The organism is Microbacterium sp. NPDC055357 (genome assembly GCF_053644835.1).
Window position 1 is genome coordinate 55,958 of sequence record NZ_JBSHLZ010000008.1, and the last position, 56,412, is coordinate 112,369.

Here is a 56,412-nt window from a genome sequence, read left to right on the forward strand (position 1 = left end):
GTCGGCAGATGTCGGAGCTCTCGCTCAAGGTCGGCCGGCGCAGCAAGGGCAAGACCGAGCAGGACTGGGAGCACGACCGCGCCTACATCGACCAGGTGATGCGGCTCGGCATCGACGAAGTCGTGGTCTCACCCCGCATCGGCGACGAGAACTACGAGAGCGACATGCGGCGCTTCGCCGAGATCGTCGGTCTCTGACGCTTCGTGGCGACCACCTCGAGCATCGAACGGCTCCTCGCTGAGGACGCCATCCGTCGCGCGCTCCTGGAGTACTGCCGCGGCGTCGACCGGGGTGATGCCGCACGGGCGTTGCGGGCCTACCACCCGCACGGCGTCGATCACCACGGCACGTGGGACGGTGTCGCCTCGGCGCACCTGGCTGACGCTCTCGCGCGTCTCGTCGCCCGCACCCGCTCGACCGTGCACCTGCTCGGGCCGTCGACGTTCGACTGGACCGACGCTGAGACGGTCGTCGTCGAGTCCGACGTGCTCGCGCTGCATGAGGTCGTGGACGAGAACGGGCGACGGGTCGAACACCTGCACGGGCGCTATCTTGACGTGTTCACGCTGCGCGGCGGCGACTGGCGCATCAGCGAGCGGACCTTCGTGCACGACATCGATTTCCTCGATGATCGCGGCCTCGACGCCTATCCGCCCGGGATCTTCGTCGGCGGCGTCCGCGGGGAGGGCGATCCAGCGCACCCAGTGCAACGCGCGCGCTGACCGATCCCCCTGCGGGCAGTGCACGAGTGCGGAGCGTCGATCGTGCACTGAGTTCTTCGCAGTATCGAATCTCGCGTGCGCCTTGCCGCCTCCGGCCGGTGAGTGTCAGAAAGAGTGCCGGTGCACGGCGGATGTCGGTGGTGGGTTCGACACTGACGAAGTGACCAACCTCTACACCAAGAATGGTCGACCGCTTCGATGTGTCGGTGACCGCTTGTTTGCGCGATCAGGATCGTGTGTCGGTCGGATCAAAGGCGGCTACGTCTTCGATCCCTCGGGGCGCTACGCGGGCACGATCGTCGGCGACCGCGTCGCCTATCGCTCGACGCACTCCGCGCGGATCGCTGGTCCGTCAACTGCGGCGAACCGCGCAGTCAGCGGCGGTGCCAACCGCGCGGCGTCGGGCATGTGGGGCGATGAGCCGCCATTCCCGGACTGATGCTCCCGTGGCGTCATGATCTCTGCCCCTACAGTGAGTCTCGTGAGAGACCTACCCCTTTCGGCCGGCGGTGATCTAGTGACGCGGCTTGCCCGCGAACGTGATCCCGTCCGGGCGGTTGTCGAGCTGATTTGGAACGCTATCGACGCCGAAGCCGACAACGTGCGCGTCACCCTGACCCGCTCGACGCTTGATGCAATCGAAGAGGTGAGCGTCGCGGACGATGGCCACGGCATCACCTCCGATGAGGTGGAGTCCACCTTCGGGCGTATCGGCGGATCATGGAAGGCGCTGGCGACGCGCTCAAAGAACGACAAGCGTGGCCTGCACGGCAAGCTCGGTGAGGGACGCCTGCGCGCGTTCGCGCTCGGGTCACGGGTGACCTGGGATAGCGCGAGTATCAATGCCACGGGGGAATGGGAGCACGTCGTCATCGAAGGCGCCAAGGAGCGGGAGGAGCCGTTTCGGTGGGAGATCGAGCCTTCGGCCGCGACGGCGACGGGAACCGTGGTCGTGGCCACAAACGAACAGGATCGGGCGCTCAATTCCCTGACGAGCGATACCGCGCTCGCGACGCTGACCTCGCACTTCGCGCCTGTTCTGCTCAACGACGAGCAGCTTTCGATCGCGTTCGAAGGCGCGTTCCTGGATCCCGCGGACGAGATGCTCGACGACACCTCGACGACCGCGGTGCTCGACAGCGACCCGTCCGTCAGCATCTCGATCCGGATCATCGAGTGGCGCACCGGCAAGCATCGGGCTGTCTACTTCGGCGAGGATGCCGAGCGGTTCGTGGTTGAGGCCTCAGGGACCGAGCTGGAGAGTCAGGCCACCTTCTCCGCCTATGTGACCTGGCCCGGCTTCGATGACGACTCGCTGTCGGTCCTCGGTCTCGGCGACATGGCGCCGGACCCGGCTGGCGCCGTCTGGCGCGCCACCAAAACCGCGGTCCGCGACCACTTCGCCGCCCGCCGCCGCTCGCGGCGTCGCGACCAGATCGACGAGTGGAAGTCCAAGGGCATCTACCCATATACGGAAGAGCCCACGACCGAGGCCGACAAGGCCGAACGGGCCGTCTTCGATATTGTCTCCAGCGCCCTCGTGCCGCAGATCCCGAAGCGCAAAGACGGCGCGCAGCTGACACTCAACCTGCTGCGTGACGCCCTCAAGACCGATCCGGAGAACTTGGCACTTCTGGTCAGCGAGTACGTCGCTCTTGGCGAACAGGACCGGCAGGCGCTCACCAAACTCCTTCGGGACACGACACTCGCCGGCGTCATCCGCAGCGCCAACCTCGTGACGAGCCGCAGCAAGTTCCTGGCCGGCCTCGACCACCTGCTGTTCGACCCCTTGGATTCCGGCAAGGTTGGTGAGCGAGACCACCTTCACAAGATCCTGGAGAACGAACTCTGGATCTTCGGCGAGGAATATCACTTCATGAATAGCGAGCGCGGCCTCACCCAGGTGCTGCGCACGCATCTGAAACTCGAAGGTCTCCCGGGCGGCGAGGTCGAACCCGTCAAGCGATGGAACGGCAAGAGCGGCCGCGTCGACCTGCATTTGGCCGCCAAGTCCCAGGAGCACGACCGTATCCGCCACCTCGTCGTTGAACTGAAGGCGCCCGACATCACTGCCGGGCGCACCGAACGCGACCAGGTCGAGGATTACGTCAACGTGGTGCTGTCGAACGCGGCGTTCGCAAGCGAGCGCGCGGTGTGGGACTTCATCTTGGTCGTGACGGACTACGACGAAGTGATCGAGAACTCGTTTAAGAAGAAGGGGCGAGAGATGGGACTCATCTTCGAGCCCAACAAGAAGCCCGGACGCCCGCTCGTGCGCGCGTACGTTCGACGCTGGCGAGACATCATCGACGAGAACAAGCGGCGGTTGGACTTCGTCACCCGGTCGCTGGAGATCGATCCGTCGCTCGCGGAGGGGCTTGCCTTCATCAAGGACGAGTACGCAGAGATGCTGCCGGAGGACCTCGAGGACTCCGACGAAGACTAGCGACGCTTCGTCACGCGCCTGACTATGAACCAGGAGCGCGACGGTGACAACTTTCCGGGGTCTTGGATATCGCAACAATGCCCGTGGATGTCAGACGCCGCTAACCGCCGAGGAAATTCGCGATCATCGCGGCGAGGTCCCCGCGGCCGACTGCGACAGCAACGCAGACCAGCACTACACCCCGAAGCAGGAGGACAGCCAGGAGACGCGACGTGGGTCCCCATCCGGCCTCGACGGCGCCGGAGATAGCAGTCCACATGCCGATCTTGTGGCCCTGAATTGTGCTGGTTGCGGCCTTCGTTCCCATCGGCATGCACCTCCTTCGCGCTGGACTTGATGTTCTCGTTCATCAAGTAATTCACAGTGCGAGGAGTTCTGGAGGTATGCTTGGATGACGCTTTAACCGGCCAGGAACCTACCTTGACACTGAGACATGTTGAGAGGTTTCTGGCCGGTTAAGACGTTCAGACTGATTCGACGTAGGAGATGATGCGCCTGGCCATTTCCGTTGACTTCTCGCGGTCGCCGACAGCGAAAGAGCGTCCGAAGTTTGAATCGAGGTTGGAACGGCTAGCGAGGCCCGGACACAGCGTCGCGATCGATCACGTCTACTCGTCGATGCGCGGTGAGCTGCCTTCCGCCGGTCTCACGCTCCGCACGGGCTTCGCGTTCCGCGACGGGGCCGCCGACCCGATCGCCTCCGACCGCAAGGCTCCGCCCCGCGAGCTGCGCCCCCCGGCGACGCGCCTCATGACGAGCCGCGGGGCGGCGCTTCGGTTTGTGTTGACGTTGCTCGCCCTCGTGCAGACCGCGCGTAGGCCGGGAGTCAAGGCGAGGTTGGTCGAGTTCGGTTTCGAGGTAGGCGGTCACCGGACTGCGCGCGGCTGGGCCGACCTGATCGTCACGGACGCGACCAACAGCAATCGCCATGGTGTCTACCTGACGGCGCGCGACAAGCGAACACGCAGCGTACGGAACGCGCTGATCGCTCTCGCGGAAGCGGGGCTCGTCGATGTTCCAGGCGCGCCGAGCGAGCGAAACCGCTTCGAGAAGTTCGTCCTCCTCGATGAACGCGGCGTCGACGCGGTCGGGGAACCGCAGGAGTACCGCGTGCCATCGAAGGCCGAGTCGACTTTCACCATTCCCAGCGGATTAATCACCAACGGGTGGCTACACCTCCTCGAGGACTCCGAGATCGCCATCCTCCTCATGGTGGCGTGCGCGAGAGACGGGTGGTGGGACCAAGGACTGCTCGTCATGGATCCCCACATCCGACTGCAGAACTACGGCATCCACCGAGACGTCTTCTCTTCAGCGCGCAAGACGCTCGACTGGTTCGGCCTGCTGAGAGTCGAAGAGAGAAATCGACACGATGACGGCCGCGCGGAGAACGGCGAGCAGCTAGCCCACCGGCTCGGGCTCGCTCACGACGGGTTCGACAAGCCTGCCCTGCCGACCGTGATCGACGCGCTGACGCGACAGCTCGCACGGCGGTGACAGCGGCGGATACGCCAACGAACCATCGGCGCGCCGATAGCGTCCGTAGAGCCGTAACATCGACTGTGATCTCAGACCCAGTTCCGCCACCTCCCGACGAGTCGGACGTCGGCCGCTGGACGCAGACTACGCACGAAGTGACCTCCACTCTCCTCGAATACCCGGATCGAGACAGCAACATTTGGTTGCGAAACTTTCCTTCCGGATCCTGCTCGGTCGCATCTTTCGCCATCGCGGCGACCCTTCGCCAGCGCTATGACGAGCTCTGGACCATCGAGTGGTGCTTTACGGGCGAGCACTCTCATACTTGGCTCTCAAAAGACGTAGGGTTGCCATCTCACGTCACCATTGATTCGACTCTGCATCAATTCTCCCATCTCGCAACCACGCCGTTCATAGCGGCTGGGCCGTCTCCGGCCATCTCGGGCCTGTTCGATGGGTACGCGGTCTACGGGGTCCGAGTGGACCGAATCACGGCTGACTGGCATCACGGTCAGACGCGTGAAGTGTACGAGTGGGCGTTCCCGCGGCTCGGACTCTCTTTGGCGGGAGCCGGCTTAGCTTGCCCTAGTTGACGTCGCCTTCACTCCCCGAGAATGTGCATGCCCGGCCCGACGGCTGAGACCGGCGCTGCGGGGTGCGCTGCTCGGTCCTCGCGTGTGGCGTACACCCGTCGGGCGAGTCCGGTAGGGGCCGGGTTCAGGCTAGCCGGATCCGCACAGAGTCGAGACGTCGGTGGATGTATGACAGCGTGGAGAACACGTCGAGAGCGTCCGTCTCACTCACAGGCCATGCCACTCTGGGCGAGTGCGCGGTCGGATTGCGGAACGTCCCAATTACGCCTCGAAGGAGGTTCGCGAACCCGCTGTGCTCACTCGACTCCGACTTGGTCTCCCAATCATTGATTGTCACCAGCGGACGACCCTGAGACGACGAGAAGCAGCCGTCGACCAGTTCGGAACCATCTAGGGTGAGCCCGGTCATTCCACGCAGTCGATCGCACGCCCCCTTCACCGCTTCTGAGACGGCGTGGAATGTTGACTCTCGGATCAACTCTTCCCTGCAGTACACGAGCACTTGGTCATGCACGCCACGACGCTTCGACTCGGCGAGCAACCGACCGGTGAGCGCTGCAACTTCATCGAATGTCGTTGCCTTCCTCGACAACCGCCCGATCCGGCCGTCATCTCGTATGCGAAAGCCGGCCAATGACAATGCCGGATCTACAGCAGCACGCAGCTCTTCAAACCGCTCCTGTCTTCCGAGATAGCGACCGATCGCCATCGTCTCGCTCACAAAACGGATGACGCAGTTGCCGGCGTCGTCCTTGCGCTGCTGGTTGATCAACGCCGTCGCAAGCCGATGGCGCTTAGTCACGTCAGGACCAGGATCCTCAAGTCGCAGCTGTGCCAGCACCCGGCCGATCTCCGACCCCGTGAGTCCGATGCTCGTATCGCCCAGAGCATCGGCGATCGCTATCACCACGCTTTCCGGGAGAGGCGGGAACTTCTCGTTCGACATGCAGCTAGCCTCGCCGATCATTGCCTTCTTTGCTCGCAGCGCGCTGGGAAGTCGGTGCGCTTCGAGGCGCACGGAAACCGGTGATCTATTGGTCCAGCACGCGATCCGACCAGCTTGCGGCAATCTGCGTCTCGATCCGACATGGCGATGTTCGTATGCCCCGCCCGATGAAAGCCCATGCACCGGCACCTGCATCGGGCGCCTACGAGTGAAACTGGAGCCGACGGGACCAGCGGGCGTGACCGCAGCGGGTGCCGTCAGGCCTGCGCAGCCGCCTCGGCGCCCAGCATCCCGACCAGAAGCTCGAACTCCTGCTGGAACGTCTCCATGATCTGCGCACTCGAGGCGTCGTTCAGCGCGTCCCAATTGTCGCGCACTTCTTCGGGGCTCAGCGAGCGCGAGAAGTAGCCGGGCGTCTGGGCGATCACGACGCGCGCGACACGGCCGCCGCCGACGTTGTACGCCTCACCCGTCGTCGTGCACTCGTCGGCGCTCAGCCAGACGACGACCGGGGCGACGAGACTCGGGTCGAGGCGGTCGGCGTACTCGCCGAGCAGGCTCTCGGTCATGCGGGTGCGCGCTCCGGGCTCGATCGCGTTGACCTGGATGCCATGGCGGGCGCCCTCGATCGCGAGCGTCTTGGTGGTGCCCCAGATCGCCGCCTTCGCGGCGCCGTAGTTGGCCTGGCCGAAGTTGCCGAAGAGACCGGCTGCCGACGTCGTGTTGACGATGCGGCCGTGTCCCTGCGCGACCATGACCGGCCACGCGGCCTTGCTCATCCAGACGGTCCCACCGAGATGCACGGCGAGCACGGGGTCCCATTCCTCGGTCGTCATCTTGGCGAACGACTTGTCCCGCAGGATGCCGGCGTTGTTGATGAGGATGTCGAGGCGACCATAGGTCGAGGTCGCGAGCTCGACGATCTTCGTCGCGCCCTCGAGGGTGCTGACGTCGTTCGTGTCGGCGACTGCGGAGCCACCGGCCGCGACGATCTCGTCGACGACCTCCTGAGCGGGGGACGTACCACCGGCGCTGCCGTCGAGTGCGCCCCCGCGATCGTTCACGACGACCGAGGCACCCCGCGAAGCGAGGGCGAGCGCGTGTTCACGCCCGAGACCGCGGGCTGCTCCGGTGACGATCGCCACGCGGCCGTTCAGACTGATGTCGGTCATTGATTCACATTCCTTGTCTCTGCACCGCACGCCGGGCAGGGTTCAGCCGAAGAGCGCCGCCATCACCTCGGTGCTGCCGCGCACCTCGCCGGGTGTGCCGTGCGAGACGATCCGGCCGCGCTGCATGACATACACCTCGTCACTCACCTCGAGCGCGAGCTCGGCATTCTGCTCGACGAGCAGGATTGTCGAGCCGCTTCGGTGCAGCGTCTCGATCGTCTGGAAGAGCAGGTCGACGATCGACGGCGCGAGGCCCATCGACGGCTCATCGAGCAGCAGCACCTGCGGCATCGTCATGAGGGCGCGACCGAAGGCCAGCATCTGCTGCTCGCCACCGCTCAGCGAGGCGGCGAACTGGTTGCGACGCTCGGCCAGACGCGGGAAGAGCTCGAAGACCCGGTCCAGCTCATCCTTGCGTTCGGCGCGCGTACCACGCCCGCTGAACGATGACAGCTCGAGGTTCTCAAGAACCGTCAGCGGCGGAGCGACACGGCGCCCCTCGGCGACGAGCGCGACACCGGAGCGGACGACGCGGTGGCACGGCCATCCTGTGATGTTCTTGCCACCCACCGTCACGGTACCGCCGGACTGCTTGTGCAGCCCCGCGATCGTGTTGAGCGTCGTTGTCTTGCCGGCGCCGTTCGAGCCGATCAGAGCGACGAGTGTGCCCTGAGCGACCTCGATGTCGACCTCACGAACCGCCGGAATCGCGCCGTACCCGGCGGAGAGTCGCGATACGCGCAGCATCGGATCGTTTGCCAAAGTAGGCCTCCTTCACATCGTCCTGTTCCAGGCACCAGGTCGGTGCCCCCTCGGCGAGCAGCACGCCAGAGTTCATGACCGAGACCGACTCGCAGAACTCTTCGACCAGACGCATGTTGTGCTCGATCAGGATGAGGGTGTGGCCGAGTTCTTTGAGCCGGACCAGCAGCTGGCCCACCTGCTCGGACTCGGCGTCGTTCATTCCGGCGGTCGGCTCGTCGAGGAGCAGGATCCGCGGGTTCGTCGCGAGGGCGCGGGCGATCTCGACGCGGCGCTGATCGCCGTAGGAGAGCGTTTCGGCGAGCGTCGAGTGGGGAGCCGTGCAGCCGACCATGTCGAGCAGTTCGGCGGCGCGCTCGCGGACCGCCTTGCGCTCTCGACGCTCGGCGGGGCTCATCAGGATCGCGCCGGCGATCGTCGAGGAACGCTGCATGTAGGCGCCCGCGATGACCGTCTCGATGACGCTCAGACCCGGGAAGAGCCGGATGTTCTGGTAAGTGCGCGCGACGCCGAGCCGCGCGATGTTGAACGGCTGCATGTGGGTGACATCCTCGCCGAAGACCCGCACGTGGCCCGCATCGGCGCGGACGAAGCCGCTGATCATGTTGAGCACCGTCGTCTTGCCGGCGCCGTTGGGACCGAGGATGCCGTGCACGCGCTGCTTCGGCACCTTGATCGTGACGTCGGCGACGGCTTTGAGGCCACCGAAGGTCTTCGTCAGGTCGACGATGTCGACGGCGAGCTCTTCGCTCGACGCGACCGGATTCTGCGGATCGGTCATGACGTCGCCCCTGCCGTGATCTGCTCCTGCGAGTTCGACTCTGCGGACCCGGCGCCGGTTTTCTTGGCCCTGCGACTGTCCCAGCGCGCTCGGAGCAGCCGCATCCGTCGCATGTCGACCAGCCCGCGGGGCAGGTAGATGATGATGACGACGAGCAGGACACCCGTCACGACCCGGTCGAAATCACCCATCGGTCCACGCAGGATCTCGGGCAGGATCGTGAAGACGATCGCGCCGACGATCGGACCGAGCCAGTAGAACGCACCGCCGAGGACGACAGCGGCGAGGCTCACGAAGCCGAGGTGCGTATAGAACGTGTCCGGGCCGATGTACTGCAGGAAGCTCGCTTGCAGTACTCCCGCCGCCCCGCCGAGGGCGCCCGAGATGACCATGCCGATGAACTGCACGCGGCGCGGCGAGATGCCGAGCGTCTCGGCGACCGCGGGATCTTCGCGCACGGCGTCGGCGGCGAGACCGAATCGCGAGGCGCCGAGGCGCCACATGATGAAGCCGGCGACGACGAGGACGCCGATGAGCCAAAGCCACGAGCCCAGCTCACCAGGTACGCGGGTTCCTGTCGCGCCGCCCGTGAGCTCGGGCACGTTGAGGATGATGACACGGCCGATCAGCACCATCGCGATCGTCGCCATCGCCAGGTAGTGGCTGTCGAGCCGGATGAGTAGGAGCGCTGTGATCGCACCGACGATCGCGCCGACGACGATGCACAAGACGAATCCCACGACGGCGGGAAGACCCAGAGAGCCGACGAGATAGGCGAACGTGAAGGCTGTGAACGCGCCGAAGAACACCGGAGCGAGGCTCAGGACACCGGTCCATAGCGAGGCGTAGATGGCGAGGGCGAAGAGTGCGCTGACCCCCGCGAACTGCAGGGTGGTCAACCAGGCTGTAATACTCACAAGTCGGGCTCCCAGTCAGGCTCGGACGAATTGACGTTCGCGGAAGATGCCACGCGGCCACGCGACGAGCACCAGCAGTAGGACGCCGAAGGTGATGGCGTCGCGGAATCCGGACGAAATGTACTGCGCGCTCATGACCTCGAGGACGCCGATCGCGAGGCCGGCGATCGCGGCGCCGCGGATGTCACCCCAGCCGCCCACGACGACGGCAGCGAAGCCCTTCAGCAGCAGCGCTTCGCCGAGGCTGAACGACACGTTGTTGTCGGAGAGTGCGGCGAGGACGCCCGCGAGACCCGCGATCGCGCCGGCGAGGAAGGCGACCGCGATGAGCGTGTTGCGCGAGTTGACGCCGACGATCGTCGCCGACGGGGTGTCGGCCGAGACAGCGCGCACGGCGGCGCCGAAGCGCGTGCGCGTCAGAAGGACGTGGACGCCGGTGACGACGATGACGAGCGCGATGACGCTGTACAGCTGGGCCGGGAGGATCACGAAGCCGCCGATGCGGAACGCCTCGGTCTGCACCGAGCCAGCGGGGTAGCTCGTCGCCGACGGGCCGGCGAATGCCTCGGCGACGGCGAGGAGGACGATCCAAATGCCGATGCTCGCGATGATGGGGGCGAACGTACCCGCTCTGCGCTTGCGCAGCGGCTCGAAGGCCAGAACGTCGGATGCCACGCCGAGAGCGCCGGCGAAGAGGACGCCCACGAGCAGTGCGACCCAGAAGTTCACGCCGACTTCGGCGACGAGCCAGTACGAAGACAGGGCGCCCCACGTCGCGAACGTTCCGTGCGCGACGTTCAGGATGCCCATGCGTGCCAGGATCAGAGAGAAGCCGATGGCGAAGATGGCGTAGATCGAGCCGAGCGCCAGGCCATTCATCAGCTGCTGAATCAGGAGTTGCACGAAGGCCCTCTTTCGTGTGCGCCGTTTCGGGTCATGTCTGAATCAAGCGCTCGCTTGACTTCGATGTCAACGAGCCCAGTGTATGTCACTCCGCCCCTGGACTGTCAAGCGATCGGACCGTCTTTATCAAGCGCTTGCTCGACACGCCTGCGATCGGACAGTAGCCTTCTGGGCAGGGAGTATCAATGGACCTGCAGTTGAACGATTCGATCGCGCTGGTGACGGGAGCGAGCGCGGGCATCGGCCGTGCGACAGCGACCCTCCTCGCCACCGAGGGCGCGCACCTCGCTCTATGCGCGCGGCGCGGCGAAGCCTTGCGCGAACTCGCTGACGAGATCGAGCGGTCCGGAGGTCACCGCCCTCTCGTCGTCGAGGCTGATCTCGTCGAGCCTGATTCGGCCGCCGAGGTCGCGACCGAGGTGCGCGAACATTTCGGCCGGCTTGACGCACTGGTCAACGTAGCCGGCGCCGCAGAACAGCCCGGCACCGTGCTCACGGAAGAGATCTGGCAGCGCCAGTTCGAACTGAACTTCCATTCGAAGCGACGCCTCACCGAAGCCGTCCTACCGATGCTGCGCACGAGCGGCCGCGGTCGCGTTGTGAACTTCGTCGGTTTGCTCGAGCCACTCGTGATCTCAGCTGCGCAGGCAGCCGTCGCCGCCTGCATCCTGTGGTCCAAAGCACTCTCTCGCGACGTGGCGGCCGATGGTGTGACCGTCAACTGCATCGCCCCAGGACGCATCGACAGCGAACAGCTACGGCGTGCGATGCCCGAAGGCGAGGCAAAGCAGGACTTCATCCGCCGCCGCATTCCCGCCGGGCGCTTCGGCACTCCCGAGGAGGCGGCGGCGCTCGTCGCGTTCCTCACATCAGGCGCCGCCGCATACATCACTGGTGACATGTTCAGCGTGGATGGCGGCATGCACTGGTCGATCTGACACTGTCATGCTCGGCGCCGCGAGCACAGCTACCCTGGCCGCATGGCTCAGGCCGCGACACCGCCGCTGTTCACCGTGGGACATTCCGATCTGTCCTCCGACGAGTTCATCGGGGTGCTCGAGGGTGCCGGTGTGGAACTGCTCGTCGACATCCGCCGATTGCCCGGATCACGGGCGCATCCGCACTTCGACCAGGACCCACTGACGAAGCGACTCGAAACGGCGAGCATCGGCTACGACTGGGCCAAGGCGCTCACGGGCCGGCGATCGGCCTCGAAGGACGTGCCGCGCGAGGTCAATGCGTTCTGGCAGAACCGCAGCTTCCACAACTACGCCGATTGGGCTCTCACAGACGAATTCCACGACGCGCTCGAGCAGCTGCGCGCCTGGTCCCTCGAGCGACCCACCGCGATCATGTGCTCCGAGGCGGTGTGGTGGCGCTGCCACCGCCGCATCGTCGCCGATCATGTGCTCGCCGCCGGCGATGAGGTACGGCACATCATCGGCGCGAAGATCACGCCGGCGACTCTGACGGCCGGAGCCGTGATCGACTCGAACGGCCGCGTCACCTACCCGGGCTGACCGTGAGGCTCGGCATCGAGCACAGGATGCTGCCGAGCCTCACGACCCCGAGACGTTCTACGCCTCCCAGCGCCGAATCAGCGCCGCGAGCGCCTGCCCGCCGCCGATGCACATCGTGACGACGGCGTACTCCAGGTCGCGGCGGTGCAGATCGAGCGCCGCGCGCACCGTGAGGATCGCGCCGGTCGCACCCACGGGGTGCCCGAGCGCGATCGCGCCGCCATATGGATTCACCCGAGACGCATCCAGACCGCCGTCGCGGATCACCGCGACCGCCTGCGACGCGAACGCCTCGTTCAGCTCGAACACGTCGACATCCGAAGGCGACAGGCCCGTCTGCTCCCACAGCCGCTGAAGCGCGAACACGGGTGCGTAGCCCATCAGCTCGGGCTCGTTCCCGGCCGTGACGACCGCCTCGATCGTCGCGAGACCCGACAGGCCCCGGGCGCGGATGTCCGACGAACGCATCAGCACCGTCGCCGCCGCGCCGTCATTGATGCCCGACGCGTTGCCGGCCGTGACCGACCCGCCCTCCTGGAACACGGGCTTGAGCCCCGCGAGCGTCTCGAGAGTCGTCTCCGGACGCGGGTGCTCATCGGTCGAGACCTCGACCGGCCGCCGGCCCCCGGATGACACGGCGACGATCTCTTCCGCGAAGGCCGCGCGCGCAGCATCCGTCGATGCCCGTCGCTGGGATTCGAGCGCGAACTCGTCCTGCTCGGCCCGCGAGATGCCGTACTTGTCGGCGACGTTCTCGGCCGTGACGCCCATGTGCTTCTTGCTGAACGGGTCGGTCAGGATCGCGATCGTGCCGTCGAGCAGCTTGCGGTCGCCCAAACGCGTGTTGCCGCGGGCGTTGAAGTCGAGGAACGGCGTCCGCGACATCGACTCGTCGCCACCGGCGACGACGACGTCGACCCCGCCCCACAACAGCTCCTGCGCGCCCGACCAGATCGCCTGCAGGCCCGAGCCGCACAGCCGGTTGACGTTGAAGGCCGGCACCCGAGACGACAGCCCCGCCGCGAGCGCGACCCGGCGCGCGTTGTACGCGTCGGGCCCCACCTGCGAGATGTTGCCCATCACGACCTCGCCGACCTCGGACCCGTCGACGCCGGAGCGCGTCAGCGCCTCGGTGACAGCGGCCGCACCGAGCTCGTACGCGTCGACGTCCTTCAGCGCACCGCCGAACGACCCGACGGGCGTTCGCGCGCCGCCGAGGATGACGACCTTGTCGCGCGTCATCCCGCGGACTCCTCGGCACGCTCGGCGGCAGCGAGCATCGCGGCATCCGGAACGTAGCCCTCGATGTGACGCTCCTCCGGGCCGTTGTACTCCGACAGCGGCCGGATGAGCGCGTTGGAGGCGAGCTGCTCGAGGACGTGCGCCGTCCACCCCGTGACGCGCGCCGCGACGAACAGCGGCGTGAAGGTCAGCGTGTCGAAGCCCATCAGGTTGTAGGCCGGCCCCGACGGGTAGTCGAGGTTGGGGTAGATGCCCTTGCGCGAGACGAACTCGGATTCGAGCTCGTCGTAGAGCGCCTCGACGTCGGGGCGGTCATAGTGCTCGACGAGCGTGTCTAGCGCCGCCTTCATCGTCGGCACGCGCGAGTCGCCGCGCTTGTAGACGCGGTGCCCGAAGCCCATGATCTTGCGCTTCTCGGCGAGTGCCGCATCGAGCCACGCGCCGACGTTGCCGGCCTCGCCGATCTCGTCGAAGATGTGCAGCACGGCCTCGTTCGCCCCGCCGTGCAGCGGTCCCTTGAGCGCGCCGATCGCACCGACGACGGCCGAATAGAGGTCGGACAGCGTCGAGGCGATGACGCGGCTCGTGAACGTCGAGGCGTTGAACGAGTGCTCGGCATACAGGATCATCGAGCGGTTGAACGCGTCGATCACGACGTCGTCGACGTCTTCGCCGAACGTCATCCACAGGAAGTTGGCGGCGTAGTCCAGGTCATCGCGCGGCGGCACCGGCTCCTGCCCGCGCCGGCGGCGCTGACCGTAGGCCACGATGGCGGGAAGAGCAGCGAACAGACGGATGCTGCGGGCCAGGTTCTCGTCGGGATTGCCCGACGCGTCCAGCACCGATCCCGTGCCGGCGAGGTCGCGCGCACCGATCAGCGAGACCGCCGTGCGCAGCTCGTCCATGGGGTGGGCATCCAGCGGCACGCGGTCGATGACGGCACGCACGTCGGGGTGCAGCGCCCGGTACTCGCGCTCGACGGCCCGCAGCTGTGCCAGCTCGACGTCGGACGGCAGTTCGCCGTGCCACAGCAGGTACGCGACCGCCTCGAAGGGCTGTGTCGCGGCGAGCTCCTGGACGGGGTACCCGCGGTACAGCAGGGAGTTCGTCTCGGGGTTGACCTTCGAGACCGCCGTGTAGTCGACGACGACTCCGGCAAGGCCCTTCTTGATGTCGGTCATTTCAGTCCTTACTGATCTGGAAGTTGAAGACGTTCGTGTCGAAATGGTTGTACTGCTCGTAGTCGATCAGCTCGTAGAGGTCGGCGCGGTGCTGCATCTCGCCGAGCTTCGACGTGAGATGCCCCTCGTCCGTGAGCGTATCGAGAGCACGGGATGCCGCACCCATGGCGATGCGCAGGAGTGACACGGGCCAGATCACGATGTTCACCCCGACATCGCGCAGCTGGTCGACCGAGAACAGGTCGCTCTTGCCGAACTCCGTCATGTTCGCGAGGATCGGCACGTCGACGGCGCCGCGGATCGCCGCGAACTCCTCGAGCGAGCGCATCGCCTCGGGGAAGATCGCATCGGCCCCCGCGTCGACGAGCGCCTTCGCGCGGTCGATCGCGGCATCCACCCCGTCGACCGCGGCGATGTCGGTGCGCGCCATGATGAGGAAGTTCGGGTCGCGCCGCGCGTCGGCGGCGGCGCGGATGCGCTTGATCGCGGTGTCCTCGTCGACGACGGACTTGCCGTCGAGGTGGCCGCACCGCTTGGGGTTGATCTGGTCTTCGATGTGCGTGCCCGCCAAGCCCGCGTCTTCGAGCGTCTGGATCGTGCGCGCGACGTTCATCGGCTCGCCGAAGCCCGTGTCGGCGTCGATGATCGCCGGCAGGTCCGTCATGCGCGCGATCTGCTGTCCGCGCGCGGCGACCTCGGTGAGCGTCGTCAGGCCGATGTCGGGCAGGCCGAGGTCGGCCGAGAGCACGGCGCCCGAGATGTAGACGCCCTCGAAGCCCTTGCGCTCGATGAGCCGGGCGCTGAGCGGGTTGAACGCGCCGGGGAACCGCAGCAGCTCCCCCGTCGCGAGCCGCTCGCGGAACGCCCGCCGCTTCTCGGCGGCGTTCACGGTCGAGTACAGCATCAGCGCCCCCCTCCCGCCCGTTGACTTGCGCCCAATGCCGACGACACGCCGCGCGCGCCGGGCACAAAGCGCAAGTCGGCGACCCGGGGGGCCCACCTGCGCGCGACCAGACCAGAACGTCGACTTGCGCCCAATGCCGACGACACGCCGCGCGCGTCGCGCACAAGGCGCAAGTCAACAGACGGGGCGCGGTGCGCGGCGCGCGAGCTGGCGGGCGAGCCGGCGAGCGGGAGGACGCGCATCAGAAGAGGCCCTTGGGAGCGGGCGCCGAAGCCAGGATGCCGGGCTTCGCGACGATCGTGAGCTGCTGCACCTCGGCCGGCGTCAGCTCGGGCAGGCGCTCGGCGAGGTCGAGGAAGCGCTCGATCTCGGCCGCGTCGAGCACGGGCTCGGCGAGGATCCGGAACTTGCGCACGTAGTCGGCACGGGCGAACGGCCGGGCGCCGAGCGGGTGCGCGTCGGCGACGGCGATCTCGTCCTCAATCACGGTGCCGTCGGTCAGGGTGATGACGACGCGGCCGCCGAAGGCCTTCTCGTTCGGGTCGTCCGAGTGGTAGCGGCGCGTCCACTCGGCGTCCTCGGCCGTCGTGACCTTGTGCCACAGCGCCACGGTGTCCTCGCGGCCCGCGCGCTCGGGAGCGTACGAGTCGACGTGGTGCCAGCCGCCGTCCTGCAGTGCGACGGCGAAGATGTACGGGATCGAGTGGTCGAGCGTCTCGCGCGACGCCGTCGGGTCGTACTTCTGCGGGTCGTTCGCGCCCGAGCCGATGACGTAGTGCGTGTGGTGCGACGTGTGCAGCACGATCGACTCGACGTTCGCCGGGTCGGTCGCCTCGGGGTGCGCGCCGTTCAGCTTGCGCGCGAGGTCGATCCACGCCTGCGCCTGGTACTCGGCCGAGTGCTCCTTCGTGTACGAATCGAGGATGCCGCGCTTGGCCTCGCCCGCAGCGGGCAGCGGCACGTCGTACGACGCGTCGGGTCCGTCGAGCATCCACGCGACGACACCGTCTTCGCCTTCGTAGATGGGCGACGGCGAGGTCTCGCCGCGCATCGCGCGGTCGACCGCCTCGACGGCGAGCTTGCCGGCGAACGCGGGGGCGTGGGCCTTCCACGTCGAGATCTCGCCCTTGCGCGACTGGCGGGTCGCCGTCGTCGTGTGGAGGGCCTGGCCGACGGCCTGGTAGATCGTCTCGACGTCGAGGCCGAGGAGCGTGCCGATGCCGGCGGCGGCCGACGGGCCGAGGTGGGCGACATGGTCGATCTTGTGCTTGTGCAGGCAGATGGCACGCACGAGGTCGATCTGGATCTCGTAGCCGGTCGCGAGGCCGCGCACGAGAGCGGCGCCGTCGGAGCCGACGTGCTGGGCGACGGCGACGATCGGCGGGATGTTGTCGCCGGGGTGCGAGTAGTCGGCCGCGAGGAAGGTGTCGTGGTAGTCGAGTTCGCGCACGGCCACACCGTTGGCCCACGCCGCCCACTCGGGCGACGTGCGACGCTCGAGCGAGCAGCCGAAGATGGTCGCCCCGTCGCCCGAGACCGACACGGCGTGGTCGAGCGCCTGCTGGCGGGCCGCGCTCACGGGGCGGCGCGTGAGCGACGCGGCGGCGACCGCGGCGTTGTCGATGACGCGGTTGATGATCATGTCGACGACGTCGGCGTCGACCTCGACGGGGTCGGTGGCGACCTCGGCGATGTGCCAGGCCAGCTGGTCTTCGCGCGCGAGGTTCTCTTCGCTGCGGTGGACGCGGAGGTGGTGGGTGACGGTCATGATGTGCCTTTCGGGAACGCGATGCTCAGGCCGATTCGGCGACCGCGATGACGGGTATCCCCGCGGTCGTCGTGCCGATCGAGGCATCGAGGATGGTCGCGAGCGCATTGTGCAGGTGCACGTGCGTCGCATGCGCAGCGAGTTCGGCGTCGCCCGACGCGATGGCCGAGGCGATCAGGCGGTGCTCTTCGACGGATGCCGCGAGCCTCGCCGGGTTGTCCCGCGCAAGCCGTCGGACGCGCACGAGGTGGGTGCGGATCGTCCGGAGCGCGGAGGTCAGATAGTCGTTGGCGACCGAGGCGTCCAGCGTCTCGTCGAAACGGCGGATGAGCGCGTAATACGCGTCGCGGCCGTCCTCTGCGCGCAGGCTCGCGTGCGAGAACTCATCGGCGAGGGCGGCGAAGGCGGCGGCATCCCCCCGTCTCGCGGCGAGACGGGCGGCGGTCTCTTCCAGCGCGCGGCGGACCTCGAAGAGTTCGAGGATGTCGTCGGCGTCGATGTCGGTCACGACCGTGACGCGGGGCGACTGCTGCGCGACGAGCCCGTCGGCGGCGAGGCGCCCCAGCGCTTCGCGCAGCGGCGTGCGGCTGACACCGAGACGTGCAGCCTGATCGACCTCGCCGAGCACGGTGCCGGGGGCGAGCACGCCCGACTGGATCTCGTCGAGAAGGGTTGCGTACGCGCGGTCACTGGCTCGCATCGTCGCCCCCTTTCCTTCCGCCAGTGTATACAAACGGCACCCGGAAGACCAGTTGAGCCCCTCGCGCCGCGCAGAGCGTATACAAAAGCTCAGGATGCCGCGGCGCCGGCGGCCGCGTGGCGGGGGCGCACGAAGAGGTTCACCGCCGCGACACCCACTCCGCACACCGCGAGGAGGATCCACAGTTCCGAGCCGCTGCGCTCGAAGTGCGGTGCGAGGTCTCCCGCAGCCGAGCCCAGCACGATGCCCACGAGGGCGATGCCCAGCAGCTGTCCGAACTGCTTTCCCGTCGAGAAGAGGGCCGACGCGAGCCCCGCCTCGGCCTCGGGGAGGGCCGACAGTGCCGAGACGCTCAACGGATCGCCCAGCAGGCCGTAGCCCGCGCCGAACGCAACCGACGCCGCGATGAGCGTCGGAAGCGACCCCGAGCCCAGGGCGATGCCGAGCGCGCCGAGCGCGAGCAGGCACCCGGCCAGCACGAGGTCGAAGCGGCTGCGCCCTCGATCGACGATCCACCCCGACACGATCGCGGCGATGAGCGCGGCGCCGGCCAGCGGCAGCATCGTGAACGCCGCGTCGACCGGCGACAGCCCGCGCACGGACTGCAGGTACAGCGGCAGCGCGAAGAACATCGCCCCCGCCGTGGCGAAGCCGAGGAGCGCGCTGGCCGATGCCGCCACGAAGGGCACGTTGGCGAAGAGGGCGGGCGGGATGATCGGGTTCGCGGCACGTCGCACGTGCAGCACGAGCGCCACGAGGGCGATCATCGCGACAGCGCCCGCGCCGACGACGATCGCGCTCCCCCACCCCTGCCGCGGACCCTCGATGAGCGCGACCGACACGGCGACGAGGAGCGTCGAGACGAGCACCTGTCCGACGACGTCGAAGCGACCCGGGGCGGTCGCGCGCGACTCGGCGAGCGTCGTGACGATGAGCACGGCCGCGACGGCGCACAGTCCGACCGACAGCCAGAAGACGGCACGCCAGCCCGCCGCGCCGACGATGACGCCGCCGAGCGCGGGACCGGCGACGAGGGCGACCGTGCCGACGCCGGCCCACCACGCGACGGCGGCGCCCCGCGCCTTGCGGTCGGTGTAGATCCCCGACGCCGCGGCCAGTCCCGCCGCCGACAGCGCCGCCGCTCCGACCGCCTGCACGACGCGCCCCGCGATGAGCATCAGGGCGTCGCCGCTCAGTGCGCACAGGATCGACCCCGCCGCGAGAACGGCGGCTCCCGCGAGCAGCGTCCGCCGGCGGCCCACCCGATCCGACAGCGATCCGAGTGCCGTGAGCAGCCCGGCGAGCGTCACGATGTAGGCGCTCACAACCCACTGCAGCGTCGTGAGTCCGACCGAGAAGTCGTGCTGGATGGCCGGCAGTGCACTGTTGACGATGGAGCCGTTGAGGTTCAGGACGAACTGCACGAGGCAGCATCCGATCAGCGCGATTCGGGAACGCGTCGCGGATGCCGGCATGTCGGCCGCCTCTCTGTCTCGTCGGCGTTCAGCCTAGAGCCCGCGTGCCGGAGGCGCCGCGAGGGCCGGGTAGCCTTGCCCGAGTGACCGACGCATCCCGCTACATCGTGGCCACCGACGGCGCCTGCAAGGGCAACCCCGGCCCCGCCGGCTGGGCGTGGGTCGGCGAGGACGGCCACTGGGCCGCCGGCTCGTTGCCGGTCGGCACGAACAACATCGGCGAGCTCTTGGGCCTGCTCAAGGCCATCGAGGATCATCGCGACGTCGCGAACCTCGTCGTGCAGGCCGACTCCCGCTACGCGATCGACACCTACTCGACCTGGATGGACGGGCACCGTCGCCGCGGCTGGAAGACGTCTAGCGGGGCTCCGACGAAGAACGTCGACCTGCTCGAGCGGCTCATCGTGGCGCGTGATGCGCGCCGCACGGCGGGCCTGCCCGACGTCGTCCTCGAGCACGTGCGCGGCCACTCCGGTCACGTGCTCAACGCGTGGGCCGACGAGCGCGCCGTGCGCGCGTCGGAGCACGCGGCGAAGGGCGTCACGAGCGAGTGGTCCTCGCTCGGCGCGCAGGAGCGCATCGACGTCTCGGCGGCGCCGAAGAACGGCCGCTGAGCCGCTACTTCAGGAGGGCGTCGAGCTCGTCGTCGAGCTGCTCGGCGGTCGCGCCGCCGGGCCACATGCGCACGATGCCGCCCGTCGAGTCGAGCACGGCCGTCACGGGCGGCTCGACGACGGCGTAGCGGTGGAAGAGCTGACCGTCCGCGTCCATGACGACGGGGACGTCGTCGGCATTGTCGCGCAGGAACTGCTGCAGCGCCTCGTCGTCCTTGTCGGACGACACGAAGACGACGTGCACGTCATCGCCGAGATCCGCGGCCGTCTCGGTGAGCAGCTCCGCCTGGCCGACGCACTGCGTGCACCAGCTCGCCATGAACTGCACGAGGGTGACTCGGCCCGTGAACAGGTCGGCGGAGTCGATTTCGGTGCCGTCGGCGAGGGCGGCCGTGAACGACGGTGCGGGAACCGCCTCGGGGGCCGTCGCCTGCGACGAGCCGGTGCCCGCCGGGAGCGCGTCGGCGCCGCCGAGCGTCGAGGTCGAGGTGCAGCCCGTCAGGGCGAGCGCGAGCGCCGCCCCGGCGGCGAGGAATGTCAGTCGCCGCTTCATGGCGTGCCCTTCGTGGCGGGTTCGGGAATGAGGATCGTGGGGATGCCCTCGGCCTCGGGGCGGTAGGTGAACGAGCCGTGTGCCTTGTCGCCGATCACGACATCGTAGGTCTCATCGCCGGCCAGATCGCCCGCATCGAGCGTGAAGACGCAGATCGTGGGGATGCGGGGAGTCTGCTCGAAGTCGATGTCGCTCGCCTCGCTCGCAGTGCCGGGCGCGAGCGTGGCTCGGAACGCCTCGTTGCCCGCGGCATCCGTCAGCACGACCTCTGCACCCGCGTGGATGTGCCGGTAGGGGGCCGTTCCGGCGCAATCGTCGCCGACGGCCCGCAGCGAGCCGTCGCCGACGGCGACCTGCAGCGGCCGGTCAGGGTCGCCGGAGCCGCCGGAGCATGCTGCCAGCAGCGGGAGCACCATGAGCGCCCCCACGATCGCGGCCGTCGTTCGCCTCATCACCATCGTTCCTTCGTGCCTCGGTCCTTCAGGATGTCATCGGATCCACGCGGAGAGGCCGCACCCGCGGGCACGGCCTCTCGCGTGAAACGGTTTACTCGAAGAGCGACAGCGTCATCACCGAGGTGTAGCTGCCGGTGGCGGCAGCAGACGCGGCGACCTTGAGGGTCAGGTCGGCGGTGGCCGACCATGCGCCCTGGTCGTAGGTCTCGCCCTGGTCGGTGTTGACGTAGAGCAGTTCGGCGTCGACGAGTCCCACGTCACCGTCGAGCACGCCATCGACGTCCCCACCGGGCTGGACGACACCATCGGTGTCACCGGTGACCTGAGGCGACCAGCCGAGGTGCTCCGAGCCGATCGTGTTCGTGCCGGAGGTGAACGCGCTGGCGGTGCCGAGCACGAACCACTCGGCGTCGGGCACGACGGCGCGGGTGTCGGTGACGGTCACGGTGGGCAGGGTGCCGGTGAACTCGCGGACCAGCGGGTCGCCCGAATCCTGCTCGGTGAGCGAGGTCTCGTTCGCGGCGACGCTCATGGCGAGCACGCCCGAGGGGTAGCGGTCGGTGACCTCGACGTTGATGTTCACCGAGCCGTCATCGACGACCTCGTCAGCGGTGGCCACAGCAGCACCGGCCGAAGCCAGCAGCAGCGTGCCGAAAGCCATCGCGCCCACACGGGTGGCAGTCATCTTCTTCATTGCGGATTGTTTCCTCTTCTTTGAGCGGAATTCCGACCCTCGGGTGAGGGCCGGCTTCTTCGGATAGAGATCTGTTCCCGCGTTCGGCTATCGCGCCGAGCGCGGGTACCGCTCCGGGGTGGGGTGCGATCGCACCCCACCCCGAAGACGGCTAGCGGGTTATCAGCCCGCCGGGTACGCGGCGTACGGAGCCGTCGCCGTCTTGACGACGATCTGACCATCGAAGTCGAGGGTCGAGGTGACCGTCGCCTCTCCGGCCGGCACCGAGGCCAGGCGCGAGTTCACCGAGACCGACACCGTCTTGCCGGGCGCGACGTTGGTGAACGTCTTGCTGCCGTAAGCAGTGGTGATCTCGATGTCCGCAGGCACCGTCGCGTTGTTCGTCGCCGACACCGACAGGTAGACCTTGCCCGCGAGCGTGCGAGCGGTCGTCTCTGCCGTCACGGCTTCACCGATGGTGAAGGCGTAGTTCTTCGTCTCGGAGATGTTCCCCGCGATGTCGTGCGCGTTGTAACGGAGCGTGTAGGCGCCGTCGGGCAGGCTCACGGTCGACGTGTGCGTCGCCGAGGTGGCGCCGTCCACGTTCGTCTGCGTGCCCTTGACGATCCGACCGTCCTGGTAGACGTTCGCGACGATCGTCTTGAGGCCCGTGTCATCGGTCGCCTCGAGCTCGATGACGAGCTCGTCGTGCGGGCCGACGTACGACGGCGAGACGAGGTTCGTCTCGGGACGCTGCGTGTCGATGACGCACTCGACGGTCGACGTCGCGGCCGAGTTGTTCTCGGACGTGGCCGTGATCGAGATGCGAGCACCCTGCGTGCCTGCACCGTCGCGGTAGGCGTAGACGGGCACATCGACCGTCTCGCCGGCCGTCGCCGTCACGATGGCGCTCGGGGTGTGGACGTTCCAGCCCTCACCCGCGACCGTCGTCGAGATGCGGTAGATGTCGCTGTTGGCAGCGGCATCCTCGACAGCGGCGCCCGTGTTCGTCAGCGGAACGACGCACTGCGCGATCTGACCCTGCTCGACGGCTTCCTTACCCGCCGTGAGCGCCGGCTGAGCGAGGCTCACGCCACGCTGCTGCGGACCGGCGTTGCCGATCGAGCGGACGGCCACGTCGTACTCGAGGAGGCCGTCTTCGTCGCGACGCATCTCTTCGATGTAGAAGTGCAGGCCGTTGTACTCGTCGACGTACTCGTACTCCGAACCGGAGTTGACCCCGGCGTGGAAGAGGGCGTCGTTCAGCTGGCGCTGGTCACCGCGCGTGATCGGAATCGGCGTGCCGTCACCACGGATGTAGTCGAGCGTGTCGATGTCCTGCGGGTTGGCGTCGATCGTCCAGAGGAACGGGTTGCGGTCGGCGACCTTGGTCTTCGAGATCATGACGCCGGCGTCGGGCTGGTACGAGTCCGTGCCCATGCGGTCGATGACTTCGAGCGTGTAGTGGTTGAAGCCACCACCGTCGCAGTCCCACTGCGCGCGGCGCGTGCAGGTGCCGTTGGACTTGTCGCCACCGTCGAGCGCGAGGTTGATGCCCGTGAGGCGACCCTCGTGCGTGACGGCACGCGTCAGCAGGTTGGCCGTGATCGAGCCCTTGGCGGCGATCTCGGTCGTCGAGGTCTGCAGCACGTTGTCCTCGCCGATGATGCCGAGGTTCAGACGGTTGCGCAGCGCGACGCCGGCGGGGCCGGATCCACCCTGCACCGAGGGGATGTTCCACCGCGTGTGCGTGCCACCGGGGCCGTTGAACGAACCGCGGGCCATGATGTCGAACGGACCGGACGTGTCGCGGAGCGGGCCGCCGTCTGCAGCGTCCGTGCCGTACGGGTTTCCGTAGTTGTCCGAGATCTCGAGGATGTGCGCGAACTCGTGCGCGAACGTTCCCATGCCCGACGACTCAGCCTGCGTCGAGTTGCCGGCGCGCGTCGCGGTCGGGAAGTTGGCGTTCGGCCAGTGGCTGATCGCTGCCTTCCACGACGTCCACGGGATGTAGCGCGTCTTGGCCCAGTTGGCCATGTTGTTGCCGTTCTGGTCCGGCGCGAAGCCGTTCTCGTCACGCGGCGGGCCGAATGCGTCCGGCACGTCCTCGGGAGCGGCGAACATCATCTGACCGAACTCTTCCCACGTCGACGACTCGTCCTGGCCGGCCGTGATGTAGAAGACCTGGTCGAACTGCGTCAGCGGGTCGGCGATCTCGAGGTCGGCAGCCCACAGACGGTTCGCGTCGGTGCGGATGACCTTGTTACACGTGTCTCCCTGCGGGCAGAACGCCGCATTCGGACGGTTGAAGCTGTCGTTCAGACCGTACTCGTGGATCTTGCCGGGCATCTCGTAGGGGCCGAAGGCCTCCATCTGCACGCTCAGACGACCGCCGGACTGCTCCATCCAGTAGTCGTTGAGCGTCTGGCCGTTGTTGAGCTCGCTCGGCGTGTTCAGCAGGTCGAGGTAGAACTGCGGCACGTCCTCGCGAGCGACGGGCTCGAAGCCGGCCGTCGGGTTCTTGAACGCGTCGGATTCCGGCTCCTGCGTCACGACGAAGGGCTGGTTCGGGAAGTCGAGCAGGACGATGGCACCGTTGAAGGTCTGCTGGCTGCCTTCGGTGTCGTTCGCCCAGTCGGTGTTGGGCACGGGGACGTAGTCCGCGTGCGTCATATCGTCCATGTTGACCCAGTTCTGCGGGTCGACCGGCTCGAGCACCGACGGGTCGATGATCGGGTCGGCGGGCGCTGCAGTGGCCGCCTGACCGGCGATGGCACCGGTCATGACGACACTCAGGGCAGCCGTGGCGGCAAGCCCTGTGCGCCAGCTGCGCGAACGCATTCGGCGTGGTGATGTCAAGAGATCACTCCTCTGATTCTTGTTGCATGCGCCTCGGCACCCGTGGGCAGCGTTACCCCCAGCAAGGCACACACCTGTGACTTGTAGCATGTCACGCACTCATAGCGCGTGGGGATCGGGAAAAGTGGCCTGTACTCTTCGGAAAGAGTGATGAGTGCGGGCGATGCCCGCGAATTCCGCGTCGTTACGCGGCAGACCGGCATTTACCCCCCCTTGTTCTGAGCGGGTGTCCGGAGAGGGCGATGTTACGGTTCCGCATACGTCCGAAACCGCGAGAAATCGCTGTGATAGGACTGATACGTCACACAGCGCGAGGCTGCTTCTGTGGTCTCGTCATTCAGCGCTGAACCCTTGCAGACAGGAGAAGCATGGCTACCGCTACGACTACTGGTCGTCGCATCGTCATCGGTCTCGGTGGAGCGGCGGCATTCGCCCTCGTTCTCGCCGGATGTGCCGGTGGCTCGACGTCCGACGGCACCGACGAGGGCACCACGGGCGGTGAGGCCATCATCATCGGTACGACCGAGCAGGTGACGGCCCTCGACCCCGCGAACGCCTACGACAACGGGTCCTTCACGGTCATGAACCAGATCTACCCGTTCCTCATGAACTCCGTCCCCGGCGACGCCGAGGTCAAGCCCGACATCGCAGAGTCGGCCGAGTTCACGGCGCCGAACGAGTACACGGTCACCCTCAAGGAGGGCCTGACCTTCGCCAACGGCAACGAGCTGACGTCGTCCGACGTCAAGTTCTCGTTCGACCGCCAGCTGGCGATCGCATCCGAGACCGGCCCGTCGTACCTGCTGGGCGCGCTCGAGTCGGTCGAGGCTCCGGATGACCTGACGGTCGTCTTCACGCTGACGTCCGAGAACGACCAGACCTGGCCCCAGGTGCTCTCGAGCCCCGCCGGCCCGATCGTCGACGAAGAGGTCTTCCCGGCCGACGAGGCACTGTCGGACGACGACATCGTCGCGGCGCAGCCCTTCGCCGGTCAGTACGTCATCGAGAGCTACGACTTCAACAACCTGATCTCGTACAAGGCGAACGACAGCTACGACGGCCTCCTGGGCGCACCGCTCACCTCCGAGGTCAACGTCAAGTACTACACCGACGCGTCGAACCTCAAGCTCGACGTCCAGGAAGGCAACATCGACGTCGCGAACCGCACGCTGTCGGCTACCGACATCGATGACCTCCGCGGCAACGACAACGTCAAGGTCGTCGACGGCCCCGGTGGAGAGATCCGCTACCTCGTGTTCAACTTCAACACGATGCCCTACGGCGCCACGACGCCCGAGGCTGACCCGGCGAAGGCTCTCGCCGTCCGTCAGGCCATCGCCGACGTGATCGACCGCGAGGCCATCGCCGAGCAGGTCTACAAGGGCACGGTCGAGCCCCTGTACTCGTACCTGCCCGAGGGTGTTCCCGGCGCCACCGTGTCGCTGCGCGACGCGTACGGCGACGGCAACGGTGGACCCGACGTCGACAAGGCCACGGCAGCCCTCGAGGCCGCCGGTGTCGCGACGCCCGTCGAGCTCAACATCCAGTACGTCGCTGAGCGCTACGGCCCCTCGTCGGGTGACGAGTACGCCGTCATCAAGGACAGCCTGGACTCGAGCGGTCTGTTCACGACGAACATCCAGTCCACCGAGTGGGTCACCTACTCGAAGGACCGCGTCGCGGACGCGTACCCGATCTACCAGCTCGGCTGGTTCCCGGACTACGCCGACTCGGACAACTACCTGACGCCGTTCTTCGCGACGGACAACTTCCTCGCGAACCACTACTCCAACGCCGAGGTCGACGCACTGCTCAAGCAGCAGGGCTCGACGGTCGACACCGACGAGCGCGTCGCGCTCATCGAGGAGATCCAGGGAGTCGTCGCGGGCGACCTGTCCACGCTCCCGTACATCGCGTTCAGCCAGAACGCGGTCACGGGCACGGACGTCTCGGGCGTCGAGAACACGCTCGACCCGACGTTCAAGTTCCGCTACGGCGTCATCACCAAGGGCTGATCGCTCCGCGTTCAGTCTGAGAGGAGGTGGTCCGACCACGTCGGACCACCTCCTCATTTTCTTGCCAGCCCCATCCGACCCGAGGATCCGACCCCATGACCACGACGGCAACCCCGCAAGAGGCGCCGGCGTCTCCACGGAGCACACGCCAGAAGAAGACTCGTTCCTCCGGTGGCAGCCTGTGGCGCTACATCCTGATCCGCTTCCTGCTGATCTTCCCCACGATCTTCATCCTCGTCACCCTCGTCTTCGTGCTCATGCGCACGACCGGTGACCCCATCACCGCAGCTCAGGGCGGACGCCTCCCCCCGGACAAACTCGCTGAACTCATCGCGGCCGCCGGCTACGACCGTCCGCTGTGGCAGCAGTACGTCGACTACCTCGCTCAGCTGCTGCGTTTCGATCTCGGAACGACGCTGACCACGAACCGCCCCGTCGCCGAGGTTCTCATCACCTACGGTCCCGCGACGTTCGAACTCGTCTTCTTCTCCGTCATCGTGGCCCTGATCGTCGGCATCCCGCTCGGCGCGGTCGCTGCCTACTACCGTGACCGAGGCCAGGACGCCATCCTGCGCGTATCGGCGATCCTCTTCTACGCCACCCCCGTCTTCTTCTCCGGTCTCCTGCTCAAGCTCGTCTTCGCCGTGTGGCTGAAGTGGCTCCCGGTCGCCGGCCGGGCCTCCACGGGGGCGGAGCTGCAGATGATGCGCCTGGACAACTCCTCGGGCTTCTACACGATCGACGCCTTCCGCACCGGCAACCCCGCCGTCATCATGGACGTGCTCTCGCACGCCGTGCTGCCGGCGATCGCCCTCGGTCTGCTCACGGCCGGCGTCTTCCTCCGCCTCGTGCGCACCAACATGATCGGCACGCTGTCCACCGACTACGTGGATGCTGCCCGCTCGCGCGGCGTGAGCGAGTTCCGCCTCGTACGCAAACATGCCTTCCGGCCGGCGCTCATCCCGATCATCACCGTCATCGGCATGCAGATCGCGCTCCTGCTGGGTGGCGCCGTCCTCACCGAGACGACGTTCGAGTGGAAGGGGCTCGGGTTCATGCTCGCCCAGTTCCTCCAGTCGCGTGACTTCGTCGCCGTGCAGGGCATCGTCGTGCTGCTCGCGGTGATCGTCGCCCTGACCAACTTCCTCGTCGACATCGTCGCGGCGATCATCGACCCGCGAGTGAGGTACTGACATGACGACCACCACCACCGTCACCCTCCCGCCCATCCAGAAGCAGTCGTGGCTGAGCCGGCTCCCCGTCGTGCACCAGCTGCGGCAGTCGGTCGGACTGCAGCGCGGCATGCTCATCGCGGGCCTCGTCATCACGTTCGTCTTCATCCTGACGGCACTGCTGGCCCCGTACATCTCGCCGTTCAGCTTCAACCAGCGCCGCGGTGAAGACGGCGTCTTCGGTGCGCAGCAGCCGCCGTCCGGCGAACACCTGCTCGGAACGACCGTCGGCGGCTACGACGTGCTGTCGCGCGTCATCTGGGGTGCCCAGACCGCGCTCCTGGTGATCGTCGTCGCCGTCGCACTGTCGATCTTCGTCGGCGTGCTCCTCGGGCTCGTCTCCGGCTACCTCGGCGGCTGGGTCGACCGCGTCCTGGTCGTCGTCTGCGACGCCATCTACGCGTTCCCCTCGCTCCTGCTCGCCATCGTCATGTCGATCGTGATCTCCGGTGGGCAGTCCAGCCTCATCGGCGGCGTGCTGGCGGCGGCGATCTCGATCACGGTCGTCTTCATCCCGCAGTACTTCAGGGTCATCCGCGCAGAAACCGTCCGGATCAAGGCCGAGGCGTACGTCGAGTCGGCCAAGATGCTCGGGGCTTCGAACCGTCGCATCATGTTCCGTCACGTCCTGCGCAACGCGACCCGCACGCTGCCGCTGATCATCACGCTGAACTCGTCCGAGGCGATCCTGACCCTCGCGGGCCTCGGCTTCCTCGGCTTCGGCATCGAGCCGACGGCGGCCTCGGAGTGGGGATACGACCTCAACAAGGCGATGTCCGACGTCACGAGCGGCATCTGGTGGACGGCCCTCTTCCCGGGTCTTGCCATCGTGCTCGTCGTCCTCGGCATCACGCTGGTCGGTGAGAGCCTCAACGACCTGGCCGACCCGCGTCTGCGCGGACGCCGCCGCGTCGCGAAGGCCGCCGGCCTCGTCGCCGAGACCTCGGTCGTCCCCGGTGGCGAGCTGACCGCGGGCCCCGGTGGACTCAAGGGCCTGGAAGACGGCGAATCGTTCGAAAACCACGGAATCGGAGAACGCTCGTGAGCAACAGCGTCGTCGACATCACCAACCTGGGCGTCTCGTTCGCCACGGACTCCGGTGCCGTCAAGGCCGTCAACGACGTCTCGCTGACGGTCGAGCGCGGCGAAGTCGTCGCCATCGTCGGCGAGTCGGGCTCGGGCAAGTCGGTCACGGCCAAGACGATCCTGGGGCTGCTGCCCGAGACGGCGACGGCTCACGGCACCGTCGTGCTCACGAGCAAGGACGGGTCGTCGAACACCGAGATCCTCGGCGCCGACAAGCAGACGCTGCGCAGCGTCCGCGGCACCGATGTGGCGATGGTCTTCCAGGAGCCCTCGACCGCACTCAACCCGGTCTACACGGTGGGATGGCAGATCATCGAGGGCCTCCGCGCGCACACGCGCATGAGCTCGAAGGAAGCGCGCCGTCAGGCGATCGACATCCTGCGCCGCGTCGGCATCCCCGATCCCGACACCCGCGTCGACTACTACCCGCACCAGTTCTCGGGCGGACAGAAGCAGCGCGTCGTGATCGCGATGGCGCTCGTGCTCGACCCCGGCCTCATCGTCGCCGACGAGCCCACGACGGCGCTCGATGTGACCGTGCAGGCGGAGATCCTCGATCTGCTGCGTCGCTGCCGCGACGAGTTCAACACGGGGATCGTGCTCATCACGCACAACATGGGCGTCGTCGCCGACCTCGCCGATCGCGTCGTGGTGATGTACCAGGGCGACGTCGTCGAGCAGGCCACGGTCCACGAGCTGTTCACGGCGCCGAAGGCCGACTACACCAAGAAGCTCCTGGCCGCCGTCCCCCGCATCCGTCCCGCCGAGGTCAGCGAGCGCGAGCGCTTCGTGCCCGACCCTGCCGCCGAACCGGTCGTCGTGGCCGAGGACATGCGGATCGAATTCCCCGGACGCATGGGCAAGCCCCCGTTCGTCGCCGTGGACGGCATCTCGTTCGAGATCCGTCCCGGTGAGGTGCTCGGCCTCGTCGGCGAATCGGGCTCGGGCAAGACGACGACCGGTCGCGCGATCGGCGGGCTCACCAAGATCACGGGCGGCTCGCTCAAGGTGCTCGGCACCGAGATGTACCGTGTCCGCGAGCGGACGTTCAAACCGCTGCGCAGCCGGATCGGGTTCGTCTTCCAGGACCCGGCGTCCAGCTTCAACCCGCTGCTGACGATCGCGGAGTGCGTCGCCGAGCCGCTCGTCATCCACGGCCGCGCACGCAACCCCGAGGCCGCGCGGGCACGTGTGGACGAACTCCTCGAGGCCGTGCAGCTGCCGCGTTCGTACGGCGACCGCTACCCGCACGAGCTGTCCGGAGGACAGCGTCAGCGTGCGAGCCTGGCCCGCGGACTCGCGCTCGAGCCCGAGCTGCTGATCGCCGACGAGCCGACCTCGGCCCTGGACGTGTCGGTGCAGGCCCGCGTGCTGGACCTGTTCACCGAGCTGCAGCGGGAGTACAAGTTCGCGGCGCTGTTCATCAGCCACGACCTCGCCGTCGTCGACCTGCTCGCCGATCGCATCGGGGTGCTCCACCGCGGCAAGCTCGTCGACGTGGGACCGAACGCGCAGATCCTGCACGCACCGAAGGCTGCCTACACGCAGCGACTGCTGGCATCCCTTCCCGTTCCCGACCCCGACGAGCAGCGCGAGCGCCGCGAACTGCTCGCCTCGCTCACGTCGTCCTAGCGCGACGCGAAGCCCCCGGCACCGTGAGGTGGCCGGGGGCTTCGCCGTTGACGGGACGGATGCCGCGGCATCCGGATCGTCACGCTTCAGCGGGCGTCGCCGCAGCGATCGTCTGGTCCTCCTCGGTCGCGACGAGCTGCCCGCAGGCGCCGTCGATCTCTTTGCCGCGGGTGTCGCGCAGCGTCGTGGGGATGCCCTTCGCCTCGAGACGGCGGACGAACTCCTCTTGCGCGGCGCGGGTCGACGAGGTCCACACCGAGCCGGGCGTCGGGTTCAGCGGAATCGGGTTGACGTGCACCCAGCCGCGGCCGCGCTCGTTGAGCTTGTCGCCGAGCAGGTCGGCGCGCCAGCCGTGGTCGTTCATGTCCTTGATGAGGGCGTACTCGATCGACACCCGGCGTCCGGTCCGGTCGAAGTAGGCGCGGGCGGCGTCGAGGGCTTCGTCGACCTTCCAGCGCGAGTTCACCGGGATGAGCTCGTCGCGCAGCTCATCGTCGGGCGCGTGCAGCGACAGCGCGAACGTCACGGGGATGTTCTCGTCGGCGAGCTTGCGGATGGCCGGCACGAGGCCGACGGTCGAGATCGTGATGCCGCGCGCACTCATGCCCAGGCCGTGCTTCTTGTCGACCATGACGCGCACGGCCTGCATGACGCGTGCGTAGTTGGCGAGGGGCTCGCCCATGCCCATGAAGACGATGTTGGTGACCCGCTCGTCGGCGTGCTCGCGCGGGCCGAGGCGGCCGTCTCGGATGAGCCGGTTCGCGCGGATGATCTGCTCGATGATCTCGGCGGCGGACATGTTGCGGGTGAGCCCGGCCTGACCCGTCGCGCAGAAGGGGCAGTTCATGCCGCAGCCGGCCTGGCTCGACACGCACAGCGTGATGCGGCCCGGATAGCGCATGAGCACCGACTCGACGAGCGCGCCGTCATGCAGCTTCCACAGGAACTTGACCGTGTCGCCGCGGTCGGTCTGCAGGCGCCGCACTTCGGTGAGCAGCGGGGGCAGCATCCCGTGCACGAGCTCTTCGCGACCGGATGCCGGCAGGTCGGTCATCTCGGCGGGGTCGTGCGTGCCGTGGGTGAAATAGTGCTTCTCGAGCTGCTTGGCGCGGAAGCCGGGCAGGCCGAGCTCGACGACCTTCTCGACGCGCTGCTCGGGAGTGAGGTCGGCGAGGTGCACGGGCGGCTTGCCGCGCTTCGGAGAGGCGAACTGCAGCAGGGGCCGGCCCGCGGCATCCTTCTTCTGCGTCCACCCCTCGGTGCGCGGTCGCACCTGCGTCGTGTCGCGCGGTGTCGTCGAGCGCACGGGGGTGTCCCGCGGGGTCGTCGAGCGCACGGGGGGCTGAGTCGTCATCCCTCGAGCGTAGGCGACGCACCTGGACGCCCGTCGACCGCCGTCGGTCGCCGCCGGTCGTCGCCGGTCCCCCTCGGCCGCCGTCGATTGACCTCGAGACTGCAACGGCGGGCCGAGACTGCGGGTAGACCCCACGGTCTCGGCCCGCCGTTGCAGTCTCGCGGTAAGAAGGGATGCGGGGTGGGCGGGGGAGAATGGGGGCGTGACCCCTCACCGCACCGGCCGCATCGTGTTCATCGACGTCGACGGGACGATCATCGACCACGACGAATACGTCGCTCCGTCGACCGTCGCCGCGATCCGCGGCGCCCGCGAGGCCGGACACCTCGTCTACCTGTGCACCGGACGCGCGCGCGGCGACCTGCACCCCGCCGTCCGGGCGATCGGCTTCGACGGCGCGATCACCAACGGCGGCGCGACGGCCCACGTCGCCGACGAGCAGATCGTGTCACGGCTCATGCCCGCGGCATCCGTCTCGCGGCTCGTCGGGTCGTTCGAGGCACGCGGCATCCACTACTTCCTGCAGACCGACGACGAGGTGTTCGCGAGCCCCGGCATGCTGGCGCTCGTGCGCGAACGCGTGCGCGCGGCGCGCGCCGCCGCCGTCGAAGGGCCCGAGGACTCGCTCGCCGGCATCGGGCACCGCACCTACCGCGACGTCTCCGATGCGCCTCGCGACACCGTCGCCAAGGCCGTGTTCGTGAGCCTCGCCGACGACGCCGTCGAGGTGCTCGACCGCGAGCTGGGCGACGAGTTCCATGTCGTGAACGGCAGCATGCCGCTGCCGGGCGGCACGAGCGGCGAGATCTGCATGCTCGGCACGAACAAGGGATCGGCGATCGAGCTCGTGCTCGAGCACCTCGGACTCGAAGCGAGCGACGCGGTGGGCGTGGGCGACAGCTGGAACGACGTCGAGATGTTCGAGGTGTGCGGCACGGCGGTCGCGATGGGCAACGCCGAACCGACCCTCAAGGCGCTCGCCGACCACGTCACGACGACCGTGCGCGACAACGGCGTATGGAACGCCTTTCGCGTGCTCGACCTGGTCGGCTGAGCGGCCGAACTCACCGAACCCGACCATCCCCGTCGAACCGCACGTCGACGACGTCGGGTTCGACGCGATCGGTACGGTTCGCCGGCGAGCGGGCGGCTACAGGAAGATGTCGGGGAAGAGCGCCGAATCGGGCGTGCCCGGCACGGCGGCGTAGCCCGAGAAGTCCGTCACCCCGGCCGCCTCGAGCACGTCCTCGACGATGAGCGTCTGGCCCGTGTACGAGCGGGCGGGCTGCAGCATGACCTCGAACGCCGCGTCGGCGTAGATCTCGGGGGTGCGGCTGACCCGCATCATCTCGTCGCCGCCGAGCGCGAACTGCACGGCCGCCGTCGCGATCGTCGTGCGCGGCCACAGCGTGTTCGCCGCGATGCCGAACTCGGCGAACTCCGCCGCGATGCCCAGCGTCGCCATCGTCATGCCGTACTTCGCGAGCGTGTAGCCCGTGTGCGCACCGAGCCACTGCGGCGTGAGGTTCAGCGGCGGCGAGAGCGAGATGATGTGCGGGTTCGCGGCCTCCTTCAGGATCGGCACCGCTGCCCGCGAGAGCATGAAGGTGCCGCGCACGTTGACGTCCTGCATGAGGTCGTACTTCTTCGCCGACAGGTCGAGCGATCGCGACAGGTCGATGACGGAGGCGTTGTTGACCACGATGTCGATGCCGCCGAACTCGCCCTGCGTCGTGAACACGGCCTCGGTGACGTCACCGTCGTTGCGCACGTCGCCGACGATCGGCAGCGCCTGCCCGCCGGCCGCACGGATCGCCTCGGCCGCCGTGTGCACGGTGCCCTCGAGCTTCGGATGCGGCGTGTCGGTCTTCGCCATGAGCGCGATGTTCGCGCCCTCACGCGCCGCACGCAGCGCGATCGCGAGCCCGATGCCGCGGCTGCCGCCCGACATCAGGATCGTCTTTCCGGCGAGTCGTCCGCCCTCGGGGGCGGCGGGCGTGGGGGTCATGGGGTCTCCTTCGACGAGGTCTTGGGCCGTGATCGCGCCGCGAACGCCGCGACACGGGCCTGCGCTTCGGCGGTGTCCAGCGCCGCACCGATCGTGCGGGCCTCTTCGGCGAGCTGCTCGGCGACGGTGCGGCCGGGCTGCGAGCGGATCAGGCGCTTCGCCTCGCCGTACGCGCCCGCGGCGCCCGCGAGCCAGAACCGCGCGATCTCCTCGGCCCGCGCCCCGACGCGTTCGGGGTCGACGACCTCGGCCACGAGGCCCCACTCGAGCGCCTCCTGCGCCGTCAGCAGCCGGTCCTGCAGCACGAGCTGCAGCGCCCGCCGCTCGCCGACAGCGCGCGCGAGCTTCGTCGTGACGGACAGGTCGGGCGTCAGGCCGATGTTGGCATACAGGCTGCCGAGCTTCGAGTCGGCGCCCACGACCGCGTAGTCGCTCGTCAGCAGGATCCCCAGGCCCCCGCCCGCCGTCGTGCCCTGCGCCGCGGCGACGACGGGAACCGAGGATTCGAGAAGAGCCAGGATGCCGCGATTGATGACGCCCGCGAGCTCGACGATGTCTGCGCCGGCGTACGCGTCCTGCGCCATCGCGAGCACGTCGCCGCCCGCGCAGAAGGCGCGTCCGGCCGCGTCGAGCAGGATCGCTCCGACATCGGAGCGCGACGTCGCCTCGGTCGTGGCATCCACCCACGCGTGCGCCATATCGGCGTCGAAGGCGTTCAGCCGGTCGGGGCGGTTCAGGGTGATCCGCGCGAGGCCCTCGTCGACCCGCAGCAGGACGCCGCTCACTTGGGCGCCATCCGGATCGCCCCGTCGAGGCGGATCGTCTCACCGTTGAGGTACTCGTTGTCGACGATCGCCATCACCAGGCGCGCGTACTCGTCGGGGCGCCCGAGTCGCGACGGGTACGGAACCTGCTGACCGAGGGAGTCCTGTGCGGCCTGGGGCAGGCCCAGCAGCATCGGCGTCTCCATGATGCCGGGCGCGATCGTCACGACGCGGATGCCGTGGCGGGCGAGCTCGCGTGCGATCGGCAGCGTCATGGCGTGCACGCCGCCCTTGGATGCGGCGTATCCCGGCTGACCGATCTGCCCGTCGAACGCCGCGACGGAGGCCGTGTTGACGATGACGCCGCGATCGCCCTCGTCGGTCGGCTCGGTGCGAGCGATCGCGGCCGAGGCCTGCGCGATGACGTTGTACGTGCCGACGAGGTTGACGCGCACGATCTTCTCGAAGGCGTCCAGTCCCGTCGGGTTGCCCTCGCGGTCGAGCACCTTCGCCGGCGGCGCGATGCCGGCGCAGTTGACGACGACGCGCAGCGGACCGGCCGCCGACGCGGTCTCGACGGCGGCGGCGACCTGCTCGGGCGAGGTGACGTCGGCGGCCGCGAACGACCCTTCGAGCTCGGCCGCGATGTCGGCTCCGGCCGACCCGGGAAGGTCGACGATCGTGACGGCAGCCCCCTCGGCCGCGAGCCGACGGGCCGTGGCCAGACCCAATCCGCTGGCACCGCCGGTCACGAGTGCCGAAGCTCCGGTCAGATTCATGTGCTCTCCTTCGAACCGATTGCGGCCTGCGCCGCGACGTCGCGTCCAGCATATGGGCGACGCCGTGCCCTCTCTCCGCGAAAGGTGTTGGATGGGGGCATGCAGCTGCAGCTCAAGCGGATCTACGACGACGCGGAACCCGGCGACGGCTTCCGCGTGCTCGTGGACCGGCTGTGGCCGCGCGGCGTCTCGAAGGAGCGCGCGGCGCTGGACGAGTGGGCGAAGGATGTCGCGCCCTCCGCCGCCCTGCGCGAGGCGTTCCACCACGGCGGCCTGCCGTGGGAGGACTTCGTGTCGGCCTACCGCACCGAGCTCGCCGGAAACCCCGCCGTCCGCGCGCTGCGGGCGGAGCTGGCGCAGCATCCCGTGTGCACGCTGCTGTTCGGAGCCCACGACCCGCAGTACAACCAGGCCGTCATCCTGCGCGAGGTTCTCCTCGCCGAGTGATCACGACGGGCCGAGGATGAAGTTCCACGTGCCCGCCCACAGCGCCGCGCCGATCGCGATGAGGACGATCGCGAGACCAATGCCCATGAGCGCCCATTCGCGCGCCCCGAAGCGGGATTCGCGCGCCCACGTGCGCCGTGTCGGCGCCCCGAACCCGCGGGCCTCCATCGCCGTCGCGAGCTTCGTGCCCCGGCGGATCGAGAGCACGAGCAGCGCGAAGGCCATGCCGAGGAAGCGCCGGATGCGGCCGCGATCGGCGACGCCGCGGGCCCGGCGGGCGAGCTCGAGCGCCCGCCAGTCGTCGAGGAAGAGCCCGACCATCCGCAGGCCCGCGAGCGCTCCGAGCACGAACCGGGCGGGGAGCCGCGCGATCTGCGCGAGCCCGTCGGCGAGATCGGTGGGGTCGACCGTGACGAACAGCACGACCGACGGCAGCGCGATCGCCAGCACGCGCAGCAGCGTCGCGAGGGCGAGTTCGAGCGAGCCGTCGCTGATCCGCACGACGAACCACTCGACGTAGATCTCACCCGACGTCTCGCCGTAGAGCGCGATCGTGACGGCCGTGAGGGGCGCGGCGAGCCAGACGGGCCACGTCCGCATCCAGAACTCCCGCCAGCGCAGCCCCGCGAAGGGCAGCAGCAGGCACTCGAGCAGCAGCGCGACCGCCGCCGAGACGGGGTCGAGCGTCAGCACGAGCGGGATCGCGATGAGCGCGCTCGCGCCGAGCTTCGCGACGGGGTTGATGCGGGCGACGGCGCCCGTGCGCGCGTGCGTATCGAGCAGGGTCATGGCAGCGACCCTGCGGCATCCGGATCGGGGCGCGGCATCCGGAACTGCTCGGCGCGCAGCGCCTCGACGACATCGAGATCGTGCGTGATCGTGACGATCGCCGAGCCCTCGTCGCGGAGCCGCGCCAGCAGCGCCACGAGCTCGGCCCACGTGCGGGCATCCTGACCGAATGTGGGCTCGTCGAGCACGAGCACGCGCGGCGCCGTCGCGAGCGCCGCTGCGACCGTGAGCCGTCGCTTCTCGCCGCCGGACAGTGTGTACGGATTCGCCCCCGCGAGCCGGACCAGGCGCAGCCGCTCGAGCAGCTCGTCGACGCGGCGGGAGATCTCGTCCTCGGGCAGGCGCAGCGCTCGCGGTCCGATCTCGAGCTCGCCGCGCACGGTGCGTCCGAGCAGCTGGTGCTCGGGGTCCTGGAAGACGGTGCCGATGCGGGTCAGCAGCTGCCGCGACGCCCAGCCGATCGGCGAGTCGCCCGCGCCGTCAGCGAGCAGCGGGTGCGCCCGCAGGGATCCGGATGCCGGTGGCAGCAGGCCCGCGAGCGTGAGGCCGAGCGTGGACTTCCCCGCGCCGTTGGGGCCCGTCACGGCCAGGGCCGCGCCGGCGCGCACGTCGACCTCCAGGCCCGTCGCGACGGCGCGTCCGCGGACGCGCTCGACGGCGAGGTCGCGCGCTTCGAGCAGCACGGCACCGGCGGGGCGCGGCGGCGCGGGCGGGTGCGCGGGCGGATGCCCGGGAACCCACACGCCGCCTGCCGCGAGCTCGACGGCGCGACCGCGCAGCACGTCGTCGACGGGTCCGTCGGCCACGACGCCGCCCGCACCCAGCACGATGACGCGGGTCACCAGCGGCAGCCACACCTGGACGCGGTGCTCGACGACGACGAGGGTCGCGTCGTGCGCGTCGAGCATCGCGGCGACGGCGGTGCGCACTTCTCCGACCCCGTCGGGGTCGAGGTTGGCCGTGGGCTCGTCGAGCAGCACGAGCCCGGGCCGCATCGCGAGCGCACCGGCGAGCGCGAGGCGCTGCTTCTGGCCGCCGGACAGCTGCTTCGTCGGCCGGTCGAGTGGCACATCGAGGCCGACGGCGTCGAGCGAGCTCGCGACGCGCCGCCAGATCTCCTCGCGCGGGATGCCGAGGTTCTCGCAGCCGAACGCGACGTCGTCGCCGACGCGGGCGAGGATCACCTGCGAGTCGGGGTCCTGCAGCACGAGGCCCGCCCGGCCTCGTGCTGCCGCGGCCGGCACGCCGTCGATGAGCAGCTCGCCCTCGGACTCGCCCTCCTCCTCGCCGCCGAGCACGCCCGCCAGGCCGTGCAGGAGCGTCGACTTGCCCGATCCCGACGCTCCGAGCAGCAGCACGCGCTCGCCGGGCTCGATGCGGAAGGTCGCCTCGCGCACGGCCCAGGCGTGACGCGACGCGTGGCGCCACCCCCACCCGCGCGCCTCGAGGACGGCGGGGCCGGAGACGGTGCTCATCACGGCTAGACGCGCACGCGTGCCGCGCGCCCCGACGCGAACCGGTCGAGCGCCCCCGTCGCGGCGAGCCCGCGGGCGAGCACCCACGACAGGGCGCCCGCGATCACGGCACCCGAGAGGAGCGTGCTGATCATGTAGATGACCGTGAAGGTCACATCTGCTCCGGGGTACCACAGGAGCAGGTTGTTGATCCCGCCGGTCAGCGCCGCACCCGCGCCCGCCAGCACGGCGATGGGGAACGACCAGCGCTTGTAGAGGAAGAGCAGGAAGATCAGCTCGGCGCCGAGGCCCTGCACGAGACCGGCCTCGATCGTGAGGAACCCGCCCCACGTGTTGCCGACGAGCGCCGAGACGACGGCGGCGAGCGTCTCGGTGTAGATCGCGGCGCCGGGCTTTCGGATGATGAGCGCGCCCAGCACGCCGGCGAAGAGCCAGGGGCCGTCGAGCAGGCCCTGGATGCCCGGCGCGAGCGGTTCGAGCAGCGTCTTGGGCCCGAGATAGCCGATGTTCCACAGCAGGAAGATGAGTCCCGACGCGACGCCGATGACGCTCGCGACGACGATGTCGACGACTCTCCAGCGCAGCCTGCGGACGTTCGTGGACCGGGTGGATGCGGACGTGACGGTGTGCATCGGATGCTCCTCCCTGCGCCGGCATGATCCGGATCAGGTTCGACGGTCGAAGCGTGGGTCGCTTCCTCTCAGCCCGGCTCACCGGACTCCCGTGGTTGTGCCGATGAGTATAGCCGCCCGCCGCGCGTTGTACCGTAGGCGGGTGGCCCCCGACATCACCCCACCGCCCTCGCGCCGTGCCCTGCGCAATCAGGCGGCCATGCGCGCGGTGACGGCGACCCTCGAGGCCGATGAGGCGCCGACGGCGTCGGCGACGACGACCGACGTGACGCTCCCCTCTCCCGGTCTGCCGCGCACGAGCACGGACGCGCCCGCCATCACCGCCGGCGCACTGTCGGGTCGGCGAGCCCTCGCGTGGGTCGACTCCGCTCGGGTGGGGATGTCGCCGGTGCCCGCCGAGCCCGGCCCCGATCTGCTCGGACGGGGTCCGCGCCGGTCGCCGCTGCGCGCGGGTGTGCTCGTCCCCGCCTCGCTCGTCGCGCTCGTCGTGGGGGCGTATGCCGCCACCACGCTGCTGTGGCCCCTGCACGCCGTCGCGCCGACGATCGAGGCGATCGGCGTGCAGCCCGTCGCCGCGGCGGAGGCCGCTCTGCCCTGGCCCGACGTCGGCGCCGCCGCCGTCGCGGTCGACGGCTTCGACACGCAGCTCGCGTCGATGCCCGAACCGCTCAGCATCGCGAGCATCACGAAGGTCGTCACGGCACTCGCGGTACTCGAGGAGATGCCGCTCGAACTCGGCGAGGCGGGGCCCGAGTACCGGTTCACGGGGTACGACCGGACGCGCTACTGGCAGTACCGCGCCAACGGCGAATCGGCGCTCGATGTTCCCGTCGGCGGGGCCCTGACGCAGTACCAGATGCTCGAAGGCATGCTCATCGCCTCGGGCAACAACTACGCCGACCGCCTCGCCACGACGCTCTGGCCGACCGACGAGATCTTCGCCGAGGCGGCGAACGGATGGCTCCGCACGCACGGCGTCGAGGGCATCGAGGTCGTCGAGCCCACGGGACTGGACCCGCGCAACATCGCGACCCCCGCCGCCCTGCTCACCCTCGCGCAGAAGGCCCTCGCCCACCCCGTCATCGCCGAGATCGTCGCCAAGCGCTCCGTCGACCTGCCGGGCGTGGGCGTCATCGAGAACACGAACCGGCTGCTCGAGGATGCCGGCGTCATCGGCGTCAAGACGGGCACCCTGGACACCTGGAACGTGCTGACGGCGAAAGACGTCATGGTGGGCGAGACCCCCGTGCGCGTGTACGCGTCGGTGCTCGGACAGCCCGACGGCGACGCCCGGGTCGCCGTCTCACGCGCCCTCTATGCCCAGATCGAGACCGAGCTGCAGCCGCGGCCCTCGGTCGAAGCGGGCACGACGGTGGGCCGGGCGACGACCGCGTGGGGCGCGAACGTGCCGATCGTCACCGCCGAGGATGCCGCCGTCGTGCTGTGGAACGGCAGCGCCGCCGCCGTGTCGACCGCGTTCGACCTCGGTGACGCACGCGCGAAGGGCGCCACGGTCGGCGAACTCTCGGCCGTCGGCCCGCTCGATCGCGCCGCCGTGCCGCTGCGTCTTTCCGACGACATCGCAGATCCGGATGCCTGGTGGCGACTGACGCACCCGCTCGAGCTGTTCGGGCTGACCAGCTGACCGATCAGGCGAAGCGCACGGTCTGCTGAAGGCGGGTGCGCAGGTCGAAGACCTCGGTCCCGCCGATCGACCGCGCGCCGGCCACGCCGCGGCGCAGGATCGTCGACAGGGCGCTGCGCGACACGATCGCGACGGGAGTGCCGCGCACCTTCCCGAGCTCGTCGATGGGGTGCGCGACGTCGTCGTCGGGAAGCACGACGATCGCTCCGCCGAACCGCACCCCCGCGGCGCGCGCGAGGGCGCGTGTGCGGCCGACCAGGGTCGCCAGGGGCGCACCCGTCACCCCCTCGCCGATGAGCTCGCCCCGGCGCACGCGCACGGGGCCGCCCGTGTCGGCCGACTGCACGGCATACAGTCCACTCGGCCCCAGCACGATGTGGTCGATCTTGGCGTCGGGCCCGTCTCCGCGAGCGGCCGCACGCACGTCGTGCCACACGGTGTAGCCCATCCCGAGATCGGCCACGATGCGGGCCGTCGCCTCTTCGGCGAGCGCGTCGGCGAGGAGTCCGCGCAGGTGGTGGGGCGCGGAGCGCACGAGGGCGGGATCGTAGGGGTCGTCGAGGTCGACGCCCCGGCCGACCCATTCCCGCATGAGTCGCAGATAGCGCTCGCGGTTCCAGCCCCCGGGATGACCGTGCGACCGGGCCCGCGGCCGCGTGTCGGCCGCGGGGCGCGGCGGACGCCAGCCCGCGGCATCCTGAGCGAAGCTCGGCGCGGCGTGCGCCCCGAACCCGTGTCCGCGGTCGTAGGCGGCGCGCGCCTGGATCGTGCCGACGAGCTCCCACGCGCGCTGCACCTGCACGAAGACGGCGGCCTCCCCGCCCGTGTCGGGGTGGGTCTGCCGCAGGCGCAGACGATAGGCGCGGCGCAGCGTCTCGTCGTCGACATCGGGGGCGACGCCGAGCACGTCGTAGGCCGACGCCGAGAGCGGACTGTCGAACACGCACCCTCCCGATCGGCGCCGCGGCCGCGGCGGCTTACAGGTTATGCCACGTCGCCCTCAGCGTCGTTCGTGACGCCGCGCGTAGGCGGCGGCGCCGCGGCTGGACAGCGCCAGCAGGATCAGGATGTCCAGGCTCAGCGACACGAAGGTCGTGCGCAGGGTGATGTCCTGCCCCTGCGCCCACCACGCGACGAACGACGACGTGATCGAGACGACCGAGACGAGCATGACGATGACGCGGGCGATGTTGCGGCCGCGGAAGACCAGCACGCCGAACGTCAGATCGAGCAGCAGCGTGATCGAGCCCACGACGACGATGAGCGCGATCGCCACGGGACCGGTCACGGCGTCCTCTCGCAGCGACGCGAGCTCGTCGCCGTCGGGCAGGATGAGCCAGTCCCATCCGAACGCGACGCCCAGCAGCATGACCGCGCCGGCGAGCACGCGCAGCATCACGAGCACGAAGCCCGCCACGATGGGGGCGGGCCGGCGCATGCCCGGGTCGTACCCGGTCGGCACGAGCAGCCGCGAGGCCGGCTCGAAGGCGGGGCGCTTGCGCGGCATCCCGGTCATGTCGTCACCTCGGCGATCGCGCGCACGTCGACGATCGGCAGGTCGCCGTCGGTGCGGATGCTGTCACCTCCGCCGTTTCGCGAGTGATACCCCGTCGAGAAGTCGCGGATGACGTCGACCGTCACGCGGGGATCGGCGCCCGTCACGGTCTTCACGATGTGGTCCCGCTCGACGTCGGTGTCGGCGTCGATGCGGTGCGTGACCTGCAGCGTGAACAGCGACAGCCCCACGCTCGTGTCGAACGTCCCGGCCGCGAGCCAGTCCACGCGACGGCCGCCCGGCAGGAGCCAGCCGTCGGGGCACCGCCAGAACCGCACGTGGTGGCGCTGCGCGGGATTGCCGTCGACCTCCTGCTGGTACGCGAAGTCCTGCTGACGCCCGAACAGGAACAGCGGGCTGACGGGCGCCTCGTGATAGCTGCGCCGCCGCAGCGTCGACGTGACGATGGTCACCGACGACGCGAGCGTGACGGGGTCGGCCTTCGTCCAGCCCGCCGCGCGCATCGCCCGTTCGATCTGGCCTCCCTCGCCGAGGAACGCGAGGTTGACGGGGTCGCCCAGCAGGCCGTCGCTCGTGCGCGCGCGTCCGATGAAGTAGTCGGGGACGTAGATCGTCGTGAGGATGCGATGCAGCCGAGGCAGCACGAGATAGGCCAGCAGCAGCCAGAACAGCACGGCGAACAGCACGCCCCACCAGCCGACCTGGAAGGTCTCGGTCAGGCTGAGGTAGGCGAGCCACACCGCTGCGAGGCCCGCGAAGACGAAGAAGAACCCGTCGATCGCGATTCCGATCGACGCTGTGCGACGCCGGGGCGTCAGGCCCACAAAGGCGTGCCCGGTTCGAAGCCGAGGGCGTTCTCGGCGAGATCGGGGGCGATCTCGGCCAGGCTCGGCGGGTTCCAGCGCGGCGAGCGGTCCTTGTCGACCAGCTGCGCGCGGATGCCCTCGAGCAGGTCGGGCTGCGTGTGGGCGAACCACATGACCAGGCCGTACTCCTGCGCGAGCACGTCGCGCAGGCCCGCGGCCTCGCGCGCGGCGCGCACCGAGGCGAGGGTCACGGCGAGCCCCGTCGGCGACAGCTCGGCCAGCACGTCGGCGGCCGCGTGCGCGTCGGGCTCTGCGCGGGCGTGCAGACGGTCGACGATCTCGGCGACGGTGTCGGCCGAGAAGGCGTCGTCGATCCATTCGCGGGACGCCTCGAGGCGCGACGGCCCGGGCGTCTCATCGAACAGCATGACGAGCTCGGTCGGGGTCTCGGGATCGGCCCGCGTCTGGAGGGCGTGGCGCACATCATCCAGGCGGTCGCTCGCGACGACATGATCGGCGAAGCCGGCGTACACCGCATCGGCGGCATCCATCGTGGCCCCCGTGAGCGCGAGGTACTCCCCCGTGCGGCCCGGCGCGCGTGCCAGCAGCCACGTGCCGCCGACGTCCGGGGTGAAGCCGATCCGCGTCTCGGGCATGGCCAGCTTCGAGCGTTCGGTCACGATGCGCACCGCCGCGTGACCTGCCAGTCCGATCCCGCCGCCCATCGTGACGCCGTCGGCGAAGACGACGACGGGTTTGGGGTACTCGGCGATGCGCGCGTTGAGGGCGTACTCGTCGCGGAAGAAGACGGCGGCCTCTTCGGCGTCGCCCTGAGAGATCTGCGCCGCGAGACCCCGGACGTCGCCGCCCGCGCACAGGCCGCGCTCGCCCGCGCCGTCGATCAGCACGATGTCGACGTCGTGATCGTCCTGCCAGGCGTCGAGGGCCGCAGCGAGGTCTCGGATCATGCCGAGATCGAGGGCGTTGATGGCGCGCGGCCGGTTGAGCGTGAGGCGGCCGAGGCCCGCTTCGGCGCGGACGAGGACCTGGGATTCGGAGGCATCGGTCACGATCGCAAGGCTACCGCCCGCCGCCGGATGGACCAGGGCGCACGCGGAATGCGGCGATCGGAGCGGATTTCCGCAAGGATAGGGGCACGGTTCACCACGACGAGGGGTTCGGCATGCCCGAAGGACACGTGCTTGAGTTCGACCGTGTCACGAAGCGGTTCGGCGCGATCACGGCGGTCGCCGGGCTGACGGCACAGGTCGAACCCGGGCGGGTCACCGGATTCCTCGGTCCGAACGGCGCCGGCAAGACGACGACGCTGCGGATCCTCCTGGGTCTCGTGCGCGCGACCGACGGCGTCGCCACGATCGGCGGCACCCCGTATGCCAAGCTCGACCACCCGCTGCAGACGGTCGGCGCCGTCCTCGAAGCGTCGAGCTTCCACCCCGGACGCACGGCCGCGAACCACCTTCGCGTGTACGCGCGTGCCGCGGGCCTGGGCGACGCGCGTGTGGACGAAGTGCTGGGACTCGTGGGACTCGCGGATGCCGCGGGGCGCAAGGTCGGCGGATACTCGCTCGGCATGCGCCAGCGCCTGGGACTCGCGACCGCGCTGCTCGGAGACCCGGGCGTGCTCGTGCTCGACGAGCCGACGAACGGCCTCGACCCCGAGGGGATCCGCTGGATCCGCGGGTTCCTGCAGCAGCTCGCCGCCGAAGGACGCACCGTGCTCGTCTCGTCGCACCTGCTCAGCGAAGTGCAGCAGACCGTCGACGCGCTGCTCGTCATCTCGCAGGGTCGCCTCGTGTTCCAGGGCCGACTCGAAGACCTCGCCGACGCGACGGAGTACGCCACGGTCGTCGACGCGCCCGATCGCGCGGGGCTGACGGCCGCCCTCGACGCCGCGGGCGTGGGATACGACGTGCTCCGCTCGGGCCTGACGGTGCGCGGGCTCGAGCCCGCGGGCGTCGGCCGCATCGCTGCCGAGGCGGACATCGCGCTGTCGTCGCTGCAGCGCCGGGGCCCCGCACTCGAAGAGGTCTTCCTCGAGCTCGTGAGCGGGCAGCGCGTGCACGCGAGCGCGACGGATCACGACGTCGCACCGGATCAGCCCGGCGCCGCTCCCGCTGAACCGGGCACTGCCTCCGCTGAGCCGGACGTTGCTGAGCCGGACGCCGTCGACGAACCGTCCGACGACGTCGCGGCGGGCGCGGCACCGGCCGATGAGCCGGATCCGCTCGCCGTCTTCGAGCCCGTCGCCGCGTCCGTCGCCGCGCCCGTGCCGTCCTCGGCCGCCTTCAGCGTCGCGCAGACCGGTGTCATCGACATCGTGCCGCCCCGAGACGCCGAGATCGACTCCGAAGACACCGACGTCGCCCCCGAAGACGCCGATCCCGACATCGAGGCGATCGGCGAGATCGACGACGAGCTCAGCGCGCCCGACGAGCGGGTCGATGCCGTCGACGCGCCGGCCGACGAGGGAGGTGACCCGCGATGAGCCTCGCCGCCGCGACCCGGTCCGAGACCACGAAGCAGTTCACGACGTCGATGTGGTGGATCCTCGCGATCATCCTCGTCGTGTACGTCGCCTTCACGGCCTCCGTGCTCGGCGGCGTGTTCGCCGGCACCTCGACCGGTGCGCTGGGCGGTGAGGCGATGCTGCCGTCCGAGGGCTTGTCCGCGACGCTCTACAGCACGGCGACGACGGTCGGATACGTCTTCCCGCTCCTCATCGGAACACTCATCGTGACGGCGGAGTTCCGCCACAAGACGCTCACCCCCACCTTCCTCGCCACGCCGCAGCGCGGCACGGTGCTGTCGGCCAAGGTCGTCGCGGGGGTCATCCTGGGCGTGCTGTACGGCGCGCTCGGCATCATCGCCTCCGTCGGCCCCGCGGCGGGATTCCTCGCCGCCTTCGGGCTCGACACCGACCTCGGCAGCTCCGACACCTGGGCGATGCTGGGGCGGATGCTGCTGGCCTATGTGCTCTGGGTGATCATCGGCATCGGGGTCGGCGCGCTCGTGCGCAATCAGGTCGGAGCGATCGTCGGCGTCCTGGTGTTCACCCAGTTCCTCGAGCCCGTCGGCCGGGCTGCGGCATCCTTCGTCGAGGGCTTGTCGGATGTGACGCAGTTCCTGCCCGGCGCCGCGAGCGACATCCTCGTCGGCGCGAGCGTCTTCTCGATCGGCCCGGCCGCCGACGGCGGACTGCCGTGGTGGGGCGGCGGTCTCGTGCTCGTCGGCTACGCCGTCGTGCTGCTCGTGCTGGCGTACGTCACGAGCTGGCGACGCGACGTCAGCTGACCGAGGACTCGGCGATCGGGATCGCGCCGGTCGCGATGTCGACGACGTCGGCGGGCACCGCGGACACGTCGTCGAGCTGCAGAGCCTGCACGAGCGCGAGCCCGTGACGCGTCGTCAGGATGATGCGGGCGAACTCCGGGTGACCCTCGAGATCGATGACGACGCTGGGCCGTCGGCGGCGCACGATGACGAAGTCCGATCCGCCCGCCGACTTCCACGACCCCATCGCGATCACGCCCCGCACGTGCGTGCCGGGCGCCGGAACGCCGCGCAGCCACGTCCACGCGTCGTCGGTGAGCTGCACCTTCGCGATCTCGGTGCGTTCGACGAACACGTTCGTCTTGCGGAACGACAGCGCCCGCTCGGTTCCCGACAGGGCGATTTCGAGCCGCGTCGAGTCGAGCAGAAGCGTCACCATAGGCCCAGTCTGCCAGCGTCGGGCGCTGGAGCCGGGATCGTTTGCTTACGGTGAAGCAACGATCGGCGACGCCGGGCCTCTCGGGCGGTGCCAGACTGGGACGGTGACCCTGCTCGATCCGGCGCCCGCCAGGCGGGCCGACGCGGCCGCGGTTCTCGACCGCGTCGCTGCGGGCGCGCGCGTCGACGCCGACGCCGCCGAGACGCTGCTCGGCGCGACGGGCGACGACTTCGAGCGGCTGCTCGCCCTCGCCGGCGCGATGCGCGACGCGGGAGGCGCCGCAGCCGGGCGCCCCGGGGTCATCACGTACTCGCGCAAGGTCTTCATCCCGCTCACGACCCTGTGCCGCGACCGGTGCCACTACTGCGTCTTCGTCGACACGCCGGGCCAGCTGCTGAAGAAGAACAAGCCCGCCTACATGTCGCCCGAGCAGGTGCTCGCCGTTGCTCGGCAGGGCGCCGCCCTCGGGTGCAAGGAAGCGCTTCTGACCCTCGGCGACCGGCCCGAGGACCGCTGGCCCGAAGCGCGCGCCTGGCTCGATGAGCACGGCTACGCCTCGACGATCGACTACGTCGCCGCCATGGCGCGGCTCGTCACGGCCGAGACGGGACTGCTCGCGCACGCCAACCCGGGCGTCATGACGCACGACGAGCTCGTGACGCTGCGCGCCGTGTCCCCCTCGATGGGCATGATGCTCGAGACGACCTCTCGACGACTGTTCGAAGAGCCCGGCCAGGTGCACTACGGCTCCCCCGACAAGGACCCCGCGCTGCGCCTCACCGTCATCGACGACGCCGGCCGCGCGCGCGTGCCCTTCACGACCGGCATCCTCGTCGGGATCGGCGAGACGCTGCGCGACCGTGCCGAATCGCTCATCGAGCTGCGCGATGCGCACGAGCGGCACGGGCACGTGCAAGAGGTCATCGTGCAGAACTTCCGCGCGAAGCCGCGCACCGCGATGCAGGGGGCCGCGGATGCCGCTCTGCTCGAGTACGTCGCGGCGGTCGCCGTCGCCCGGCTCGTGATGGGCCCCGACATGCGCGTGCAGGTGCCGCCGAACCTGTCCGACAGCCAGGAGTTCGCCCTGCTCGTGCGCGCCGGCGCCGACGATTGGGGCGGCGTGTCGCCGCTCACGGCCGACCACGTGAACCCCGAGCGCCCGTGGCCGCACATCGACGAGCTCGCCGAGCACACGGCGACGCTCGGCTTCGAGCTGCGCGAGCGCCTCACGGCGCATCCCGAGTACGTGCTCGCCCCCGAGACGTGGCTCGCCCCCGAGATGCGGGATGCCGTCGCGGTGCTCGCGGACCCCGAGACGGGCCTCGCGCGCGACGCGAAGGAACGATCGGTGGGCGCGGAGCCCCGGTCGGTGGGCGCGGAGCCCCTGTCGGTGGGCGCGGAGCCCCTGTCGGTGGACGCGCAGCACCGGTCGCTGGACGCGAACCCCCGGTCGCAGGACGCGAACCCCCGGTCGCTGAGCTTGTCGAAGCGTCGTAACTCGGCAGACGACCCTTCGACAAGCTCAGGGACCGACGCGCGGGCAGGCGACGACCCCTCGACGGGCTCGGGGACCGAGACCGGAACCGCCGACGACCCTTCGACAAGCTCAGGGGCCGGGGGCAGGGCAGGCGACGACCCCTCGACAGGCTCAGTGACCGAGACGAGGACCGACGACGACCCTTCGACAGGCTCAGGGACCGGGGGCAGCGCAGGCGACGACCCCTCGACAAGCTCAGGGACCGTGGGTAGGACCGGCCACGACCCTTCGACAGGCTCAGGGACCGAGACCAGGACAGGCGACGACCCCTCGACGAGCTCAGTGACCGAGACCAGGACCGACGACGACCCTTCGACAAGCTCAGGGACCGGGGGCAGGGCAGGCGACGACCCCTCGACGGGCTCAGGGACCGGGGACAGGACCGGCGACGGCCCTTCGACGGGCTCAGGGACCGGGGGCAGGGCAGGCGACGACCCTTCGACGGGGTCAGGGAGCGGGGCGGGAGTAGCGCGGCGGCTCGCGGAGGCCGCGGCATCCGATCCCCTCGCACTCGACGACGACGACTGGACCCTGCTGCTCGAGGCCACGGGAGACGGACTCGACGCCCTCGCGGCGACGGCCGACGACGTGCGGCGATACACCGTCGGCGAGGCCGTCACGCTCGTCGCGAACCGCAACCTGACCTCGTCGGGCTTCCGACGCGGCGGCTCGGACGCGCCCGACGAGTTCGACCTCGCCGAGGCCGCCGCGATCGCCGCGGACGCGTGGGACCTCGGCGCGACCGAGATCTGCGTGCAGGGGCTCGTCCCGCCCGGTGAAGACCCCGGCGCCTACCTCGACCTCGCGCGCGCCATCGTCGGCGCCGCCCCCGGCCTGCACCTGCACGCCTATCGGCCGCAGGATGTGCGCGACCTCGCCGATCGCACGGGGCTCGGGCTCGACCGTGCGCTCGCCGCGATGCGCGAGGCGGGCGTCGGCACCGTGCCGGGCACGGGCGTCAAGGTGCTGAGCGAGCGTGTGCGAGACCTCATCGCCCCCGGCGACCTCGAGATCGACGCGTGGACCGAGGCCATCACGGCCGCGCACCGGGCGGGCTTCCGCTCGACGAGCGTGCTCTTCTACGGGCACGTCGAGACGGCCGCCGAGCGCATCGCGCACCTGCGCACGCTGCGCCGCCTGCAGCAGACGGCCGCGACGGCCGGTGCGGGCGGAGGCTTCAGCGAATTCGTGCCGATCCCCCTGCCCGGCCACGCCGGAGGCGTGCCGCTCGTCGCCGATCGCGCCCCCCTCGACGAGCACCGCGCAATGGTCGCCGTGTCGCGGCTTCTCCTGAGCGGCAGCATCCCGCACGTGCAGATCCCCTGGACCCGCGTCGGTCTCGACGTCGCCGCCCAACTGCTGCGCGCCGGCGGCGACGACCTGGGCGGCACACTCTTCGACGGGCGGATCAAGCCGGCCGCGGGGATCGAGTTCGGGCTCGAGCTGCCCGTGGCCGACGCCACGCGCGTCGCGGCGCGGCTGTTCCGGCCGTTCCGGCTGCGCACGACCGAGTACGGAACCCCCACTCCCGTCGCGCTACCGAAAGCTGCATCCGCCATCAAACGTCCGGTAGCGCGTGCAGGTTTCAGTAGCGCCACCGATCAGATCGGTCGGGCTCAGGGACCGGGGAGCGAAGCTCCGGGGGCGGAAGCGTGACGACGCGCGTCGAGGTCGCGATCGTCGGAGCGGGCTTCGCCGGGCTCGCGATGGCGATGGAGCTGCGCCGCAGCGGCATCGATTCGTTCGTCGTGCTCGAGCGGGCGGCATCCCTCGGCGGAACGTGGCGCGACAACACCTACCCCGGCGTCGCGTGCGACGTGCCGAGCCACCTGTACGGCTTCGCGGCGCACCCCAACCCCGGCTGGTCTGGGCTGTATGCGCGCGGCGACGAGATCCGCGAATACCTCGCCCGCGTCGCCGAGATCGAAGGCATCGCGCCGCGTTTCGAGTCGCCGCTGCTGGGCGCGACGTGGCACGCCGACTCCGAGACCTGGCACCTCGAGGTGGGCGGGTCGGATCCCGCCCTGATCGAAGCCGACGCGCTCGTGCTGGCCTGCGGCCGGCTCACCGAGCCGAAGATCCCCGAAATCCCCGGGCTCGAATCGTTCCCCGGCCCCCTCTTCCACTCTTCGCGCTGGGACCACTCGGCCGATCTGGCGGGGCGCCGCGTCGCGGTCGTCGGCACGGGCGCATCCGCCGTCCAGGTCGTGCCCGAACTGGCCAGGATCGCCGACGTGACGCTCTTCCAGCGCACCCCCGCGTGGATCGTGCCGCGCGGAGCGCGCCCCTACACCGAAGCCGAGCGCGTCCGCTTCGCGGCGCACCCCGAAGAGCTCGCCCAGCTGCGCGCCGAGCTCGATGCCGAGGGCGAGGCGCGCTTCGCGTCGCGGTCGGGTGATCCGGATGCCGCCACCGCGGCCGTCGCCGTCGCTCTCGCGCACCTCGAGGCGCAGGTGCCCGACCCCGCGCTGCGCGACGCGCTCACTCCGCGGTACGCGTTCGGCTGCAAGCGGGTGCTGCTCTCGGACGAGTACTACCCCGCCGTCGCCTCGGACCGCGTCCGCCTCGAGGCGTCGGCGCTCACCTCGGTGCGCGATTCGACGCTCGTCGCCGCGAGCGGCGCGCGCCACGAGGTCGACGCGATCGTGCTCGCGACCGGCTTCGCCTCGACCCGCCAGCCGTACGCCGAGTTCGTACGGGGCGAGACGGGCACGCTCACCGAGCACTGGTCCGGCGGCATGACCTCGTTCGGGTCGACGGTGGTCAGCGGCTTCCCGAACCTGTTCGTGCTCAACGGGCCCAACGCATCGCTCGGGCACTCGTCATCGGTCCTCATGGTCGAGGAGCAGGCCGCCTACGCGGCGCGCGTCCTGGCATCGCGTGACGGCGTGCTTCGCGTCGATCCCGACGCCGAACGCGCCTACAGCGCCGAGATCGATCGGCGCGCGGCATCCACCCCCTGGATCGCGGGGGGCTGCCGCAACTGGTACGTCGACGAACGCTCCGGCCGGCTCACGCTGCTGTGGCCCGGGACCGTCGCCGCCTTCCGTGAACGGCTCGCCGCCGCGGACGGCTCGGAGTTCCTTCCCGCCCCCGTCAAGAGAGGCCACATATGACACTTCGCACCGCCCAGGACGTCCCCCTGCGATTCGGATACAAAGCGTCCGCGGAGCAGTTCGGACCCTCCGAGCTCGTCGATCTCGCCGTCCTCGCCGAAGAGGTCGGCTTCGACTCGATCTTCGTCTCGGACCACTTCCAGCCGTGGATGCACGAGGGCGGTCACGCCCCCGCCGTCCTGCCCGTGCTGGGGGCGATGGGCGCGAAGACGTCGCGCGTGCTCCTGGGCACGTCGGTGCTGACGCCGACCTTCCGCTACCACCCCGCCGTCATCGCGCAGGCCTTCGCGAGCCTCGGGGTCATGTATCCGGGCCGCATCATCCTCGGCGTCGGCACGGGCGAAGCGCTCAACGAGGTGACGCTGGGCATGGAGTGGCCCGACTCCCCCGAGCGCTTCCAGCGCCTGAAGGAGGCCATCGCGCTCATCGAGGCGCTGTGGGCCGACGAGCGCGTCACGTTCGACGGGACGTACTACTCGGTCAAGGACGCGACCGTCTACGACCGCCCCGCGCCCGACCAGGCCGTGCCGATCTACATCGGCGCTGCCGGCCCCGCCGCCACGCGCCTGGCCGGCCGCATCGCGGACGGGTTCATCACGACGAGCGGCAAGGACCCCGCACTGTATGCGGACAAGCTCATGCCGGCGCTGCGCGAGGGCCTCGAGAAGGAGGGCCGCTCGCCCGACTCGATCGACACGCTCATGGAGGTCAAGGTCTCTTACCACCCCGACCGGCAGACGGCGCTCGAGAAGACCCGGTTCTGGGCGCCCCTCGCGCTGTCGCCCGAAGAGAAGATGGGCATCCACGACCCGGTCGAGATGCAGCGGCGCGGCGACGCGCTGCCGATCGAGCGCGCGGCATCCCGGTTCATCGTGTCGACCGATCCCGACGAGCACGTCGAGCAGATCCTGAAGTATCACGACCTGGGCTTCCGTCACCTCGTCTTCCACGACCCGGGCCACGACCAGGAGGAGTTCCTGCGCACGTACGGCGCCGAGATCCTGCCGCGGCTGCGCGCCCGCCTCGGAGCGTGACGACCGGCTGGACCGTCGTCCTCCCGGTCAAAGACCCCGCGCGCGGCAAGTCCCGGCTGGCCGTCACGGGGGTCGACCGGGTGGCGCTGGCGCGTGCGATCGCGCTCGACACGATCGCCGCGGCGGCGGCCTGCCCGGCCGTCGCGCGCGTCGTCGTCGTCGGCGACGACGGGGGCCTGGTGCTGGGCGCCCTCGATGTGCCGCACCTGCGGTTCGTGCCCGAGGGCGACCCGCAGGGGCTCGACGCCGCCGTCGCGACGGGCATGGCTTCTTTCGAACGGATGCCGCGGGCAGCTCTCCTGGGCGACCTGCCGGCCCTGCGCCCCGACGACCTCGCGACGGCGCTCGCTCTGGCGGCGTCCGTGGATCGCGGCGTCGTGGCCGATGCCGAGGGAACGGGGTCGACGCTCGTGACCGCGGCGGCGGAGGTGCCGTGGAGCTCGGCCTTCGGCGACGGCTCGTTCGCGCGCCACGTCGCCCTCGGGTGCACCCCGCTCGACGTCGATGGATCGTCGACGCTGCGCCGCGACGTCGACACGGCCGAGCAGCTGCGCGCCGCGCGGACGCTCGGACTCGGACCTCGCACCGCCGCGCTCGTCGGGCCGTGACGCCGCGGACGGCGCGTCAGAGACCGGCGGCGGCGAGGGCTGCGTCGACGATGTCGGCCGAGGCCGCGGCATCCGTCATCCACAGGGGCGCGACGACGGCGGCGATCCCGAGGGCGTCGAGCTCCGCCGCGTGCGCGGCGTCCTCTTCGGCGAGGAGCCACGCATCCAGGATGCCGGCGGCCGAGCGCGCGCCGTAATGCTCCGCGACGGCGGCGGCCGAGGTCTCGACGCCGATCGCCGTGAGGCAGACGTCGGCCATGCCGCGCACGACGCGTCCGCCGATGATGGGCGAGACGCCGACGACGGGCGCCCGCGCCGCACGCAGGGCCTCGCGGATCCCGGGCACGGCGAGGATCGGACCGAGCGAGACGACGGGGTTCGAGGGGGCGAGCAGCACGATGTCGGCGTCGTCGATCGCCGCGACGACGCCGGGCGCCGGGCGGGCCCGGTCGATGCCGGGGCTCTCGAAGGCGAGGGGGGTCAGCGCCGCGCGATGGCGGGTCCACCACTCCTGGAAGTGCAGGGTGTCGCCGCCGTCCAGCACGACGCGGGTATCGACCTCGGCGTCGGTCATCGGCAGCAGCGTCGCCCCGAGATCCCACCGCGCCGACATCCGCTCGAGCACCTCGGTCGGCGTGAGGCCGTCGCGCAGCCATCCCGTGCGAGCGAGGTGCGTGCCGAGATCGAGGTCGCCCAGCGTGAACCACGGCCAGCCGGCGCCCCACTCCTGCAGCTCGCGGTTGACCCGTTCGGTGTCGCCCGCACGGCCCCACCCGCGCACCGTGTCGTTGACGCCCGCGAGCGCGTAGACGATCGAGTCGATGTCGGGTTGCAGCCGCACCCCCGAGAGCCACAGGTCGTCGCCCGTGTTGACGACGACGGTCGCGGGGGACGCTCCGCGGCGCTGCAGGGCCGCGCGCACGCCGAGGGCGAAGCGCGCGCCGCCCACGCCGCCGGCGAGGACGACGACGCGCGGGCTTCCGCTCATCTGCGCGGCCTCAGTCGCGTCGTTCGCGGCCGATGGCGGGGAACAGTCCCGTGCGCGGAGCGACCTCATCGGCGGCGTGCGGAAGCGGGAAGCGTGCGACCGCATCGATCAGCGCGTCGACGGTCTGCGTGTCGGCGACGACGTCGACGGCGAGCCCGGCCCGGCGGGCGTCCTTCGCCGTGCGGGGGCCGATCGCGGCGATCACGGTCGTGTCGGGGATGTCGGGGAACTGCTCGTGCACCTGCTCGGCGACCGAGCCGCTCGTCACGAGGATCGCGTTGATGCGCCCGGAATGCACATCGTGCGCGATGCGCTCGGTGACGGGGACCCCCACCGTGCGGTAGGCCACGACGCTGCGCACATCGTGCCCCGCGTCGGTCAGCATGCGCGTGAGCATGGGCTTGGCCAGTTCGCTGCGCAGGGCGAGGATCTTGCGGGGCTCGGGCTCCATCGCGATGAGCTGTTCGGCCAGTCCCGCGGCGGAGTTGTCGTCGTCGGGGACGAGATCCACGCCGTAGCCGACCGCGAGCATCGCCGCAGCGGTGGTCTCGCCGACGGCGGCGACCTTCGTCGTCGACGGGATCGTGGCACGGAACGCGTAGAGCACATCGACGGTCGTCGCACTCGTGACGGTCAGCCAATCGAACCGGCCGGCCGCGAGGTCGGCGAGCGCCTGATCGAGCCCCTCGGGGTCGTTCGTCGGTGCGAAGTTGATGAGCGGCGCGATGACGGGCGTCGCGCCCTGTCGGCGCAGCGTCGCCGCGACGCCGTCGCCCCACGGACCGCCGCGCGGAACGAGCACGCGCCAGCCCGCGAGGGGCTTGTCCTGGATGGACGATGTGGGTGTGTTCATGGGGTGGGTGGACTTTCGTGGGACTCAGTCGGCCACCCAGTCGTCGAGGCAGCCGACGCGCGATTCAGTCGGGTTCGCGCCGTCGGCAGCATCCGCACCATTGCACTGCCTGACCCTGAGCATACCCCCCCGAACCACATGGAGGGCTCCGCGGGGCGCCCGGCAAGCTCGATCAGCGGGTGTACAGACGCACCAGACCCCACACCGCGGCGCCGACCAGTGCGGCTCCCGCCACGACCGCCGCCGTCGCCGCGCCGGGGCTGCGACGCGCGAACGCGCGGCTCCGAGCGACGGTCCGTTCGGTCGCCTCGCTCACGCGGCGCGGCAGGTTCGCCTTGATCTCGATGGCCGCCAGCGCGGCCTTCAACTCGGCGCGTGCCTTCTCGACCGGGTCGTCGATGCCGATCGGAACGCCGGTGCGCGGCACCGGCACGGGCGAGCTAGAGCTCATCGCGCACCTCCTTGATGTCTTCGCCGATGGACTGCACGGGGTTCTTCGACGCCGAGATCTTCTTGAAGCGCAGGATGCCCAGAAGCGCGAAGAAGATCGCGATCAGGAGCATCGCGCCGAAGACGACGAGGGCCGACAGCCACGCGGGCCACCACGACGACAAGCCGATGATGACGAATGCGGCGAGCGCCGGGATCGTCCAGAACAGGAAGAACAGTGCGGCGGCGAGCCAGCCCGCGCCGATTCCCGCATCCTTCGCGGTGCGCCGCACCCACGCCTTGCCGGCGTCGATCTCGGCGACCACCAGGTTGCGGATGAGCTCGGGGATCTCGCCGAGCAGCGTCAGAAGGCTGTCGTCGGCACGGTCCCGGAATCCTCGGGGTGTCGTCATCTCAGGCCCCGCCGCGCCCCGACGTCTCATCGACGGCGTCTTCGGCGGCCTTCTTCGCGGTCTTGGCGGAGGCCTTGACCGTCTTGGCGACGTCCTCGGCGCTTTCCTTTCCGGCGGCGACGGCCTTGTCGGCCTTTTCGCGCGGCGTGCCTTCGGAGGAGGCGGCCTTGGTCACCTTGACGGCGGAATTCCACAGCGTGCTGGGCAGCGCCATGGCGGCTTCCTTCGCGAACGTGGTCACCTTCTCGACCTGCTTCTGCACGGGGTCGGTGTGCCACACCTTGAGCCACTGCGTCTTGATCTGCTCGTATCGCTCGCGACCCGCGCGTGTTCCGAGCACGTAGCCCACGGCGAGTCCGACGACGAGTCCTGCCTTGCCCCTCATGGGGTCTCCTCACGTTCGGTGGTGCGCCAGCTGACGTCACCAGGGTAGTCCCGTATTCCATTCCGGGCATCCACCCTTGACAAGCGGGCTCGGGTCGCGCTCACTGCAGCGGTTCGTTGCCGAAGAGGGCGCGACGGCGCACGCGTTCAGCCTCGGCGACGACATCGGGCACGACCTGGGCGAGGCCGCTGCCCGAGACCCACGCGCCCACGACGGCGAGCCCGTCGACGGCGTGCACGACCGTGCGCACGCGCTGCGTCTGGTCCATCCGGCCCCGCGCCGAACGGGGTGGGGCGGTATCGAACCGCTCGCGTCGCGCGGCGCGCACGCCCGGGTCGGTCAGATCGAGCAGAGCGGATGCCGCGTGGACAGCCGCCGCGATCGCGTCGTCGTCGCCCGCGGGCGGGGCGGCCAGGGTGACGCGCACGACGCGCGCATCGGACCCGACGGCGCCCGCGAGCGACGGCCAGCGGG

55 protein-coding genes and 1 riboswitch (2 of these 56 only partly in view) are annotated in these 56,412 nt (G+C 69.7%); of the genes, 21 read left to right on the forward strand and 34 right to left on the reverse strand.

The genetic code is table 11. The features are described from left to right. The 5 genes from ACWICD_RS11365 to ACWICD_RS11385 form a co-directional block, all read left to right on the forward strand. Nucleotides 1-197, forward strand: the final stretch of a protein-coding gene (locus ACWICD_RS11365; RefSeq protein WP_454140220.1) for an LLM class F420-dependent oxidoreductase. Its footprint begins 688 nt before the window's first position; only the last 197 of its 885 coding nucleotides appear in the window; the start codon falls outside the window, past its left edge; its stop codon occupies nt 195-197. A 6-nt stretch (nt 198-203) separates the two neighbouring features. Next, nucleotides 204-722: a nuclear transport factor 2 family protein gene (locus ACWICD_RS11370; protein ID WP_454140221.1), complete on the forward strand. Its 519-nt coding sequence runs from the start codon at nt 204-206 to the stop codon at nt 720-722. A 160-nt stretch (nt 723-882) separates the two neighbouring features. Further along, nucleotides 883-1,161: a hypothetical protein gene (locus ACWICD_RS11375; protein WP_454140222.1), complete on the forward strand. Its 279-nt coding sequence runs from the start codon at nt 883-885 to the stop codon at nt 1,159-1,161. 42 nt (nt 1,162-1,203) lie between these two features. Beyond that, nucleotides 1,204-3,168, forward strand: a complete 1,965-nt coding sequence (locus ACWICD_RS11380; protein WP_454140223.1) for an ATP-binding protein — start codon at nt 1,204-1,206, stop codon at nt 3,166-3,168. Between the two features lie 561 nt (nt 3,169-3,729). Beyond that, on the forward strand, nt 3,730-4,665 hold the full coding sequence (locus ACWICD_RS11385; protein WP_454140224.1) for a hypothetical protein: 936 nt from the start codon (nt 3,730-3,732) through the stop codon (nt 4,663-4,665). Between the two features lie 699 nt (nt 4,666-5,364). On the opposite strand, the gene ACWICD_RS11390 is transcribed toward ACWICD_RS11385, so the two are convergent. The 6 genes from ACWICD_RS11390 to ACWICD_RS11415 all read right to left on the reverse strand — a co-directional run bounded on the left by ACWICD_RS11390 (nt 5,365) and on the right by ACWICD_RS11415 (nt 10,721). Beyond that, complete coding sequence (locus tag ACWICD_RS11390; RefSeq protein ID WP_454140225.1) at nt 5,365-6,186, reverse strand: TIGR02391 family protein; 822 nt, start codon at nt 6,184-6,186, stop codon at nt 5,365-5,367. 257 nt (nt 6,187-6,443) lie between these two features. Next, nucleotides 6,444-7,358, reverse strand: a complete 915-nt coding sequence (locus ACWICD_RS11395; RefSeq protein WP_454140226.1) for an SDR family NAD(P)-dependent oxidoreductase — start codon at nt 7,356-7,358, stop codon at nt 6,444-6,446. A gap of 42 nt (nt 7,359-7,400) precedes the next feature. Then, complete coding sequence (locus tag ACWICD_RS11400; protein ID WP_454140227.1) at nt 7,401-8,120, reverse strand: ABC transporter ATP-binding protein; 720 nt, start codon at nt 8,118-8,120, stop codon at nt 7,401-7,403. After that, a complete protein-coding gene (locus tag ACWICD_RS11405; RefSeq protein ID WP_454140228.1) occupies nt 8,050-8,901 on the reverse strand; it encodes an ABC transporter ATP-binding protein in 852 nt (283 codons plus the stop codon). Before ACWICD_RS11405 ends, ACWICD_RS11400 begins: the two co-directional genes overlap by 71 nt. After that, on the reverse strand, nt 8,898-9,800 hold the full coding sequence (locus tag ACWICD_RS11410) for a branched-chain amino acid ABC transporter permease (protein WP_454140229.1): 903 nt from the start codon (nt 9,798-9,800) through the stop codon (nt 8,898-8,900). Before ACWICD_RS11410 ends, ACWICD_RS11405 begins: the two co-directional genes overlap by 4 nt. A 33-nt stretch (nt 9,801-9,833) precedes the next feature. Further along, nucleotides 9,834-10,721, reverse strand: coding sequence for a branched-chain amino acid ABC transporter permease (locus ACWICD_RS11415; protein ID WP_454140230.1), 888 nt, complete (start codon nt 10,719-10,721; stop codon nt 9,834-9,836). A gap of 185 nt (nt 10,722-10,906) precedes the next feature. Between ACWICD_RS11415 and ACWICD_RS11420 the strand changes: the two genes are divergently transcribed. Both ACWICD_RS11420 and ACWICD_RS11425 read left to right on the forward strand, forming a co-directional pair. After that, the gene (locus ACWICD_RS11420; protein ID WP_454140231.1) at nt 10,907-11,659 is read left to right on the forward strand and encodes an SDR family NAD(P)-dependent oxidoreductase; all 753 of its coding nucleotides are present in this window, start codon (nt 10,907-10,909) and stop codon (nt 11,657-11,659) included. Between the two features lie 42 nt (nt 11,660-11,701). Next, a complete protein-coding gene (locus ACWICD_RS11425; RefSeq protein WP_454140232.1) occupies nt 11,702-12,241 on the forward strand; it encodes a DUF488 domain-containing protein in 540 nt (179 codons plus the stop codon). Between the two features lie 57 nt (nt 12,242-12,298). Here the strand turns inward: ACWICD_RS11425 and ACWICD_RS11430 are convergent, their stop codons facing one another. The 6 genes from ACWICD_RS11430 to ACWICD_RS11455 form a co-directional block, all read right to left on the reverse strand. Then, nucleotides 12,299-13,483 carry a thiolase family protein gene (locus ACWICD_RS11430; protein WP_454140233.1) on the reverse strand — a complete coding sequence of 395 codons (1,185 nt, stop codon included), beginning with the start codon at nt 13,481-13,483 and terminating at the stop codon, nt 12,299-12,301. Continuing rightward, entirely contained in the window at nt 13,480-14,664 is a 1,185-nt protein-coding gene (locus ACWICD_RS11435) for a bifunctional 2-methylcitrate synthase/citrate synthase (RefSeq protein WP_454140234.1), read from the reverse strand. Before ACWICD_RS11435 ends, ACWICD_RS11430 begins: the two co-directional genes overlap by 4 nt. 1 nt (nt 14,665) lies before the next feature. Then, nucleotides 14,666-15,568, reverse strand: a complete 903-nt coding sequence (gene prpB / locus ACWICD_RS11440; RefSeq protein ID WP_376129136.1) for a methylisocitrate lyase — start codon at nt 15,566-15,568, stop codon at nt 14,666-14,668. A 241-nt stretch (nt 15,569-15,809) separates the two neighbouring features. After that, nucleotides 15,810-17,336 carry an MmgE/PrpD family protein gene (locus ACWICD_RS11445; protein WP_454140235.1) on the reverse strand — a complete coding sequence of 509 codons (1,527 nt, stop codon included), beginning with the start codon at nt 17,334-17,336 and terminating at the stop codon, nt 15,810-15,812. Between the two features lie 25 nt (nt 17,337-17,361). Continuing rightward, entirely contained in the window at nt 17,362-18,036 is a 675-nt protein-coding gene (locus tag ACWICD_RS11450) for a GntR family transcriptional regulator (protein ID WP_376129139.1), read from the reverse strand. 89 nt (nt 18,037-18,125) lie between these two features. After that, entirely contained in the window at nt 18,126-19,511 is a 1,386-nt protein-coding gene (locus tag ACWICD_RS11455) for an MFS transporter (RefSeq protein ID WP_376129141.1), read from the reverse strand. An 83-nt stretch (nt 19,512-19,594) separates the two neighbouring features. Between ACWICD_RS11455 and ACWICD_RS11460 the strand changes: the two genes are divergently transcribed. After that, the gene (locus tag ACWICD_RS11460) at nt 19,595-20,125 is read left to right on the forward strand and encodes a ribonuclease H family protein (protein WP_376129143.1); all 531 of its coding nucleotides are present in this window, start codon (nt 19,595-19,597) and stop codon (nt 20,123-20,125) included. A 4-nt stretch (nt 20,126-20,129) separates the two neighbouring features. Here ACWICD_RS11460 and ACWICD_RS11465 read toward each other — a convergent pair whose 3' ends face one another. The 4 genes from ACWICD_RS11465 to ACWICD_RS11480 all read right to left on the reverse strand — a co-directional run bounded on the left by ACWICD_RS11465 (nt 20,130) and on the right by ACWICD_RS11480 (nt 24,590). Next, nucleotides 20,130-20,678 (reverse strand): TlpA family protein disulfide reductase, encoded by a 549-nt coding sequence (locus tag ACWICD_RS11465; RefSeq protein ID WP_376129144.1) that lies wholly within the window; start codon nt 20,676-20,678, stop codon nt 20,130-20,132. Beyond that, nucleotides 20,675-21,130, reverse strand: coding sequence for a hypothetical protein (locus tag ACWICD_RS11470; protein ID WP_376129146.1), 456 nt, complete (start codon nt 21,128-21,130; stop codon nt 20,675-20,677). Before ACWICD_RS11470 ends, ACWICD_RS11465 begins: the two co-directional genes overlap by 4 nt. Nucleotides 21,131-21,224: 94 nt before the next feature. Continuing rightward, nucleotides 21,225-21,827, reverse strand: coding sequence for a hypothetical protein (locus ACWICD_RS11475; protein ID WP_454140236.1), 603 nt, complete (start codon nt 21,825-21,827; stop codon nt 21,225-21,227). A gap of 162 nt (nt 21,828-21,989) precedes the next feature. Continuing rightward, nucleotides 21,990-24,590 carry a M6 family metalloprotease domain-containing protein gene (locus ACWICD_RS11480; protein WP_454140237.1) on the reverse strand — a complete coding sequence of 867 codons (2,601 nt, stop codon included), beginning with the start codon at nt 24,588-24,590 and terminating at the stop codon, nt 21,990-21,992. Between the two features lie 443 nt (nt 24,591-25,033). Between ACWICD_RS11480 and ACWICD_RS11485 the strand changes: the two genes are divergently transcribed. The 4 genes from ACWICD_RS11485 (at nt 25,034) to ACWICD_RS11500 (ending at nt 30,630) form a co-directional block, all read left to right on the forward strand. Beyond that, complete coding sequence (locus ACWICD_RS11485) at nt 25,034-26,680, forward strand: ABC transporter substrate-binding protein (protein WP_376131300.1); 1,647 nt, start codon at nt 25,034-25,036, stop codon at nt 26,678-26,680. Nucleotides 26,681-26,775: 95 nt separating this feature from the next. Then, nucleotides 26,776-27,873 carry an ABC transporter permease gene (locus ACWICD_RS11490; protein ID WP_454140238.1) on the forward strand — a complete coding sequence of 366 codons (1,098 nt, stop codon included), beginning with the start codon at nt 26,776-26,778 and terminating at the stop codon, nt 27,871-27,873. A gap of 1 nt (nt 27,874) precedes the next feature. Beyond that, nucleotides 27,875-28,957 (forward strand): ABC transporter permease, encoded by a 1,083-nt coding sequence (locus tag ACWICD_RS11495; RefSeq protein ID WP_376131294.1) that lies wholly within the window; start codon nt 27,875-27,877, stop codon nt 28,955-28,957. After that, on the forward strand, nt 28,954-30,630 hold the full coding sequence (locus ACWICD_RS11500) for an ABC transporter ATP-binding protein (RefSeq protein ID WP_454140239.1): 1,677 nt from the start codon (nt 28,954-28,956) through the stop codon (nt 30,628-30,630). Before ACWICD_RS11495 ends, ACWICD_RS11500 begins: the two co-directional genes overlap by 4 nt. A gap of 79 nt (nt 30,631-30,709) precedes the next feature. Here the strand turns inward: ACWICD_RS11500 and rlmN are convergent, their stop codons facing one another. After that, nucleotides 30,710-31,984 (reverse strand): 23S rRNA (adenine(2503)-C(2))-methyltransferase RlmN, encoded by a 1,275-nt coding sequence (gene rlmN / locus ACWICD_RS11505; RefSeq protein WP_376131288.1) that lies wholly within the window; start codon nt 31,982-31,984, stop codon nt 30,710-30,712. A 202-nt stretch (nt 31,985-32,186) separates the two neighbouring features. Here rlmN and ACWICD_RS11510 point away from each other — a divergent pair, with 202 nt between their 5' ends. After that, nucleotides 32,187-33,038 carry a Cof-type HAD-IIB family hydrolase gene (locus tag ACWICD_RS11510; RefSeq protein WP_454140240.1) on the forward strand — a complete coding sequence of 284 codons (852 nt, stop codon included), beginning with the start codon at nt 32,187-32,189 and terminating at the stop codon, nt 33,036-33,038. A 96-nt stretch (nt 33,039-33,134) separates the two neighbouring features. Here ACWICD_RS11510 and ACWICD_RS11515 read toward each other — a convergent pair whose 3' ends face one another. Genes ACWICD_RS11515 through ACWICD_RS11525 form a run of 3 tightly spaced genes read right to left on the reverse strand, consistent with a single transcriptional unit; the run spans nt 33,135 to nt 35,535 of the window. Continuing rightward, nucleotides 33,135-33,992 carry an SDR family oxidoreductase gene (locus ACWICD_RS11515; protein ID WP_454140241.1) on the reverse strand — a complete coding sequence of 286 codons (858 nt, stop codon included), beginning with the start codon at nt 33,990-33,992 and terminating at the stop codon, nt 33,135-33,137. Further along, on the reverse strand, nt 33,989-34,777 hold the full coding sequence (locus ACWICD_RS11520; protein WP_376126838.1) for an enoyl-CoA hydratase/isomerase family protein: 789 nt from the start codon (nt 34,775-34,777) through the stop codon (nt 33,989-33,991). Before ACWICD_RS11520 ends, ACWICD_RS11515 begins: the two co-directional genes overlap by 4 nt. Continuing rightward, a complete protein-coding gene (locus ACWICD_RS11525; protein WP_454140242.1) occupies nt 34,774-35,535 on the reverse strand; it encodes an SDR family NAD(P)-dependent oxidoreductase in 762 nt (253 codons plus the stop codon). Before ACWICD_RS11525 ends, ACWICD_RS11520 begins: the two co-directional genes overlap by 4 nt. A gap of 99 nt (nt 35,536-35,634) precedes the next feature. Between ACWICD_RS11525 and ACWICD_RS11530 the strand changes: the two genes are divergently transcribed. After that, nucleotides 35,635-35,982 (forward strand): DUF488 domain-containing protein, encoded by a 348-nt coding sequence (locus ACWICD_RS11530; RefSeq protein ID WP_376126842.1) that lies wholly within the window; start codon nt 35,635-35,637, stop codon nt 35,980-35,982. On the opposite strand, the gene ACWICD_RS11535 is transcribed toward ACWICD_RS11530, so the two are convergent. The 3 genes from ACWICD_RS11535 to ACWICD_RS11545 form a co-directional block, all read right to left on the reverse strand. Next, nucleotides 35,983-36,771, reverse strand: a complete 789-nt coding sequence (locus ACWICD_RS11535; RefSeq protein WP_454140243.1) for an energy-coupling factor transporter transmembrane component T family protein — start codon at nt 36,769-36,771, stop codon at nt 35,983-35,985. Next, the gene (locus ACWICD_RS11540) at nt 36,768-38,246 is read right to left on the reverse strand and encodes an ABC transporter ATP-binding protein (protein WP_454140244.1); all 1,479 of its coding nucleotides are present in this window, start codon (nt 38,244-38,246) and stop codon (nt 36,768-36,770) included. The genes ACWICD_RS11535 and ACWICD_RS11540 overlap by 4 nt, the downstream gene beginning before the upstream one ends. A gap of 5 nt (nt 38,247-38,251) precedes the next feature. Next, nucleotides 38,252-38,878, reverse strand: a complete 627-nt coding sequence (locus ACWICD_RS11545; RefSeq protein WP_454140245.1) for an ECF transporter S component — start codon at nt 38,876-38,878, stop codon at nt 38,252-38,254. Then, nucleotides 38,872-38,981: riboswitch (TPP riboswitch) on the reverse strand. (Overlaps the previous gene by 7 nt.) A 39-nt stretch (nt 38,982-39,020) precedes the next feature. On the opposite strand from ACWICD_RS11545, the gene ACWICD_RS11550 reads away from it, so the two are divergent. Next, nucleotides 39,021-40,523: a D-alanyl-D-alanine carboxypeptidase gene (locus tag ACWICD_RS11550; RefSeq protein WP_454140246.1), complete on the forward strand. Its 1,503-nt coding sequence runs from the start codon at nt 39,021-39,023 to the stop codon at nt 40,521-40,523. A 4-nt stretch (nt 40,524-40,527) separates the two neighbouring features. On the opposite strand, the gene ACWICD_RS11555 is transcribed toward ACWICD_RS11550, so the two are convergent. The 4 genes from ACWICD_RS11555 to ACWICD_RS11570 are packed head-to-tail and all read right to left on the reverse strand — an operon-like array spanning nt 40,528 to nt 43,915. Then, on the reverse strand, nt 40,528-41,466 hold the full coding sequence (locus tag ACWICD_RS11555) for a DnaJ domain-containing protein (protein ID WP_376126852.1): 939 nt from the start codon (nt 41,464-41,466) through the stop codon (nt 40,528-40,530). Between the two features lie 57 nt (nt 41,467-41,523). Then, entirely contained in the window at nt 41,524-42,039 is a 516-nt protein-coding gene (locus tag ACWICD_RS11560; protein WP_454140247.1) for a hypothetical protein, read from the reverse strand. Then, complete coding sequence (locus ACWICD_RS11565) at nt 42,036-42,863, reverse strand: LssY C-terminal domain-containing protein (RefSeq protein ID WP_454140248.1); 828 nt, start codon at nt 42,861-42,863, stop codon at nt 42,036-42,038. Before ACWICD_RS11565 ends, ACWICD_RS11560 begins: the two co-directional genes overlap by 4 nt. Next, complete coding sequence (locus ACWICD_RS11570; protein ID WP_376126855.1) at nt 42,854-43,915, reverse strand: enoyl-CoA hydratase/isomerase family protein; 1,062 nt, start codon at nt 43,913-43,915, stop codon at nt 42,854-42,856. The genes ACWICD_RS11565 and ACWICD_RS11570 overlap by 10 nt, the downstream gene beginning before the upstream one ends. Nucleotides 43,916-44,028: 113 nt before the next feature. Here ACWICD_RS11570 and ACWICD_RS11575 point away from each other — a divergent pair, with 113 nt between their 5' ends. Together ACWICD_RS11575 and ACWICD_RS11580 are read left to right on the forward strand one after the other, a co-directional pair. Then, a complete protein-coding gene (locus ACWICD_RS11575) occupies nt 44,029-45,351 on the forward strand; it encodes an ATP-binding cassette domain-containing protein (protein ID WP_454140249.1) in 1,323 nt (440 codons plus the stop codon). Next, nucleotides 45,348-46,157, forward strand: a complete 810-nt coding sequence (locus ACWICD_RS11580; RefSeq protein ID WP_376126859.1) for an ABC-2 transporter permease — start codon at nt 45,348-45,350, stop codon at nt 46,155-46,157. Before ACWICD_RS11575 ends, ACWICD_RS11580 begins: the two co-directional genes overlap by 4 nt. Here the strand turns inward: ACWICD_RS11580 and ACWICD_RS11585 are convergent. Continuing rightward, nucleotides 46,150-46,575, reverse strand: a complete 426-nt coding sequence (locus ACWICD_RS11585) for a hypothetical protein (protein ID WP_376126861.1) — start codon at nt 46,573-46,575, stop codon at nt 46,150-46,152. The genes ACWICD_RS11580 and ACWICD_RS11585 overlap by 8 nt on opposite strands. Nucleotides 46,576-46,678: 103 nt before the next feature. Here ACWICD_RS11585 and cofG point away from each other — a divergent pair, with 103 nt between their 5' ends. The 4 genes from cofG to cofC are packed head-to-tail and all read left to right on the forward strand — an operon-like array spanning nt 46,679 to nt 52,870. Continuing rightward, nucleotides 46,679-49,768 carry a 7,8-didemethyl-8-hydroxy-5-deazariboflavin synthase CofG gene (gene cofG, locus ACWICD_RS11590; RefSeq protein WP_454140250.1) on the forward strand — a complete coding sequence of 1,030 codons (3,090 nt, stop codon included), beginning with the start codon at nt 46,679-46,681 and terminating at the stop codon, nt 49,766-49,768. Then, the gene (locus ACWICD_RS11595) at nt 49,765-51,228 is read left to right on the forward strand and encodes a flavin-containing monooxygenase (RefSeq protein WP_454140251.1); all 1,464 of its coding nucleotides are present in this window, start codon (nt 49,765-49,767) and stop codon (nt 51,226-51,228) included. The genes cofG and ACWICD_RS11595 overlap by 4 nt, the downstream gene beginning before the upstream one ends. Next, complete coding sequence (fgd, locus tag ACWICD_RS11600; RefSeq protein ID WP_454140252.1) at nt 51,225-52,262, forward strand: glucose-6-phosphate dehydrogenase (coenzyme-F420); 1,038 nt, start codon at nt 51,225-51,227, stop codon at nt 52,260-52,262. The genes ACWICD_RS11595 and fgd overlap by 4 nt, the downstream gene beginning before the upstream one ends. Beyond that, nucleotides 52,259-52,870, forward strand: a complete 612-nt coding sequence (cofC, locus tag ACWICD_RS11605; RefSeq protein WP_454140253.1) for a 2-phospho-L-lactate guanylyltransferase — start codon at nt 52,259-52,261, stop codon at nt 52,868-52,870. Before fgd ends, cofC begins: the two co-directional genes overlap by 4 nt. A 16-nt stretch (nt 52,871-52,886) precedes the next feature. Here cofC and cofD read toward each other — a convergent pair whose 3' ends face one another. The 6 genes from cofD to ACWICD_RS11635 all read right to left on the reverse strand — a co-directional run. Then, nucleotides 52,887-53,858, reverse strand: coding sequence for a 2-phospho-L-lactate transferase (gene cofD, locus ACWICD_RS11610; protein WP_454140254.1), 972 nt, complete (start codon nt 53,856-53,858; stop codon nt 52,887-52,889). A gap of 10 nt (nt 53,859-53,868) precedes the next feature. After that, on the reverse strand, nt 53,869-54,711 hold the full coding sequence (locus tag ACWICD_RS11615) for a uroporphyrinogen-III synthase (protein ID WP_376126872.1): 843 nt from the start codon (nt 54,709-54,711) through the stop codon (nt 53,869-53,871). Nucleotides 54,712-54,883: 172 nt separating this feature from the next. Further along, nucleotides 54,884-55,162: a hypothetical protein gene (locus ACWICD_RS11620; protein WP_454140255.1), complete on the reverse strand. Its 279-nt coding sequence runs from the start codon at nt 55,160-55,162 to the stop codon at nt 54,884-54,886. Continuing rightward, a complete protein-coding gene (locus ACWICD_RS11625; protein WP_376126876.1) occupies nt 55,152-55,553 on the reverse strand; it encodes a phage holin family protein in 402 nt (133 codons plus the stop codon). Before ACWICD_RS11625 ends, ACWICD_RS11620 begins: the two co-directional genes overlap by 11 nt. A gap of 1 nt (nt 55,554) precedes the next feature. Continuing rightward, nucleotides 55,555-55,938 (reverse strand): hypothetical protein, encoded by a 384-nt coding sequence (locus ACWICD_RS11630; protein WP_454140256.1) that lies wholly within the window; start codon nt 55,936-55,938, stop codon nt 55,555-55,557. Nucleotides 55,939-56,038: 100 nt separating this feature from the next. After that, nucleotides 56,039-56,412 carry the final stretch of a protoporphyrinogen/coproporphyrinogen oxidase gene (locus ACWICD_RS11635; protein ID WP_454140257.1) on the reverse strand. It continues 1,051 nt past the right edge of the window, so only the last 374 of its 1,425 coding nucleotides appear in the window; its start codon lies beyond the right edge, outside the window; its stop codon occupies nt 56,039-56,041.

Bases quoted from the DNA above. Each gene is read 5' to 3' on its own strand.
- ACWICD_RS11495 (WP_376131294.1), top strand. From the start codon at position 27,875: ATGACGACCACCACCACCGTCACCCTCCCGCCCATCCAGAAGCAGTCG.
- ACWICD_RS11435 (WP_454140234.1), bottom strand. From the start codon at position 14,664: ATGACCGACATCAAGAAGGGCCTTGCCGGAGTCGTCGTCGACTACACG.
- ACWICD_RS11625 (WP_376126876.1), bottom strand. From the start codon at position 55,553: ATGACGACACCCCGAGGATTCCGGGACCGTGCCGACGACAGCCTTCTG.
- ACWICD_RS11485 (WP_376131300.1), top strand. From the start codon at position 25,034: ATGGCTACCGCTACGACTACTGGTCGTCGCATCGTCATCGGTCTCGGT.
- ACWICD_RS11390 (WP_454140225.1), bottom strand. From the start codon at position 6,186: ATGTCGAACGAGAAGTTCCCGCCTCTCCCGGAAAGCGTGGTGATAGCG.
- ACWICD_RS11470 (WP_376129146.1), bottom strand. From the start codon at position 21,130: ATGAGGCGAACGACGGCCGCGATCGTGGGGGCGCTCATGGTGCTCCCG.
- ACWICD_RS11490 (WP_454140238.1), top strand. From the start codon at position 26,776: ATGACCACGACGGCAACCCCGCAAGAGGCGCCGGCGTCTCCACGGAGC.
- ACWICD_RS11545 (WP_454140245.1), bottom strand. From the start codon at position 38,878: ATGCACACCGTCACGTCCGCATCCACCCGGTCCACGAACGTCCGCAGG.
- ACWICD_RS11430 (WP_454140233.1), bottom strand. From the start codon at position 13,483: ATGACGCGCGACAAGGTCGTCATCCTCGGCGGCGCGCGAACGCCCGTC.
- ACWICD_RS11540 (WP_454140244.1), bottom strand. From the start codon at position 38,246: ATGAGCACCGTCTCCGGCCCCGCCGTCCTCGAGGCGCGCGGGTGGGGG.
- ACWICD_RS11530 (WP_376126842.1), top strand. From the start codon at position 35,635: ATGCAGCTGCAGCTCAAGCGGATCTACGACGACGCGGAACCCGGCGAC.
- ACWICD_RS11450 (WP_376129139.1), bottom strand. From the start codon at position 18,036: ATGCGAGCCAGTGACCGCGCGTACGCAACCCTTCTCGACGAGATCCAG.
- ACWICD_RS11445 (WP_454140235.1), bottom strand. From the start codon at position 17,336: ATGACCGTCACCCACCACCTCCGCGTCCACCGCAGCGAAGAGAACCTC.
- ACWICD_RS11425 (WP_454140232.1), top strand. From the start codon at position 11,702: ATGGCTCAGGCCGCGACACCGCCGCTGTTCACCGTGGGACATTCCGAT.
- prpB (WP_376129136.1), bottom strand. From the start codon at position 15,568: ATGCTGTACTCGACCGTGAACGCCGCCGAGAAGCGGCGGGCGTTCCGC.
- fgd (WP_454140252.1), top strand. From the start codon at position 51,225: ATGACACTTCGCACCGCCCAGGACGTCCCCCTGCGATTCGGATACAAA.
- ACWICD_RS11395 (WP_454140226.1), bottom strand. From the start codon at position 7,358: ATGACCGACATCAGTCTGAACGGCCGCGTGGCGATCGTCACCGGAGCA.
- rlmN (WP_376131288.1), bottom strand. From the start codon at position 31,984: ATGACGACTCAGCCCCCCGTGCGCTCGACGACCCCGCGGGACACCCCC.
- ACWICD_RS11475 (WP_454140236.1), bottom strand. From the start codon at position 21,827: ATGAAGAAGATGACTGCCACCCGTGTGGGCGCGATGGCTTTCGGCACG.
- ACWICD_RS11615 (WP_376126872.1), bottom strand. From the start codon at position 54,711: ATGAACACACCCACATCGTCCATCCAGGACAAGCCCCTCGCGGGCTGG.
- ACWICD_RS11465 (WP_376129144.1), bottom strand. From the start codon at position 20,678: ATGAAGCGGCGACTGACATTCCTCGCCGCCGGGGCGGCGCTCGCGCTC.
- ACWICD_RS11620 (WP_454140255.1), bottom strand. From the start codon at position 55,162: ATGAGCTCTAGCTCGCCCGTGCCGGTGCCGCGCACCGGCGTTCCGATC.
- ACWICD_RS11405 (WP_454140228.1), bottom strand. From the start codon at position 8,901: ATGACCGATCCGCAGAATCCGGTCGCGTCGAGCGAAGAGCTCGCCGTC.
- ACWICD_RS11585 (WP_376126861.1), bottom strand. From the start codon at position 46,575: ATGGTGACGCTTCTGCTCGACTCGACGCGGCTCGAAATCGCCCTGTCG.
- cofD (WP_454140254.1), bottom strand. From the start codon at position 53,858: ATGAGCGGAAGCCCGCGCGTCGTCGTCCTCGCCGGCGGCGTGGGCGGC.
- ACWICD_RS11630 (WP_454140256.1), bottom strand. From the start codon at position 55,938: ATGAGGGGCAAGGCAGGACTCGTCGTCGGACTCGCCGTGGGCTACGTG.
- ACWICD_RS11560 (WP_454140247.1), bottom strand. From the start codon at position 42,039: ATGACCGGGATGCCGCGCAAGCGCCCCGCCTTCGAGCCGGCCTCGCGG.
- ACWICD_RS11480 (WP_454140237.1), bottom strand. From the start codon at position 24,590: ATGACCGGTGCCATCGCCGGTCAGGCGGCCACTGCAGCGCCCGCCGAC.
- ACWICD_RS11420 (WP_454140231.1), top strand. From the start codon at position 10,907: ATGGACCTGCAGTTGAACGATTCGATCGCGCTGGTGACGGGAGCGAGC.
- ACWICD_RS11515 (WP_454140241.1), bottom strand. From the start codon at position 33,992: ATGACCCCCACGCCCGCCGCCCCCGAGGGCGGACGACTCGCCGGAAAG.
- ACWICD_RS11535 (WP_454140243.1), bottom strand. From the start codon at position 36,771: ATGACCCTGCTCGATACGCACGCGCGCACGGGCGCCGTCGCCCGCATC.
- ACWICD_RS11525 (WP_454140242.1), bottom strand. From the start codon at position 35,535: ATGAATCTGACCGGAGCTTCGGCACTCGTGACCGGCGGTGCCAGCGGA.
- ACWICD_RS11575 (WP_454140249.1), top strand. From the start codon at position 44,029: ATGCCCGAAGGACACGTGCTTGAGTTCGACCGTGTCACGAAGCGGTTC.
- ACWICD_RS11455 (WP_376129141.1), bottom strand. From the start codon at position 19,511: ATGCCGGCATCCGCGACGCGTTCCCGAATCGCGCTGATCGGATGCTGC.
- ACWICD_RS11580 (WP_376126859.1), top strand. From the start codon at position 45,348: ATGAGCCTCGCCGCCGCGACCCGGTCCGAGACCACGAAGCAGTTCACG.